General features: G+C 67.2%; 50 protein-coding genes (1 of these 50 running past the window's edge). 26 read left to right on the top strand and 24 right to left on the bottom strand.

What is annotated here, in order from left to right; all coding sequences use genetic code 11:
• Positions 1–259, bottom strand: partial view of a DUF3422 domain-containing protein gene (locus tag AAG816_RS06455; RefSeq protein WP_341988827.1) — the beginning only. It extends 1040 nt beyond the left edge of the window; only the first 259 of its 1299 coding nucleotides appear in the window; the start codon lies at positions 257–259; its stop codon lies off the left edge, out of view.
• A gap of 391 nt (positions 260–650) precedes the next feature.
• Between AAG816_RS06455 and AAG816_RS06450 the strand changes: the two genes are divergently transcribed.
• Both AAG816_RS06450 and AAG816_RS06445 read left to right on the top strand, forming a co-directional pair.
• A complete protein-coding gene (locus AAG816_RS06450; RefSeq protein ID WP_341988742.1) occupies positions 651–2228 on the top strand; it encodes an FAD-dependent monooxygenase in 1578 nt (525 codons plus the stop codon).
• Positions 2229–2366: 138 nt separating this feature from the next.
• On the top strand, positions 2367–3023 hold the full coding sequence (locus AAG816_RS06445) for a TetR/AcrR family transcriptional regulator (RefSeq protein ID WP_341988741.1): 657 nt from the start codon (positions 2367–2369) through the stop codon (positions 3021–3023).
• Between the two features lie 97 nt (positions 3024–3120).
• On the opposite strand, the gene AAG816_RS06440 is transcribed toward AAG816_RS06445, so the two are convergent.
• Positions 3121–3744: a histidine phosphatase family protein gene (locus tag AAG816_RS06440; RefSeq protein WP_341988740.1), complete on the bottom strand. Its 624-nt coding sequence runs from the start codon at positions 3742–3744 to the stop codon at positions 3121–3123.
• 441 nt (positions 3745–4185) lie between these two features.
• Here AAG816_RS06440 and AAG816_RS06435 point away from each other — a divergent pair, with 441 nt between their 5' ends.
• Positions 4186–5259, top strand: a complete 1074-nt coding sequence (locus AAG816_RS06435) for a hypothetical protein (protein ID WP_341988739.1) — start codon at positions 4186–4188, stop codon at positions 5257–5259.
• Between the two features lie 118 nt (positions 5260–5377).
• Positions 5378–6025 (top strand): MBL fold metallo-hydrolase, encoded by a 648-nt coding sequence (locus AAG816_RS06430; RefSeq protein ID WP_341988738.1) that lies wholly within the window; start codon positions 5378–5380, stop codon positions 6023–6025.
• A gap of 54 nt (positions 6026–6079) precedes the next feature.
• Here the strand turns inward: AAG816_RS06430 and AAG816_RS06425 are convergent, their stop codons facing one another.
• The gene (locus AAG816_RS06425) at positions 6080–7780 is read right to left on the bottom strand and encodes a sensor domain-containing diguanylate cyclase (protein WP_341988737.1); all 1701 of its coding nucleotides are present in this window, start codon (positions 7778–7780) and stop codon (positions 6080–6082) included.
• 195 nt (positions 7781–7975) lie between these two features.
• Here AAG816_RS06425 and AAG816_RS06420 point away from each other — a divergent pair, with 195 nt between their 5' ends.
• Together AAG816_RS06420 and AAG816_RS06415 are read left to right on the top strand one after the other, a co-directional pair.
• A complete protein-coding gene (locus AAG816_RS06420) occupies positions 7976–8425 on the top strand; it encodes a MarR family transcriptional regulator (protein WP_341988736.1) in 450 nt (149 codons plus the stop codon).
• 8 nt (positions 8426–8433) lie between these two features.
• On the top strand, positions 8434–9717 hold the full coding sequence (locus AAG816_RS06415; protein WP_341988735.1) for a multidrug effflux MFS transporter: 1284 nt from the start codon (positions 8434–8436) through the stop codon (positions 9715–9717).
• Positions 9718–9721: 4 nt separating this feature from the next.
• On the opposite strand, the gene AAG816_RS06410 is transcribed toward AAG816_RS06415, so the two are convergent.
• The 3 genes from AAG816_RS06410 to AAG816_RS06400 form a co-directional block, all read right to left on the bottom strand.
• Entirely contained in the window at positions 9722–11494 is a 1773-nt protein-coding gene (locus tag AAG816_RS06410) for a hypothetical protein (RefSeq protein WP_341988734.1), read from the bottom strand.
• A 60-nt stretch (positions 11495–11554) separates the two neighbouring features.
• Positions 11555–12781 carry an argininosuccinate synthase gene (locus AAG816_RS06405; RefSeq protein ID WP_341988733.1) on the bottom strand — a complete coding sequence of 409 codons (1227 nt, stop codon included), beginning with the start codon at positions 12779–12781 and terminating at the stop codon, positions 11555–11557.
• A gap of 118 nt (positions 12782–12899) precedes the next feature.
• Positions 12900–13736 (bottom strand): phosphatase PAP2 family protein, encoded by an 837-nt coding sequence (locus tag AAG816_RS06400; protein ID WP_341988732.1) that lies wholly within the window; start codon positions 13734–13736, stop codon positions 12900–12902.
• A 131-nt stretch (positions 13737–13867) separates the two neighbouring features.
• On the opposite strand from AAG816_RS06400, the gene AAG816_RS06395 reads away from it, so the two are divergent.
• Entirely contained in the window at positions 13868–14488 is a 621-nt protein-coding gene (locus AAG816_RS06395; RefSeq protein WP_341988731.1) for a 2-hydroxychromene-2-carboxylate isomerase, read from the top strand.
• Positions 14489–14528: 40 nt separating this feature from the next.
• On the opposite strand, the gene AAG816_RS06390 is transcribed toward AAG816_RS06395, so the two are convergent.
• The 5 genes from AAG816_RS06390 to AAG816_RS06370 all read right to left on the bottom strand — a co-directional run bounded on the left by AAG816_RS06390 (position 14529) and on the right by AAG816_RS06370 (position 17942).
• Positions 14529–15008, bottom strand: a complete 480-nt coding sequence (locus tag AAG816_RS06390) for a hypothetical protein (protein WP_341988730.1) — start codon at positions 15006–15008, stop codon at positions 14529–14531.
• Positions 15009–15092: 84 nt separating this feature from the next.
• Positions 15093–15596 carry a hypothetical protein gene (locus AAG816_RS06385; RefSeq protein ID WP_341988729.1) on the bottom strand — a complete coding sequence of 168 codons (504 nt, stop codon included), beginning with the start codon at positions 15594–15596 and terminating at the stop codon, positions 15093–15095.
• Positions 15597–15601: 5 nt separating this feature from the next.
• Positions 15602–15988 carry a VOC family protein gene (locus AAG816_RS06380; protein WP_341988728.1) on the bottom strand — a complete coding sequence of 129 codons (387 nt, stop codon included), beginning with the start codon at positions 15986–15988 and terminating at the stop codon, positions 15602–15604.
• Positions 15989–16076: 88 nt separating this feature from the next.
• The gene (gene rlmN / locus AAG816_RS06375) at positions 16077–17297 is read right to left on the bottom strand and encodes a 23S rRNA (adenine(2503)-C(2))-methyltransferase RlmN (protein ID WP_341988826.1); all 1221 of its coding nucleotides are present in this window, start codon (positions 17295–17297) and stop codon (positions 16077–16079) included.
• Between the two features lie 102 nt (positions 17298–17399).
• Entirely contained in the window at positions 17400–17942 is a 543-nt protein-coding gene (locus tag AAG816_RS06370) for an invasion associated locus B family protein (RefSeq protein ID WP_341988727.1), read from the bottom strand.
• A gap of 289 nt (positions 17943–18231) precedes the next feature.
• Between AAG816_RS06370 and AAG816_RS06365 the strand changes: the two genes are divergently transcribed.
• Complete coding sequence (locus AAG816_RS06365; protein ID WP_341988726.1) at positions 18232–19212, top strand: NADPH:quinone oxidoreductase family protein; 981 nt, start codon at positions 18232–18234, stop codon at positions 19210–19212.
• A 27-nt stretch (positions 19213–19239) separates the two neighbouring features.
• On the opposite strand, the gene AAG816_RS06360 is transcribed toward AAG816_RS06365, so the two are convergent.
• The 3 genes from AAG816_RS06360 to AAG816_RS06350 all read right to left on the bottom strand — a co-directional run bounded on the left by AAG816_RS06360 (position 19240) and on the right by AAG816_RS06350 (position 25995).
• Complete coding sequence (locus AAG816_RS06360) at positions 19240–19623, bottom strand: YkvA family protein (RefSeq protein ID WP_341988725.1); 384 nt, start codon at positions 19621–19623, stop codon at positions 19240–19242.
• A 148-nt stretch (positions 19624–19771) separates the two neighbouring features.
• Positions 19772–24082 carry a translocation/assembly module TamB domain-containing protein gene (locus AAG816_RS06355; protein ID WP_341988724.1) on the bottom strand — a complete coding sequence of 1437 codons (4311 nt, stop codon included), beginning with the start codon at positions 24080–24082 and terminating at the stop codon, positions 19772–19774.
• The gene (locus AAG816_RS06350; RefSeq protein ID WP_341988723.1) at positions 24082–25995 is read right to left on the bottom strand and encodes an autotransporter assembly complex family protein; all 1914 of its coding nucleotides are present in this window, start codon (positions 25993–25995) and stop codon (positions 24082–24084) included. Before AAG816_RS06350 ends, AAG816_RS06355 begins: the two co-directional genes overlap by 1 nt.
• A 394-nt stretch (positions 25996–26389) precedes the next feature.
• On the opposite strand from AAG816_RS06350, the gene AAG816_RS06345 reads away from it, so the two are divergent.
• The 4 genes from AAG816_RS06345 to AAG816_RS06330 all read left to right on the top strand — a co-directional run bounded on the left by AAG816_RS06345 (position 26390) and on the right by AAG816_RS06330 (position 29668).
• The gene (locus AAG816_RS06345; RefSeq protein WP_341988721.1) at positions 26390–27166 is read left to right on the top strand and encodes a CBS domain-containing protein; all 777 of its coding nucleotides are present in this window, start codon (positions 26390–26392) and stop codon (positions 27164–27166) included.
• A gap of 473 nt (positions 27167–27639) precedes the next feature.
• A complete protein-coding gene (locus AAG816_RS06340) occupies positions 27640–28551 on the top strand; it encodes an NAD(P)-dependent oxidoreductase (RefSeq protein WP_341988720.1) in 912 nt (303 codons plus the stop codon).
• 68 nt (positions 28552–28619) lie between these two features.
• Positions 28620–28970: a RidA family protein gene (locus AAG816_RS06335; protein WP_341988719.1), complete on the top strand. Its 351-nt coding sequence runs from the start codon at positions 28620–28622 to the stop codon at positions 28968–28970.
• Positions 28971–28996: 26 nt separating this feature from the next.
• Positions 28997–29668, top strand: coding sequence for a GntR family transcriptional regulator (locus AAG816_RS06330; RefSeq protein ID WP_341988718.1), 672 nt, complete (start codon positions 28997–28999; stop codon positions 29666–29668).
• Positions 29669–29978: 310 nt separating this feature from the next.
• Here AAG816_RS06330 and AAG816_RS06325 read toward each other — a convergent pair whose 3' ends face one another.
• On the bottom strand, positions 29979–30521 hold the full coding sequence (locus tag AAG816_RS06325) for a hypothetical protein (protein ID WP_341988716.1): 543 nt from the start codon (positions 30519–30521) through the stop codon (positions 29979–29981).
• Positions 30522–30669: 148 nt separating this feature from the next.
• On the opposite strand from AAG816_RS06325, the gene AAG816_RS06320 reads away from it, so the two are divergent.
• On the top strand, positions 30670–32298 hold the full coding sequence (locus AAG816_RS06320; RefSeq protein ID WP_341988715.1) for an RNA-directed DNA polymerase: 1629 nt from the start codon (positions 30670–30672) through the stop codon (positions 32296–32298).
• A 109-nt stretch (positions 32299–32407) separates the two neighbouring features.
• Complete coding sequence (locus tag AAG816_RS06315) at positions 32408–33043, top strand: hypothetical protein (RefSeq protein ID WP_341988714.1); 636 nt, start codon at positions 32408–32410, stop codon at positions 33041–33043.
• Positions 33044–33072: 29 nt separating this feature from the next.
• On the opposite strand, the gene AAG816_RS06310 is transcribed toward AAG816_RS06315, so the two are convergent.
• Complete coding sequence (locus AAG816_RS06310; protein WP_341988713.1) at positions 33073–34983, bottom strand: sigma 54-interacting transcriptional regulator; 1911 nt, start codon at positions 34981–34983, stop codon at positions 33073–33075.
• 206 nt (positions 34984–35189) lie between these two features.
• On the opposite strand from AAG816_RS06310, the gene AAG816_RS06305 reads away from it, so the two are divergent.
• The 4 genes from AAG816_RS06305 to cynS are packed head-to-tail and all read left to right on the top strand — an operon-like array spanning position 35190 to position 38804.
• Positions 35190–36551: a CmpA/NrtA family ABC transporter substrate-binding protein gene (locus AAG816_RS06305; protein ID WP_341988712.1), complete on the top strand. Its 1362-nt coding sequence runs from the start codon at positions 35190–35192 to the stop codon at positions 36549–36551.
• A 2-nt stretch (positions 36552–36553) separates the two neighbouring features.
• Positions 36554–37411 carry a nitrate ABC transporter permease gene (gene ntrB / locus AAG816_RS06300; protein ID WP_341988710.1) on the top strand — a complete coding sequence of 286 codons (858 nt, stop codon included), beginning with the start codon at positions 36554–36556 and terminating at the stop codon, positions 37409–37411.
• A gap of 4 nt (positions 37412–37415) precedes the next feature.
• Complete coding sequence (locus AAG816_RS06295; protein ID WP_341988709.1) at positions 37416–38297, top strand: ABC transporter ATP-binding protein; 882 nt, start codon at positions 37416–37418, stop codon at positions 38295–38297.
• A 24-nt stretch (positions 38298–38321) separates the two neighbouring features.
• The gene (cynS, locus tag AAG816_RS06290) at positions 38322–38804 is read left to right on the top strand and encodes a cyanase (RefSeq protein WP_341988708.1); all 483 of its coding nucleotides are present in this window, start codon (positions 38322–38324) and stop codon (positions 38802–38804) included.
• Between the two features lie 83 nt (positions 38805–38887).
• On the opposite strand, the gene AAG816_RS06285 is transcribed toward cynS, so the two are convergent.
• Positions 38888–39694: an IclR family transcriptional regulator gene (locus tag AAG816_RS06285; protein ID WP_341988707.1), complete on the bottom strand. Its 807-nt coding sequence runs from the start codon at positions 39692–39694 to the stop codon at positions 38888–38890.
• A gap of 96 nt (positions 39695–39790) precedes the next feature.
• Here AAG816_RS06285 and AAG816_RS06280 point away from each other — a divergent pair, with 96 nt between their 5' ends.
• The 3 genes from AAG816_RS06280 to attM all read left to right on the top strand — a co-directional run bounded on the left by AAG816_RS06280 (position 39791) and on the right by attM (position 43465).
• Entirely contained in the window at positions 39791–41245 is a 1455-nt protein-coding gene (locus AAG816_RS06280) for an NAD-dependent succinate-semialdehyde dehydrogenase (protein ID WP_341988706.1), read from the top strand.
• A 149-nt stretch (positions 41246–41394) separates the two neighbouring features.
• Positions 41395–42561, top strand: a complete 1167-nt coding sequence (locus AAG816_RS06275) for an iron-containing alcohol dehydrogenase (RefSeq protein WP_341988705.1) — start codon at positions 41395–41397, stop codon at positions 42559–42561.
• A gap of 112 nt (positions 42562–42673) precedes the next feature.
• The gene (attM, locus tag AAG816_RS06270; RefSeq protein ID WP_341988704.1) at positions 42674–43465 is read left to right on the top strand and encodes an N-acyl homoserine lactonase AttM; all 792 of its coding nucleotides are present in this window, start codon (positions 42674–42676) and stop codon (positions 43463–43465) included.
• A gap of 78 nt (positions 43466–43543) precedes the next feature.
• On the opposite strand, the gene ggt is transcribed toward attM, so the two are convergent.
• The 7 genes from ggt to AAG816_RS06235 all read right to left on the bottom strand — a co-directional run bounded on the left by ggt (position 43544) and on the right by AAG816_RS06235 (position 52108).
• Positions 43544–45130, bottom strand: coding sequence for a gamma-glutamyltransferase (gene ggt, locus AAG816_RS06265; RefSeq protein WP_341988703.1), 1587 nt, complete (start codon positions 45128–45130; stop codon positions 43544–43546).
• A gap of 26 nt (positions 45131–45156) precedes the next feature.
• Positions 45157–46113: an ATP-binding cassette domain-containing protein gene (locus tag AAG816_RS06260; RefSeq protein ID WP_341988702.1), complete on the bottom strand. Its 957-nt coding sequence runs from the start codon at positions 46111–46113 to the stop codon at positions 45157–45159.
• Positions 46110–47150 carry an ABC transporter ATP-binding protein gene (locus tag AAG816_RS06255; protein ID WP_341988701.1) on the bottom strand — a complete coding sequence of 347 codons (1041 nt, stop codon included), beginning with the start codon at positions 47148–47150 and terminating at the stop codon, positions 46110–46112. Before AAG816_RS06255 ends, AAG816_RS06260 begins: the two co-directional genes overlap by 4 nt.
• Before the next feature lie 10 nt (positions 47151–47160).
• The gene (locus AAG816_RS06250; protein ID WP_341988700.1) at positions 47161–48057 is read right to left on the bottom strand and encodes an ABC transporter permease; all 897 of its coding nucleotides are present in this window, start codon (positions 48055–48057) and stop codon (positions 47161–47163) included.
• Entirely contained in the window at positions 48054–48998 is a 945-nt protein-coding gene (locus tag AAG816_RS06245) for an ABC transporter permease (RefSeq protein ID WP_341988699.1), read from the bottom strand. The genes AAG816_RS06250 and AAG816_RS06245 overlap by 4 nt, the downstream gene beginning before the upstream one ends.
• A 17-nt stretch (positions 48999–49015) precedes the next feature.
• Positions 49016–50476, bottom strand: a complete 1461-nt coding sequence (locus tag AAG816_RS06240) for an ABC transporter substrate-binding protein (protein ID WP_341988825.1) — start codon at positions 50474–50476, stop codon at positions 49016–49018.
• 138 nt (positions 50477–50614) lie between these two features.
• Positions 50615–52108: an ABC transporter substrate-binding protein gene (locus AAG816_RS06235; protein WP_341988698.1), complete on the bottom strand. Its 1494-nt coding sequence runs from the start codon at positions 52106–52108 to the stop codon at positions 50615–50617.
• Positions 52109–52562: 454 nt separating this feature from the next.
• Here AAG816_RS06235 and AAG816_RS06230 point away from each other — a divergent pair, with 454 nt between their 5' ends.
• From AAG816_RS06230 to AAG816_RS06210, 5 genes are all read left to right on the top strand, one after another.
• A complete protein-coding gene (locus AAG816_RS06230; RefSeq protein ID WP_341988697.1) occupies positions 52563–52874 on the top strand; it encodes a hypothetical protein in 312 nt (103 codons plus the stop codon).
• 126 nt (positions 52875–53000) lie between these two features.
• A complete protein-coding gene (locus AAG816_RS06225) occupies positions 53001–53420 on the top strand; it encodes a cysteine rich repeat-containing protein (RefSeq protein WP_341988696.1) in 420 nt (139 codons plus the stop codon).
• Between the two features lie 35 nt (positions 53421–53455).
• On the top strand, positions 53456–54055 hold the full coding sequence (locus AAG816_RS06220; protein WP_341988695.1) for an OmpA family protein: 600 nt from the start codon (positions 53456–53458) through the stop codon (positions 54053–54055).
• A 157-nt stretch (positions 54056–54212) separates the two neighbouring features.
• Positions 54213–55358, top strand: a complete 1146-nt coding sequence (locus AAG816_RS06215) for a LacI family DNA-binding transcriptional regulator (protein WP_341988694.1) — start codon at positions 54213–54215, stop codon at positions 55356–55358.
• Positions 55355–56377 (top strand): ABC transporter substrate-binding protein, encoded by a 1023-nt coding sequence (locus tag AAG816_RS06210; protein ID WP_341988693.1) that lies wholly within the window; start codon positions 55355–55357, stop codon positions 56375–56377. Before AAG816_RS06215 ends, AAG816_RS06210 begins: the two co-directional genes overlap by 4 nt.
• Positions 56378–56477 lie beyond the last annotated feature (100 nt).

Genomic DNA, 56477 nt, shown 5'->3' with positions numbered 1-56477 from the left:
AAGTGGAGAATTCCGCGTGGGTCTCCCAGCGCAAGGTGGCGCCGCCGAACGACACGCGGTGGTGCTTGGCGCCCGGCAAGGGGCCGGGGGCGCCGCGGCTGGTGCACAGTTCGGTCACCGCCGCCCGCTCCGCCTGGGCATCGCCCGGGGCGGTGAGGAAGGCCACATGCAGGAAGCGCCGCGGCGTCTCCACCGGGAAGAACGGCCGCGCGTGCAATTCGCCGAGGATGGCGGCCCGCAGCGGATGCGCCGCCAGCATGCGGCCCTCGCCAATGCCCAGATCGGCCCCGCCGGGGGGCGCGCCGGATGTGTCCGCGGTGGTCAGGCTGACGCCCGTTTGTGTTTCGACCATCGAACCGTCTCCCTGAAACGGTGCTGACATGAAGCGACAGGCAAAACAAGCGGCGGCGCGCCTTCGCGCGGCCATGGGCCGCCGCGCAGTCCGTCATAGGGCCGCTTCCGGGCCGGTGCTACCGTAGGTCGCAGGACCGCGCCGGCCACCTGCGGGACGTCCGGAGCCGGCGCAAGGGGCCGCGGGCCATGCGCCAATGGCCAAGGTCACGCCTTGCGGGTGTCTTGGAAACTGATATCGTCTTTATAGTTTCCGCTGACCACCAGCCGGTGGGGCGGCATCGGGCATGGGGGCATGAATGACCAATCCCATCGACACACCGGTTCTCATTGCCGGCGCAGGCCCCACCGGGCTGACGCTGGCGATCATGTTGCGGCTCTACGGCATTCCTGTCCGCATCATCGATCGCAGCCTGCAGCCCTCCACGGTGTCCAAGGCGCTCGGGGTGTGGAGCGCCAGCCTGGAGGCGCTGGATGCCATGGGCATCATCACCCCGTTCGAAACCGACGGCGTGCGGCTGAAATCCCTGATCGTCGGCGACGGCACCCGCCAGCTTGCCACCCTCGCGGTCGGGGACGGCATCGACAGCCCCTATCCGTTTCCCTTGCTGCTGGCGCAATCGCGCACCGAGGACATCCTCAACGCCCGCCTGGCGGAGCTGGGCGCCACCGTGGAGCGCGGCGTGGAGCTTCTCAGCTTCAGCCAGGATGCCGGCGGGGTCACCGCCCAGCTCACCCATGCGGACGGCCGCGAGGAGGCCGCCGCCGCGCCCTATCTGGTGGGCTGCGACGGCGCCCGCAGCGCGGTGCGCCATGGCCTCGACATCGACTTCGAGGGCTATACCGAGCCGCAGGTCTATCTGCTGGGCGACGTGAAGATCGACGGTGGCGCCCTCGACCGGCGCAGCCTCTATGTGTGGTGGGGCGAAAACGGCACCGTGGCCCTGTTCCCGTTCGAGCCGGACATCTGGCGCGTGGTGGTGGCCCGGCCCGACGACACCGACTATAGCGAACCGACCCTCGCCGAATTGCAGGGCCATATGGACCGCAACGGCCCGCCCGGCACCCGGCTGCGCGACCCCACCTGGCTCTCGGCCTTCCGCATCAATGAGCGGCTGGCCAAGTCCTATGGCACCGGCCGGGTATTCATCGCCGGCGATGCCGCCCACATCCACAGCCCGGCCGGCGGCCAGGGCATGAATACCGGCATCCAGGACGCCTTCAATCTGGGATGGAAGCTGGCGCATGTGCTCCAGGGCCGGGGCGACGCGGACCTGCTGCTCGCCAGCTACGAGCCGGAGCGGCGCCCCATCGCCCACGACGTGGTGAAGAACGCCGCCCAGAAGCTGCACGTGGGCTATGCCACCAGCCGCATCACCCGCCTCATCCGCGATGTGGCGGTGACCGTGCTGGGCAATCTGCCGGCGGCGCAGAAGAAATTGCAGGTGGAACTGTCCGAGACCACCATTACCTATCATGACGGCCCGCTGGTGGCGCTGGGCGCCCCGCCGCGCCACCCCAGCCGCACGGAGGTGGGCACCCGGGCGCGGGAGGCGCATTTCTCCGATCCGCAGACCGGTGCCCGCACCGCGCTCTGGCCGCTGCTGGGCGGCACCCATCACACCCTACTGCTGTTCCCCGATGCCGGGCAGGCCATCGACACCCATCTGCTGGAGGGGCTGGAGGATGCGGTCACCGTGGTGGCCATCCCCCCCGCCAGCGACCCCCAGGGCGAGGTGCGCAAGGCCTATGAGATCTCTAAGCCCGGCTGGGTTCTGGTGCGGCCGGACCAGGTGATCGCCGCCCGCGGCCTCGCCAGCAACCTCGCCCCGCTCGCCACATACCTGGATCGTGTGGTACGGCCCAGGGCGAGCTAGAGGACGCGCCGGCCCGCCTGCAGGTCAGGTGGGTGACGCGGACTGAATCTTGGACCTTGAGACGGCTGGCCGATCGGGCTTCTCAACCGGATCGGGCGGCGGCATTGCCCCTGTTGGCGCAGAACGGCGAACCTGATCGTGACGGACCCGCACGGGCTGCCCCCCATCGACCTGGACGACGGCCCCGGCGGCCGCATCCTCGGCGCTGCGCGCGTGATCCTGCTCCGGGACCATTACAGCGGCCTGACCATGGACGCCCTCGCCTTCGCGCTCGGCATGAGCAAGAAGACCATCTACGTCCACTTCCCCTCCAAGGAAGCCATCGTCTCCGCCATCATGGCCGCCACCGGCGCCACCATCCGCCGCCGGATGACGGAGATCCTGGCCGCCCCCATCCCCTACCCGGAAAAGCTCGAGGCGGTGTTCAGCCTCATCGGCAGCTATTTCGGCACCCTGTCGCCCGCCTTGGTGCGCGATCTGGAGCGGCACGCGCCGCAGGTCTTCCGCGAGATCGATGCCATCAAGGAGCAGAACATCCCCTTGGTGTTCAGCCGCGTTCTGGCCATGGGGGTGGCGGAGGGCATGGTCCGGGCCGATATGGACGTGACCTTCCTGACCGAATACTGGCTGCAGGTGGTCAAGGGCATTCACGACCCGGCCCTGCTGGCCCGCACCGGCACCAGCGCGCGCGAGGCGTTCGAGAAAGCACTGACCTTGTTCTTCTGCGGCATCCTCACCCCCGAAGGGCGCGCCAAGAGCCGCTGGGCCCTGCCGGCGCCGGATGGCACCACCTAGAGCGTTTTCAAGCGAAGTGGATCCCGGCTCGCGTGAAGAATTTCACCGATTCGAAGAAACGGGGAAATGCTCTCGCGCGTCCGGCCAGAGGCCGGGATCAGGGAGCAGCGATGCCGTCCAGATGCGCGGTTTCGTTGAGCCGCAGCAGCTTGGCCTGGTCGCCGCCCGCCTCAACCACGGTGAGATTGCACGGCTCCTGCCCCAGGCGCCAATAGTGCGACAGCGGCAGGTCCAGCAAATGGGCCAGCAGCACCCGGTTGGAGCTGTCGTGGCCCACCAGCACCACGGTCTCATCCCGGTGCCGGGCCAGCAGGTCGCGCACCAGATCCGCCGCGCGCACCATCACATCCTGGAGCGATTCCCCACCGGGAAAGCGCACCCGCTGCGGTGCCGCGTGCCATTGGGCGAACAGCTCCGGCGCCTGCGCCTGCGCCTCCCCGTGGGTCTTCCATTGCCAGGCGCCATAGTCGATATCCGCCAGGGCCGCATGGGCCACCGCCGCGCATGACGTGGCCAGAGCGATCCGCGCACCGGTGGCGACACAGCGCCCCAGCGGGCTGGTGTAGATGGCCGCCGGCTGCCAGCACGCCGCGATCCGTTCCGCCAGCGCCGCCGCCTGGGCCTCGCCGGTGGGCGACAGATCCACTTCCACGCGACCACGGAAGCGGGCGGGCGAAATGCCCGGCACGTGGCCGTGGCGGGTCATGATGAGTGTCGTCACGCAAGCTCCTAGGTTCGAGGCGCGCAGTTCCGGCGTTGAAACCTCTCTTGATCGCCTTCATGCGCATGCCGCTTGGCATGAAGGCGCGATCCAACAGATGGATAGAGGCATTCACCGAATCGGAAAAACCCGACAGACTCTAGCAAGACATCGCGACGACGAGACAACCCCCACGCGCGTTCCCCACGCGCGTCCGTCACCTTGAACTCCATCCGCATCGGCGCCGGAGACGGCATGATAGGTGTGGCCACCGGCGGTGAGCGCCCGGGCGATTCTGGCGCCACGGGACGCTGTCGGATACCGTCATCGCGCGATCTGGACCATCGCCGGTCGGCACGCCGGCGCTCATGCAGCGGGAGCCGGCCTGTGAAGCCCACGCGAGATGATCCACACGTGCCGCCCCCCTGGGGCGGCGGGGCTTGGGCCATGAGACGTTGGGTCATGGGACGGTCCCGACATCTGGCCGCCGCAGTCGGGCTTGCGGCGGCGCTGCTGGGCGGCGCGCTCGGGGCCGCCCAGGGGCAACAGCCCTCCGCGGCGCCCGGCCCGCCCGCACCCCCGGTGGCGGATCCGCAGACCGCGACCATTCCCCTGCTGCCCCGTCCCGACCGCAGCGGCTTCACCAATTTCGTGCAGGTCACAGCGGGGGGCGGGCAGGGCGGCACGGTGCTGCTGGACACCGGCTCCACCGGCCTGCGCATCCGCCAGGAGGCGCTGGGGCCGGACGTGCGGCTCACCGACATTCCGCTGGAATATTCCTACACCAGCGGCAACGTGCTGCGCGGCGTGCTCGGCTATGCGGTGGTGGCTTTTCCCGGCGCGGTGCCGGCGGTGGCGACAGCCAGGCCCATCGCCATTCAGGTGGTGCAGTCCATCACCTGCAAGCCCGAGGTGCCGAGGTGCCCCAAATGGAAGCCCACCGAGGTGGGGGTGATGGGCGTGGCCTATAGCGCCTTCCCGGCCTTCAATCCCTTGGCGCAACTGCCGGGCAATCTCGGCAATGGCTTCATCGTGGTGGCCAACGACCAGACCGATCCCCAGCTCCAGCCGCGGATCGAGGTGGGGCTGACGCCGCAGAACAGCGCGGGTTTCGCCACCGCGCCCTTCCAGCCGGAGGACGGCCGCCAGCCCGAGGGGCTGAAGGCCTGGAATACCAAGAGCATCCCCACCTGTTTCGCGGTGGACGGCGGCGCACCCGGCTGCTTTGCGACCGTGTTCGATACCGGGGCGGCCGTCGGCAGCTTCCAGCCGCCGGGGCTCGACCCCTCCCGCCTGCATAAGCCCATCCGCAAGGGTCGGGTCATCACCACCCGCGTGGATGGCGTGATGCAGCTCACCGTCACCAGCGGGCGCACGGCATGGCTGAATCGCTACCGCTATGCGCCGCCCCACGGCGGCGTGCGCGGCTTCAATTCCGGTGGTCTCGTGTTCCGCTATTACAAGGTTCTGTATGACGGCGTGGCTGGGCGCATCGGCTTTTCCCCGAGCGGGCCGGTGAGCGCACCGGCGCCGTGAATGCGCCGGATGGGCGCGGGATGGGACGGTTTCCAAAGCGCCGCATTCGTGCTCTGAAAGGCGCAGATGCCTGTCTGACGGCACGGGGCCGCGCGCCTCTCGCCGCCTTGGAGATTCCATGCAGCCGATCCAGATCGCCGTGGTTCCGGTGACCCCGTTCCAGCAGAATTGTTCGATCCTGTGGTGCACCGCCACCATGAAGGGCGCGGTGATCGATCCCGGCGGCGACCTGGATCGCATCCGCGCCGCAGTGGCGGAAACCGGGATCACGGTGGAGAAGATCCTGCTCACCCACGGCCATATGGACCATGCGGCCGGCGCCGCCGAACTGGCCGAGGCGCTCAATGTGCCCATCGAAGGCCCCAATGAAGCGGACCAGTTCCTGCTGGACGGTCTGGTGGCGGCGGCGGCCAAGTTCGACATGGCGGGCGCCCGCCCGGTCACGCCGGATCGCTATCTCAAGGAGGGCGATACGGTGTCCGTGGGGCAGGTGGTGCTGGATGTGCTGGATGTGCCAGGCCATACGCCCGGCCATGTGGTGTTCCACCACAAGGACAGCCACGTGGCCATCGTCGGCGACACCTTGTTCCGTGGCTCGGTGGGGCGCACGGATTTTCCTTATGGCGACCACGCTTTGCTGATTTCCGGCATCGTCGGCAAGCTGCTGCCTTTGGGCGACCAGACGGTCTGCCTGCCGGGCCATGGCGCCGTCACCAGCATCGGCGATGAGCGGGCCAACAACGCCTTCCTCGCCGACGCGGTGTGAGCAGCGGCGCACGGTAAGCACCGGCCATGCCGGGTGCCGCCCTCCGGGCGGCGCTCAGGCGGCGCGGGAATCCGGGCGGAGGGCGAGGGAGACGCGGTTGCGGCCGGAATTCTTGGCCTCGTAGAGCCCCAGGTCCGCCCGCTCGATGATCTCGTCCACGTCGCGGTCGCGGTCCTGGGCCAGGGCGGCGCCGATGGACACGGTGACGGTGATGTTCTGGCCCTCGAACACCACCTGCGTGGTGCCGATGGTGCCGCGGATGCGTTCGGCCAGGGCCATCATGGCCGCTTCATCGGTATCCTGAAGCAGAGCGACAAATTCTTCGCCGCCGAACCGCGCCACCCGGTCGTGGGCGCGCAGGGCGCCGCCGAAGATCGCCGCCACCTGGCGGATCACCGCATCGCCGGCCGCATGGCCATAGGTGTCGTTCACCTGCTTGAAGTGGTCGATGTCGGCCATCAGGATGCCGAGGCCGCCGAGGCTGCGCGCGCTCTCCAGCGCCACGTCCGCCACCGCCAGGAACGAGCGGCGGTTCATCAGGCCGGTGAGCGGGTCGGTGTCGGCCAGTTCGCGCAAAGCCGCGATGTCCTCGTCATGCTTCTGGGAAAACTGCACGAACCGCTGCTCCTGCGACCCCAGGCGGCGCAGCAAGGCGCGCAACGCGCCGGTCAGGTGCATCACCTCCAGGCTTCCGCGCAGCCGGGGCAGCATGGTGACGTGCGGGTTGCGCCCGATCTCGTCCGCCGCGTGGGTGAGGGTCTGCAAGGGGCGGGAGATGCGGGCCGCCAGCCATGCGGCCAAAGCCACGCAGACCACCAGCACCACCGCGCCGAGACCAATGATGGTGGCGGCCAGCGTGTACGCCGAGGCGAAGGCCACCGCGGAATCCTGGCGGGCGACGACGATCCAGCCGAGGCCCGGATAGTCCTGCTCGCCATCGGCGATGGCGAAGCCGGTCAGCATCCGCTTGCCACCCGGGTCATCCACGAAGGCACCGGACACCGCCCGGCCCATGGCGGCGACGCGCGCGGGGGCAAACGGCGTGGTGTCGATGCCCGCGCCCAGCAGGACCTTGCCGTTGCGGGTGAGCACCGAGACTTCGGTGCCGGGCTTGCCGGTGAGGGTTGTCTTGCGCAGGCCCTCCGCCCAACGGAACGCCAGATGGGCGCCGAGAACGCCCAGCATGCGGCCGTTCGAATCCCGCACCGGAAACGAGATGTCCACGAACCGCTCCGGCTCGTTGGACGGACTGGCCTGCAACAGCTTGGCCAGCAGAATCGCCTCGTGCACGTCGCCCACCGCCGGGCCGTCCCGGCCATCCTTGAACCAGGGCCGGGCTGCCACGGAGGCGCCCTCCAGCATGCCCTGGCTGGCGGCGACCACGATCCCATCGGGGCGGGCAAAGCCGATCCAGGCGAAATGCTTCATGGACACTTGGAGCTGGTCGAGCACCGACCGCAGCAAGGCGGGATCGCCTTCCCAGATTCCTTCCAGCGGCCGCATGCTGGAGAGGATCTTGATCTCGCGGTAGCGCTCGAACATGTCCATGTCCAGGCGGTCAGCCAGTGTCTGGGCGGTCATGGCCATGTCCTGCTGGATGCGGGACGTGACCTCCCGCTCGCTCAGGCGGGCCGAGGCCAAGGCCACAGCGCCGAGGCCGACGATGCACACAAGGCCCATGAGCAGGCTCAATTGCTGCGCCATGGTGGTGCGGTCCTGGAGCTTATGCAGGCGATGGCGCAGGGCTTCTCGCACGTTCCCTCCCTCACAAATCAGGGGCGCGGTCGAACCGACAATCGCCAAGAGCCAATCCCTTGTCCGGTCTCTTCGGCGCTGCGTCAAGCGATGCCGACGCCGGAAACCGCGTCATCCGCCATGGGCTGAAATGCCGAAGCCGGCGCATTTTAGGGACTATATCGTAAGTCTACCTTATAGTATGTATGCCAAGCCATGTCAGAGACCCCCCTCGGATTTCTCCTCGTCGAAGTGGCCCGGCTGTACCGGGCTCGCACCGAGCGCGCGTTCGAGCAGGCGGGGCTCGGCCTCACCTCCGGCGAGGCCCGCACTCTGGTCTATGCCAACCAGCGCCCCGGCCTGCGGCAAGGCGCGCTGGCGGAAGCCATGAATGTGGAGCCCATGACCCTGGTGGCCTCGCTCGACCGCCTGGAAACGCTGGGCCTCGTCCGGCGCGAGCCCGACCCGAGCGATCGCCGCGCCAAGCTGGTGACGCTCACCCCCGCGGCCAAGCCGCTGATGGTGCGCATCACCGCCACCGCCGCGGCCGCCCGCGCCGAGGTGCTTGCGGGCCTCTCCGAGGACGAAATCGCAATGTTCCGGGCCAGCCTGGAGCACATGCGCGACAATCTCGTGCGGGCCGCCCGTGCGCTGGAGGATGCATGAAGCCGGTGATGAGCGAGACCCGCACCGCGGTGATCGGGGCGATGGTGGTGGTGCTCGGCCCCCTCTCCATGTCGCTTTACACCCCCGCCCTGCCGGCGCTGGTCCAGGCGTTCGACACCACGCCGGGCATGCTGAAACTGAGCCTCTCGGTCTATTTCTTCGGCTTTGCCTTCTCGCAACTGGCCTGCGGCCCGCTGTCGGACGCCTTCGGCCGCCGCCCCACGGCGCTGGGCTTCTTCCTGATCTATCTGGTGGGCAGCGTGGTGGCGGCCTTTGCCCCGGACATCACCTGGATGATCGTGGGCCGCGGCCTGCAAGGCATCGGGGTGGCAGCGGGGCCGGCGATTTCCCGCGCCATCGTGCGCGACCAGTTCACCGGCCAGCCCTCCGCCCGCATCATGAATCTGATTGCCACCATGCTGGCCATCGGGCCGGCCATCGCCCCCACGCTGGGCGGCATCATCCTGTCCACCTTGGGCTGGCAGCCGATCTTCCTGGTGATGGTGATCTATGGGCTGGTGCTGGTGGCCCTCCTGGCGCTGTTCGTGCCGGAGACCAACCACACCCCCGACCGCGCCCAGGCGCACCCCTGGCGGGCGATGCGCAACTACGCGACGCTGTTGCGCGATGCCCGCTTCATGCGCCCGAGCCTGGTGATCGGCTTCACGCTGGGGGGCATCTACACTTTGGCAGCCATCCTGCCGTTCGTGCTCATCGAGCGGGTGGGCCTGTCGCCGGTGGGCTTCGGCATCGCCATGATCTGCCAGACCGGATCGTTCATGGCCGGCTCCATGGTGACGGGCCGGCTGCTGCGGCGGGTCAAGGCGGATGCGCTGATCCCCTTCGGCCTCGCCATCGTCATGGTGGCGGCTGCGGCCATGATGGTGGCCACGCGGATCTATCCCGCCTCGGCGGTGGCCACCATGCTGCCGGTGGCGGTTTGGGCCTTCGGCATCGCGATGCTGCTGCCCGGCGGCACCACCAGTGCCCTGTCCGGCTTTCCGCAGATGGCCGGGGCCGCGTCCGCGCTGATGGGGTTCCTGCAGATCGGCGGCGGCCTGCTGGGCACCACGGTGGCGAGCGCCTTCGCCGTGCCGGGCGAAGCCTTCACCTTGGTGGTGCCGGGCCTGGCTGTGATGGGCTTGCTGTCCTTCCTGCTGCTGCGGCCGGGCAAGGCGGCGCGCGCGGCGCGCATTTCCGAGTCGGACCTGGAAATCTCCACCGACCCGGTGGGGCTGATCGGGGCGGCAGGCGACGAAATCGAGGCTCAGGTGTTCCGCAAGCGGGCCTGAGCGCTCATTTCACCGTGACGTTCATCATCTTGGTCAGGCAGCTGCCGGGTTTTCCATCGGCCAGCTTGAGATACCATTTCTGATGCAGGTCGTGGATTTCGGTGCCATTGACCCGCATGCTGAAGGTGGCGGTGCACAGGGAGCCGGTGCGGGTGTCGAGCTGAATCAGGACGTGGTTCTCCCCGGTCTTCAGCAGCGGCAGGATCGGCACCCAGCGTGGGGCGCGGTTTGTTTCCGCAATCTCGATCAATTGGCCGTTCACGGTCACGCGCGCAATGCCGCGGACCTCTCCGGCCTGGATCTCCGCGGTTTTCATATTGCTGAGCACCATCAGATCCGGCGGGCAGAGAAAGCCGGTGCGCTCGCAGACCTCTCCCGTGATCATATCGCGCGCCAGGTAGATGGCACCGCCGAGGCCGATCATCGTGAGTGGTGCCATGATGCCGGCCACAACCAGCGGCTTCAGTCCCCGCTGCTTGGAATTGGACGTCTTGCCCGCAAGCTTGGCGCGCGGCCGTGGCGTTTTGATCGCCGGCTTTTTGTCCCCGGACCGCTTGAACCCGGGCAGCTTGAGCGCAGGGAGTTTGAACGATGGGCGTTTGAACGCAGGGAGTTTGAACGCGGGCAGCCGGCGCCGCTTCGCAATCGGCGCCACCTCCGGCTGGACGGCGGCGCCAGAGGCCTCGGGCGCCAGCACGACCGGAGCGTCGTCGTCATCACCGTCATAGTTGGCGGTGGCGCTGGCATCGAAGCTGTCGCCGTCCCCCTCCGTGGCATCGGGCGCCGCGACCGCGTCGGGCGCCTTGGCGCCAGCGGGCTCAGCGGCGGCAGGCGGGCTCTTGTCTTGAGCGGGCTCCTTCGCAGCGGGTCGCGGCGCGGCCGCGGACGTTTTGGCCTTGGCTTCGGCGGCAGCGCGGAGCTTGCGGTTGTTGGCGGCAAAATCGAACGGGTCGTCTTCCGCCTCGGCGGGCGGAGCGGGCTCGGGTGCTTTCGCGACCGGCTCGGACGCGGCTTCGGCGGCCTTCGCCTTGGCCTTGGCTTCGGCTGCGGCGCGCAGTTTGCGATTGTTGGCGGCAAAATCGAACGCGTCGTCTTCCGCCTCGGCCGGTTCTGCCGGCTCGGGCTCTTTGGCGACGGGCTCGGGCGCAGCTTCGGCGGCTTTCGCCTTGGCTTTGGCTTCGGCGGCAGCGCGCAGTTTGCGGTTGTTGGCGGCGAAGTCGAACGGGTCGTCTTCCGCTTCGGCGGGCTCAGCCGGCTCGGGTTCTTTCGCGACCGGCGCAGGTGCAGCCTCTGCGGCTTTCGCCTTGGCCTTGGCTTCGGCTGCGGCGCGCAGTTTGCGATTGTTGGCGGCGAAGTCGAACGGGTCGTCTTCCGCCTCGGCCGGTTCTGCGGGCTCGGGTTCTTTGGCGACCGGCGCAGGTGCAGCCTCTGCGGCCTTCGCTTTGGCCTTGGCTTCTGCGGCAGCGCGGAGCTTGCGCTTGTTTGCGGCGAAGTCGAACGGGTCGTCTTCGGCCTCGGCGGGTTCCGCGGGCTCGGGCTCTTTGGCGACTGGCGCAGGTGCAGCCTCGGCGGCTTTCGCCTTGGCCTTGGCTTCGGCGGCGGCGCGCAGTTTGCGATTGTTGGCGGCGAAGTCGAACGGGTCGTCTTCGGCCTCAGCCGCCTCGGCGGGCTCGGCACTGGGCGCAAGCGAGGGCGCGCCGGCACTCGCGGGCGCGATCTCGTCCTCGTCACGCTGGTCTTGCGCAGCCTCCGTGGCCGCATCCAAGGCCTGACCCATGGATCCGTCCTTCCCCTATGGGATCGCTCCCCTGGAAGGACGGATCTACAACCTCAAGCTTTATCCAGCCTTGCGGGCGCGAGCGCCATAGGTGCGCAGCCGCAGGGCGTTGAGCTTGATGAAGCCGGCGGCGTCGCGGTGGTCATAGGCCACGGCGCCTTCCTCGAACGTCACCAGATCCTGGTTATAGAGCGAGTAGGGGCTGGTGCGGCCGATGACGCTGACATTGCCCTTGTAGAGCTTCAGGGTCACTTCGCCGGTGACATAATGCTGGGAATGATCGATGGCCGCCTGGAGCATCTCCCGCTCGGGGGCGAACCAGAAGCCGTTGTAGATCATCTCCGCATAGCGCGGCATCAACTCGTCCTTGAGGTGAGCCGCGCCGCGATCCAGCGTGATGCTCTCGATGCCGCGATGGGCCACCAGCAGGATGCTGCCGCCGGGGGTCTCGTAGATGCCGCGGGACTTCATGCCCACGAAGCGGTTTTCCACCAGATCCAGCCGGCCGATGCCATTGGCCTTGCCCAGTTCGTTCAGCTTGGCGAGCAGGGTGGCCGGGGACAGCGCAACGCCGTCGATGGCGATGGGGTCGCCCTTTTCGAACGCGATGGTGATGGTGGTTGCCACGTCGGGCGCGGCTTCCGGCGAAATGGTGCGCTGGTAGACATATTCCGGGGCTTCATCCGCCGGGTCTTCCAGCACCTTGCCCTCGGAGGAGGAGTGCAGCAGGTTCGCATCCACCGAGAACGGGGCTTCGCCGCGCTTGTCCTTGGCAATGGGGATCTGGTGGGTCTCGGCGAACTCCAAGAGGCGGGTGCGGGAGGTCAGATCCCACTCGCGCCAGGGGGCGATCACCTTGATTTCCGGCTCCAGCGCATAATAGGCCAGCTCGAAGCGCACCTGATCGTTGCCCTTGCCGGTGGCGCCGTGGGACACCGCGTCGGCGCCGACCTTGCGGGCGATCTCGATCTGCTTCTTGGCGATCAGCGGCCGGGCGATGGAGGTGCCCAGCAGATACTGGCCCTCATAGACCGCATTGGCGCGGAACATGGGGAACACATAGTCGCGCACGAATTCCTCGCGCACGTCCTCGATGAAGATGTTTTCCGGCTTGATGCCGAGCAGTTCGGCCTTCTTGCGCGCCGGCTCCAGTTCCTCGCCCTGGCCGAGGTCAGCGGTGAAGGTCACCACCTCGCAATTATAGGTGGTCTGGAGCCACTTCAGGATCACAGAGGTGTCGAGCCCGCCGGAATAAGCAAGCACCACCTTCTTCACGTCGCGCGACATACTCGTCTCTCGAAGGCTAGAGCGGCTCCGTCAGGAACACGCTCCGGGTTGGGGTCGGAAGACCGGCCGCCGGTCTCAAGAGGGTACGGCCCGGCTCCCGGTCGAAAATCCGCGCGGACTATAGGCCGGCGCGATGGCGTGGCAAGAGGCGGGCGACAAGCCGCGCCATCCCACGGCCGGCAAAGCGCAACGATCCTGCCGCCGCGCGCCAGATCAGGCCCACCACTGTGTGTAGCGCCAGGCCGGCTTCCGCCACCCAGGCTTCCGCCTGCGCATTGGTTGGGGCGCCCCGCCGGTCATAGAGCCACCAGCGCACCAGGATCACCACCAGGATCACCAGGACCCCGGAAAACACCACATCGGTGAAGAAATGGCCGCCGAAGGCAATGCGCAACCCGCCCGCGGCCGCACCGAAGACCACCGCCGCGCCCAGCGCCACCACCCCCAGCGGGCCGGGTACCAGGCTGGCGGGCGCGGTGAGCCAGAAGCCCAGCGCCCCTTCGCCGGAAACGAACGAGCAGTTGCCGGGGCAGGTGCCTTGGGTGGAATACCAGGGATTGAATGCCTTCTGGCCGCCGAACTCCTCCACATGCACCGGGCGGGGGCGACCCCATTTTTCTTTCAGCAGGCCGTTCACCAGCAGGCCGGGGCCGATGGCCATGGTCAGCGCCAGCAGCAAGGCTGGGCGGGCGGGCATGAACATGGCGCGGCGGGGAAAGATCAATTTGAGCACCAGTGCCACGAAGGCGGGCGCGGCCACCAGCCAGGGCAGGATATTGCCGGCGGAGCGCAGCTGCCGTCCCCAGGACGAACTCGCCAGCGCAAAGCTGCGGCTGCCCGCATCCCAGAACCAGGCGGTGATGGCGAGATCCCATGCGGGAAACACCGCAAACAGGATTGCCACCGCGGCGCCCATCACCAGGGCGAAGAACACCAGCCACCGCACCGCGCACATTCTCCTCGCCCTGCGGTCGCACCGCAGGCCTGCGTAAGCTTCGACGTAACCGTGCGCTTTTTGATCTCGACCCTTGCGGGCGGCATCGTTCAGCGGGACAGTCCCGCTCGATTTACGCGCAGGAGACGGCGATGAGAAGGCCAGCCCTCGATTTCTATTACGAGTTCGCCTCGCCTTATTCCTATCTGGCCGCGACCCGCATCGGCCCCATGGCGGAGGCTGCCGGCGTCGAGGTGAACTGGCGCCCGTTCCTCCTGGGGCCGATCTTCGCCGAACAGGGCTATACCTCGTCGCCGTTCAACGACTTCCCGCTGAAGGGCGCGCATATGTGGCGCGATCTGCAGCGACTGGCGGTGCATTATCGCCTGCCGGACATCACCCAGCCCGATCCGTTTCCGGCCAACGGCCTGCTCGCGGCGCGGGTGGCGCTGAAGCTCAATGATGCCTCGCGCCCGGCCTTCACCATCGCTTTGTTCAAGGCAGCGTTCGCGCAGGGCCGCGATATCGGCGACCGCGAAGTGGTGCGCCAGGTGCTCGCCGGCCTCGGCCACTTCTGCGACAATGTGATCCCGGAAGCGGAGACGGCGGAGAACAAGGCCGCGCTGAAGGCCCAGACCGAGCGGGCGCGCGCTGCAGGCGTGTTCGGCGCCCCCAGCTTCGTCACCGGAGATGGGGAATTGTTCTGGGGCAACGATCGCCTCAAGCAGGCCATCGCGCACGCGGTGCTCAGCGCAGCGATGGCGACCGGCTGACGCCCGCCGGGGAGGACGCCCGCCGGGAGGCGGGGGCGCCTCAGGCGGCGTGCAGGGCGAAGGTGTCCGGTTCGCGGAAGCCGGCAGTGTAGCCGGCCACGGCCCAATAGGCGGTGCCGCCCACCAGCCCGGCGGTCAGCATGTGGTCGGGGCTGACGAACGCCAGGCCCTCGGCGAGGCCGAGGCCGTAGAGATGCGATGCCACGAAGGCGGACGCGGCGCCATTGGCCGCCTGGAACATCCAGGAGCGGATCTCGAACACTTCCGAGGCGATGATGCCCACCAGGGCCACCTTCCAGATGGTGAGAATCTGCGCCAGGGCGGCGGCCACCAGGATCATGAACGGCGGGTTGCGGGCGGCCAGCGCCAAGCCGGCGTCGGCGATCCAGAGGCTGGAGACCGTGGGCCGCGGGGCGACGGCCAGGCCATAGGCCGCGACCACGCTGCCGGAGAGCACCGCGAGAGCGAGGCCCATGGATATGAGCGCCAAGCGCATGAACAGGCGGCTGTGGTCGGGCAACTCTTCCTCCGCACGGATGTCTATGCCGTCAGCATAGATGGCACCCGTAGCTGTCCCCAACCTGCCTTCTCGGGACGCTCGCCCCTACGTCGCAGGTGGCAGGTCGTTGGGAAGGGGCGTGCGGTGCAAGGGGGCGGACGGGCGCATCGGCTTCCAGAAGCCGGCGCTCCAGCCGGCGATCAGCCAGTAGATGAGCCCGCCGGCCAAGCCCGCCGCCAGCAGATAGAGCGGCTCCGCCAGCGGCGCCGTCTCGCCGCTCACGCTGGGAAACAGCCGCGCGCCGATGAAGGCGGAGACCGCGCCATTGCCGGCGTGGAACATCCACGAGCGCACCGCGAAGGTCTCGGAGAACAGCACGCCGACCAAGGCCACCAGCCACATGACGCACACCAGGAACGTGATGAGGAAGGTGCCGGTGAACAGCGCCTGCACCACGGCGATGAACGCCTCCGGCTCCAGCGCCTGATCGGCGATGGCGCCGATGCGCCACTGGCCGAACAGGATGACGGCGGTGCCGGTGAGGATGGCGGCGAGCACGCCCACCGGAATCAGCAGGAAACGCAGAAGGAGACGGAAGACGCTATCCATGGCGGTCATGCGGGTCCGTGGCAGACCGCTTCGATATTATGGCCGTCCGGGTCGAGGACGAAGGCGCCGTAATAGGTGGGGTGGTAATGGGCGCGCAGGCCGGGGGCGCCGTTGTCCGTGGCGCCGGCCGCGAGGGCTGCCGCATAAAAGGCATCCACCGTCGCCCGGTCGGGGGCGGCGAAGGCCACATGCCCATGGCCTGCCGGCTTGCCATCCGCGCCGATCCAGAAATAGGGCTTTCCCGCATCGCCAAATCCGGCGCCGACATAGCCGCCGGTTTCGGCTGCGCTCACCTCCATGGCCACCTTGATCCCCAATGGCGCCAGGGCGGCGAGATAGAAGGCCTTGGAGCGGGCAAAATCGCTGACGGTCAGACCGATGTGGTCGAGCATGGCGCAGGTCTCCTGCGAACGGGGGGAATGCGGCAACACGGGACCAGCTCCGACACCGTCATCCCCGGGAGGGCGCCGGCTCAGCGGCTCACTCGGCTGCCGCTGCCATGGCCCGGAGCGCCAGACGCTCGCGCGCCGAGAGCTTCTCGGTCTCGCTTTTGAGCTGGCCGCAGGCGGCCAGAATGTCGCGGCCGCGCGGCGTACGCACCGGGCTGGCATAGCCGGCGCGGAACACGATGTCCGAGAACTTCTCGATGGTCTCCCAGTCGGAGCACTCATACTGGGTGCCGGGCCAGGGGTTGAACGGGATCAGATTGATCTTGGCCGGAATGCCCTCCAGCAGCCGCACCAAAGCGCGGGCATCGGCGGCGCTGTCGTTCACGCCCTTGAGCATCACATATTCGAAGGTGATGCGCTTGGCATTGGAGGCCGGCGGATAGGTGCGGCACGCCTCCAGCAACTGGGCGATGGGATACTTCTTGTTGATGGGCACCAGCACGTCGCGCAGTTCGTCGCGCACCGCGTGCAGCGAGATCGCCAGCATGGGGCCGACCTCGCGCCCGAGCCGCTCGATCTCCGGCACGATGCCCGAGGTGGAGACGGTGATGCGCCGCTTGCCGAGGCCGAGGCCGTCGCCATCGGCGAGGATCTCCACCGCTTCCGCCACCGAATCATAGGCATAGAGCGGCTCGCCCATGCCCATGAACACGATGTTGGTCACCAGGCGCTCGCCCTCGGTGGGCAGGCCGGGGCCGATGGCGCGGTCGCGGCCGGGATAATCGCCCAGCTGGTCACGGGCCACCAGCACCTGCGCCACGATCTCCGCGGCGGTGAGGTTGCGCACCAGCCGCTGGGTGCCGGTGTGGCAGAAGGAGCAATTGAGCGTGCAGCCCACCTGGCTGGAGACGCACAGCGTGCCGCGATCCCGCTCGGGAATATAGACCGCTTCCACCTCGTGCGGCCGCTCGCCGGGCGTTTGGGAGGGCAGGCGCAGCAGCCACTTGCGGGTGCCGTCCTTCGACACCTGCTCCACCACGATCTCGGGGCGGGCGAGCGAATAATGCTCCGCCAGCAGCGCCCGCAGGTGCTTGGAGACGTTGGTCATCTCGGCGAAATCGGTGGCGCCGCGCAGGTAGATCCAGTGCCAGAGCTGGTTCACCCGCATCTTCAGCTCGCGCTCGGCAATGCCGATCGCAGACAAAGCAGCGCCCAGCTTCGCGCGGTCGAGACCGGCGAGGGACGGCAGGGGGATAGCCAATGGCACGGGCGCCGCCGCGGGGACGGTCGCAGGTTCAGGAGCGGGCATCATGGGCGCATACATACTTTGTTCCGCGCCGTCCCGCTACCGGGACGACGCAGGGCTCGCCACGCCGGTATGCGGCGCGCGCCGAAGGTGGCGCTATGCGTTGCCCTACTTGCACTCCTGCGCCACCCGGTCGAGCGCCTGGACGATGCCGGTGAGGGAGTATTTGTCGGTGGTGGCATTGCCGCGCACGGAGGTGGAGACCACGGTCACGTCCTTGCCCTTGCGCAGGGCGTCCACCAGCCGGCCTTCGTCGGCCACGTTCCGCACCCAGGCGCCTTCGGCCTTGGTGTAGAGATCAAAAGTGGTATTGCCGACCTTCAGCTTGGCCTCGGAGCCTTCCTTCAGCGCGAAGCCCATGGTCAGGCTGACCTCGTTCTTCACATTCTCGCCAGGGCGGGTGCTGATGAAGAAATAGGCCGGATCCCGCTTCAGTCCGCCGGGCTGGCGGTCCTTGGGCTGGGAAATGGCATAGCAGACCTTGGGGTTGCTGGTGCTGGTGTAGACGCTCCAGTCGCCAAACTGGGCCACCGGCTTGGAGGCCCCCGGGCCTTGCCCCTGGGCCGCGGCGGGCACGGCGGCGCATACCATCAGCGCAACCGCCATGAGGGCCAGGCGTGCCCGGTTGAAGCTAGCAGGATGGTGGGCCATGGGCGCTCCTGAACGAGATATGCGGTCCGCGGGGAGACCGCCAACGGTGTCGTACGGACTCGACGTCTCCGTAATTGGGGACGCCGACCAAAAAATGGCACACACAAGGTTTCCGTTTTCATTAATGTGGGTCAGTTCGCAGCGTTTGAGGGCCATTTTCCCCGGTGTTCCTCACGCCACGGCAATTGCGCACCGTTCCGGAGCGGCGTGTGGCAGCCCGCTGCCGGGTCCATTTCGAATCAGTCGGGCGCCTGTGTTCGCCGGCCCCGCCCTCCGGAGATCCCCGCTGATGAAGGCCGTGCTGTGCGTGCGCCATGGACCTGCCGAAGGCCTGGAGATCGCTGATCTGCCGACCCCGCAGCCGGGACGCGGCGAGGTGCGGGTGGATGTGGCGGCCGTGGGGCTGAACTTCTTCGATACGCTGATCATCCGCGACCTCTACCAGCAGAAGCCCGAACTGCCGTTCTCGCCGGGCGGCGAGTTCGCGGGCATCGTGTCGGCCCTGGGGGAGGGCGTGACCGGCCTGTCCGTGGGCACGCGGGTCTGCGGCTATCTGGGCTATGGCGCCGCCCGTGAGCAGGTGCTGGCGCGGGCAGATCGCCTCGCCGTGGTGCCGGACGATTTGGATCTGGTGCGGGCCGCCGGCCTCATCGTCACCTATGGCACCAGCCTTTATGCGCTGCGTGAGCGCGGGGAGCTGAAGCCCGGCCAGACCCTGGCGGTGCTGGGTGCCGCCGGCGGGGTGGGGCTGGCCGCGGTGGAACTGGGCAAGATCCTCGGCGCGCGGGTGATCGCCTGCGCCTCCTCGGCGGAGAAGGTCGCCTTCGCCCTCGCCCATGGCGCCGATATCGGCCTCGACTACACCAAGGAAGACCTCAAGCTCCGCCTCAAGGACCTGGGCGGCAGCGAGGGGCTGGATGTGGTGTTCGATCCGGTGGGCGGGGAACAGTCGGAACAGGCGGTGCGGGCGCTCGGCTGGTGCGGGCGCCTGCTGGTGGTGGGGTTTGCCGCCGGCGACATTCCCAAATTGCCGCTCAACCTGTTGCTGTTGAAGAATTGTGATGCCCGCGGCGTCGCCTTCGGTACCCAGGCCCGCCGCGATGGTGCCTGGCTCACCGCAGCGGTGTGCGACCTCATGGCCTACGCTCGCGCCGGGCGCATTTCCGCCCATGTGGACGCCACCTTCCCGCTGGCGCAGTGCGCGGCGGCGCTGGATGAAATCGCCGGCCGCCGGGTCAAGGGCAAGGTGGTGCTGACCACCGGCCTGTGAGCGTCCGGCGTCGGCCGCAACCAGGTCTCAGGCCTCCTCGCGGGCGGCCTTGAGGGTCGCTTGCGCCGCCTCATAATGGTGCGGCTTGATATGGCCCGCCAGCATCTTCATGGCGCCCACCAGCACCAGCGCATCGTCGCCGAGGCCGATCATCGGCAGGATGTCCGGGATGCCGTCGATGGGCAGCACGAAATAGGCCAGCGCCGCCAGAAAGCCCGCCCGCACCCGCAGCGGGGTCTCCCGGTCGAAGGCGGTGTAATAAGCCGCCAAGGCATCGCTGGCGAAGGGCACGCGCGCCGCGCCGCCCTTCAGCTTGCGCCAGAAGCCGCCGCGCACGCGCGCTTCGTCCTCCTGCGCCTTGGCCCGCTCCTCGGGGGGCAGGGCGCTCCAGTCGGTGGAAGTGCTGGGCATCTCGCTCGTGTTCATGTTCCCGAGATGGGGGTGTCCTGCGCCGGGCGCAAGATCGCCCGAGCCACCAACCAGCCCGAGCCACCAAACGGCTGGCAAATCAGAGCGGTAGCTTGGCGTTCCCGCCGCTAGGCCGTGGTGATGCGGGCCGCTAATAGTCCCACTGGGCGCCGATGCCCACTTCGCCGGAGCCATCCGCACCGGCGCCGCCCTGGATGCGGATATTCTTGGTGACATCCACATCGATGGTGGCGCGGCTGGAGCCGGCGGTGGTGCCCTGGCGCACCCCCAGATAGACATTGTCGTTGATCCGCTTGCCGAACCCGACCTCGCCGCCATTGCCCTCGGTATTGGTGCCGACATCGAGGCTATCCACGCCCAACTGCCGCCGCATCTGGTCGAGAGCCCCGGCGCCGCGACCGGAGAATTGCGCCACCGTCTGCGCCACCTGCAGCGCCTGCCCGGTGGAGAGCTGTCCCGTGGCCTTGCCGAACAACAGCCGGGCGATCACCTCGTCCTGGGGCAAGGTGGGGGTGGAGGTGAACAGGATTTCCGGCGCGGAGGCCGGTCCCGTCACCTGAATGCGGGCGGTGACATCATTGGCGGAACTCTCGGCGACGAAGTCGAGGTCGGGATCGGTGGAGCCGCTGAAGGTGACGACGCCGCGGCTGAAATCCAGCCGCTTGCCCAGAACGTCGAACCGTCCCCGGCGCAGTTGGAACCCGCCCACGGTGACCGGCGCGGCGCTGGTGCCGCGTACGGTCAGATCGCCGCCCAGTTCCGCATCCATGCCCATGCCGCGCACGAATACCCGGTTGGCGGCGGAGATGGTCAGATCAAGGCTCGCCACCAGCGGACCCTGGGCACGGGCCTGCTGGGCGCCCCGGGCCGCCTTGGCGGCGGTGGGGCCGGCTTTGGCCGCGCGCGGCAGGGTCGGCGCGGTGCCGGGGGGCACATTGACGTGCCGCACGTTGAGCTGCGCGCCGGACGAGGTCAGGCGGTCGGGAATGTTGATGTCGAGGTTGCGCACGTCGATGCGCCCGCTCACCGTGGGCCGGCTCGCCAGGGTGCCGCCCAGGGTAAGCCGCCCATCCGCCACCAGCCGCATCAGGTCGCTGGAGACGAGGGCGGCATTCTGCAGCGTGATCTCGCCCTGGCCGGGGAAGCCGGCAGCGGGGTCCAGGGTCACGCTGCCCCGGCCGGTGACGCTGCCGCCATTGGGCGTCCGCGCGGTCAGGGAGGAGAGCGTCACCGAGCGGTCGGTGCCGGTGAGGGTCGCCTCGATGCGATCCAGGGTCACGCCGTTCAGGGCGTCGTCATAGCGCCCGCCGGTGATGCGCACGGTGCCGCCGGCGCTGGGATTGGTGGTGGTGCCCTTCACCGTGGCGTCGATGATGGCATTGCCGGCGGCGCGGGCGCCGGAGACCGCCAGTACCGCATTGGCGATGCCGAGGCTCACTTGCCCCTTCACCGCCAGATCCAGCGGACCGTCTCCCAGCGGCGCCGAGCCGGTCATGGTGACGCCGGACAAGGATGGCCCGGTGAGGGTGGAGCGAATGGTGACGCGCCCGTCGGCGAAGGCACCTTCGGCTCTGAGATCCAGCGGTCCGACGCCGGAGCGCTGCAAATCCGGCTGGCTCGCCCGCGCCACCGTGAGGTTGTAGCGCCCGGTGGGGGCAGTCGAGGGACCGGAGAGCTGGGCCGAGCCGCTCACGGTTCCGGTCAGGCCCTGGGTGGGGGCCGTAAGGCCCGCCAAGGACAGCGGCAGGTTGCGGAGGTCGAGGCTCAGCTCCACCTGCTCGCCGGCGCGGCCCTGGAGCACGGCGGTGCCGCCACCACTGGAAAGGGCGAGGCGATCCACGCTCATGACGCCGTCGGCATAGGTGAAGGTGGCCGGCGCCGCGAGGGTCAGGGTGCTGGGCGCCTTGGCGAGGCGCAAGGTCTCCAGCCGCAGCCCATAGGCGCGCGGTTGCGCGGTGAAGCGCCCGGTTGCGGCCAGCGTGGTGCCTTCCACCTCCGCATCCAGCTTGAGGTCCGTGGCGCCCGTTCCGGCGGCGGTGGCGGTCAGCGTGGCCCGCTCTGCCCGGATGCCCTTGGTCTCCAGTCCGGCCAGCACCGCCCGCCCGGTCAGCGTCACCGATTGCGCGGGGTCGGTGGTGACGAGGTCGATATCGCCTCGCTCCAGCCGGGTGCCCGGCGCGGTGAGGCGCACCGCATTGGCCTTGAGCGCAATGCGCTGGCGGCCGGCATCCGTATCCAGGGTCAGGGTCGCATTGAGCGCACCGGACATCTCCGCCAGCGCCAAAGCGGACAGATCGGCGAGATCGGGCGCCGCCAGTTGCATCTGGCCGCTCATCAGCCCGGAGGCGGCCAGCGTGACATTGCCCTGGGCGCGGGCGGCGCCGAGGGTCAGGTCGAGATTGGTCAGGCTGCGGCTGCCGTCGGCTGCGCTGGCCAGGGCGGCATGACCCTTCAAGGCCTTGCCGCCGACGCTGCCGGCGGCGGCCATCTGGGCGCCGGGCAGCTTGGTGAGGTCGGTTCCGGTCAGATCCACCACCAGGTCGCGGACCGGGCGCCCCATGGCGGTACCGGTGGCGAGGGAAAGGCGGGCCTTGGCGGACAGCGCCTCCAGCGTGCCGGCAAAGGCGGCGGTGCCGTCGAGACGACCGGAGAGGCGAGGGTCGAGCCGGGCCAGATCCGCCAGCACGAGGCGGGCGGTGAGATCCGCTACCGCCCGGTCGATGCGCCCGTTCACGCCGAGGTCCACGCCGCCGGCGGTGACCTGGAGCGCGCGGACTGCCACCGCCCCGTCCTGGCCATAGGTGAGGCCGCCGGAGATCTGCGCCGTGCGGCCCACCAGCCCGTCCAGAACCGGATCGGAGGTGAGCACATCCTTCGCGTCGCCGGTGAAATCGGCGGCAAAGCCGCCGCTGGCCGGCGTGCTCAATTGCGCCTTCAAGGTGGCGGTGCCGCCAAGGGGGCGCCCCGCCAAAGGCGTCAGCGCCGCCAGATCCAGCCGGGAGACCGCGAGCGTCCCGGTTACCGCGCCGGGGGTGGCCTGGCCGGCAAAGGACAGGTCCAGGGGCGTGAGGGCGATGGTGGCGGCCGTCAGGCTCGGCGTGCCGGCCTTGGGCAGGAGGCCGGACAGGGCGAGCGTGCCGCTGGCTCCCAACGCCTGGGCGACCTTGGGGTCTGCCGCGCTAAGGCCGTCGAGGCGTCCGTCCAGCTGCCATTGCAGGCCGGCCGTTGATGCGGGAGTGGCTGTGGCCTGAAGGCGGGCCGTTTTTGCGCCATAGCCGGCGCCGGAGAGGGACTCGGCGGTGAGGGTGGCGGCGATGCGCGGTTGCGCCAGCGCACCCTCCAGCGTGCCAACCGCCCGTGCGGTGGAGAAGGAGAGGCCCGGCGCGAGCTTGGACAGGGCGGCGGAGCCCGCCAGCGTGGCGTCGAAGGCGAGCGATCCGGTGGCGGCCGGGGCGTCGATGGTGCCGCGGACCAGGGCCGTCCCGGCCGCAGCGCGCACGGTGAGCCTCGTGAGCGTGACCAGATAGGCGGGCGTGAGGGTGGCATCGCCCTCAAGACTGGTCTTCCCGGTCAGCAGCGGCGCATAGGCTGCGGGCATCGCCTGCGACAGGTCGCCATCACCGGAGAAGGTGACGCGATAATTGGTCCCTTCCGCCCGGATCCAGGCACTGGCGTCCACCGAAAGCGCCGTCCCGGCGCGCAGGGAGAGGTTGCCGTCCCACCGGGTGAGGGGGCCGGTTCCGCGCAATTGCCCGTCCAGGGCCGGCAGCCCTTCCAGCCCGAGGAGGCGCGCCACGAGCCCGCCAGCGGGCTCGTGAGCCTGCAGGTTCATCTCCAGGCTTTGGTCCCCGGGGGCGTAATGCGCCTTGCCGCTGACCGAGCCGGGCATGTCCGTGCGGTCGAGGGCGAAGCTCAGAGAAATGCCGCGCACCGGCTCCAGGAGCGTCACCGCGCCGGTCAAAGACAGGCTGGCCGCATGTCCCGCCACCGGCTCCGCCAGTTCGATCTGGCGCACGCTCAGCCGGTCCAGCACCAATTGGACCATTGGCAAACCGCCGCCGCTGTTTGCATCCGCAGGCGCCGTCGGCAGTTGCGGGCGCCGCAACAGCTCGACCTTGGCCGCTTCCAGCCGCTCCACATGGACAAGGCCGGACAGCAGGGCCAATGGCGACCATTTCAGTTCCACCCCGTGGACCCGCGCGAACACGCCCTGTGGATCCGACAGCTCGATGCCCCCCACCGTCAGGTCCGAGGGGATGAAGCCGCCCAGATCGGTCATGGTGACGCCAAGGCCGCCGCCGGACACCAAGGAACTGGCGAACCGGGCCAACAGTGCCTTGCCGGGGCCGGTCTGGACCGCGCCGAAGATCAGGCCCGCGCCCACCGCGATGAGGACGATCGCGGTGCCGAGGGTGCGGGCGATGAGGCTGGCGGCGCGCATCAGAAGGCCTGTCCGAGGCTGAGATAGACGCCATATTTGGAATCGCCGCTCACCGGATTGAGCGGCACGGCAAAGTCCAGCCGCACCGGCCCCACGGCGGTGTAATAGCGCAGTCCGATACCGGCGGAATAATACATGGCGCTGAAGTCCGGCATCTCGGACGCGAACGCCGCGCCCATGTCGAAGAACGGCACGATGCCGATGGTGTCGGTGAGCTTGAACCGCAGTTCCGTGGAGGCGGTGAAGAAGCTCAGGCCGCCGATGACGATGCCCTGGGCATTGCGCGGGCTGGCGGTCTGGTAGTCGAAGCCGCGCAGCGAGCCGCCACCGCCCACATAGAAGCGCCGTTGCGCCGGCACATCGAGCAATTGCGGGCCGATCAGCGAACCGGCGGCCACCTTGCCGGCGAGGATCCAGCGCTTGTCCTCGTCGAAGGCGTGATAGGCCGACAGCGAGCCCTTCACCATCACCGTGCCGGCGCCGCTGTCGCCGAAGGCGGCGAAGGGCTCCACCGTGGCGCTGAACTTGTAGCCGCGGGTGGCGTCCAGGGCATTGTCGGTGGTATCGCCGGTGACGCTCACCGGCACGCCGGCGATGAACGGGTCGGTGGTGCCATAGGTGTCCTGGACTGTGGACTGCTCCAGATCCACGCCCACCTGGCCATTCCAGTCGTCATTGAAGCGATGCCGGACCCCGCCGAGGAAGGTGACGCCCTCGCGCACATAGGCGTTGGTGACCTCGCGCAGGGCGGCGGCTTCGGCCACCAGGTCCTCATTGGCGGTGAAGATGCCGGGCTTGGAGAAGCTGGCCGAGACCTTGTAGCCGAACGGATCGGCGGTGGGCACCGCGTCCGAGCCCTCGCTGTACCAAGTGACCTGGGCATCGAGACGCAGGGTTTCGCCGCCGCCGAACAGATTGCGGTGGCCCCAGAAGGCATTGGCGGACGAGCCGTCGGTGTTGGAATATTTGGCGCCGAAGCCCACATAGCGCGGCTCGCGCTCGCCGACTTCCACTTCGATGGGCAATTGGCCTTGGGCATTCAGCCGCTCGGCTTCGCGGAAGCGCACGGAGCCGATGATTTCGTAACCCGCCAGCCGCTTGCGCAGATCCGCCAGCCGCTGGGGGGAATAGGGCTCGCCGGGGCGGATGTCGATCCGGTCGGTGACGAACTTGGAATCAAGCCCCTTGGTGCCGGACACGGTGAAGGGGCCGAAGGTGGCCACCGGGCCGGGGTTCACGCGGAAGGTCACGTCCAGCGTATGGGCGGCGTGGTCGGCGACCACCTCCTTGCCGTCCACCTTGGCGAACGGGTGGGCCTGGTCGCGCAAGGCGCTGACGATCACCCGTTCCGCCCCGGTGACCGCGGTGGCCTTGGCCGGCTGGCCGGGAATGACGCGCATCTGGCTGTAGCTGGGCGCGCCGGCGAGCGGGCGCCCGGCGGGGTCCAGCACCCGGATGGTGCCGAAATTGAACAGTGGCCCGGTGTCCACCTTCACCACCACCGGCACCGGGCCGGAGCGCCGGGCGCGCTCCACGGTATCGAACACGGTGGGGGCATCGGCCGCCACACCGGCCACCGTGATGCTGATCCGGCCGCCGTAATAGCCATCCGAATAGAGCGCCGCGACGATGCGCTCGCGATCGGCCAGCGCCCGCCGGACCAGGCCCGCGGCACCCGACGGCGCAGTGGTCTTCAACCGATCCAGGTTGGAGGCGTCGGTCACGGCAGCGCGGGCGGCGCTGTCGCCGGTGACATCAATGGTGACCGCATAGGGCACGGCATCGGCCGGCGCGCCATCCGTCTTGGCCTTGTCCGGGTTGAACCAGGCCATGGCCTTGTCGAAGAATTGGGCGTTGAATATGCCGCTGTCCTGGGCCCGTGCGGCGGGCGGGGCGATCAGGGTCGCGGTCATCACGCCGAGCGTGAGGGTGCGGACCGTCCGAGCCCCGGGCCTTCCCAGCCGGCGCGTCGCACGCTGCTCCCCTTGCGACCGCTGCCGCGCCGAATACAACCGCAAACGCACCCCACCACTCGCCAAAGGCCGCAATATGCGGCGGAAACCAGGAGAGAATGTGACCTCCCCTAGGGTCTAGCCGGTCTCCTTGACGCGGCACAACCCTCCCCTGCCGGTTTAGGGCAGGGCGCGTGTCCATAAGCCTGAGGCGGGGGAAATAGATCCGCCAAAAGGACGATCATGCTGAACGAAGTGTGATCGCGATCGCCGTGCCCCATCGCAAGCCCTTGATGCGGATCAAGGCGCCCGCGGGCGCGGGGCAGAGCATCGGGGCTTGAATGTGGAGACTGCCATGAAAGCCGCTGACGTCATGACCCGCGATCCCTTGACGGCCAAGCCGGGAGAACGGGTGCGGGAGGCGGCGGAGCGCATGGTCGCCGCCCATATCAGCGCCCTGCCGGTGGTCGACGACACCGGGGCGGTGATCGGCCTGATCTCCGAAGCGGATCTGTTGCACCGGGCGGAACTGGGCACCGGCCGCACCCGCTCGCGCCTGATGGCGCTGGTGCGGGGGGATGGGGCGCTGGCGGAGGACTATGTGGAAGCCCATGCGGTGCTGGTGGGGGACATCATGGCGCCGGAGGTTCTGACCATTGCCCCGGACACCGACCTCGCCGAGGTGGTGCGGCTGATGGAGCATCACCGCATCCGCCGCCTGCCCGTGCTGGACGGCGGGCGCCTGGTGGGGATCGTCAGCCGGGCCGATCTGATGAAGGCGATGGCCAAGGCCGGCCAGTGGATGAGCGCCCTCGATACTGCCGCCACCGAAGCCCTGCCAACGGGCACCCCCGCCGGGGACGTGGCCCTGCGGCAGTGGGTGTTGGCGCGGATTGCCGAGCAGCCGTGGGCGCCGCAATTGGGGATCAGCGTGATCGTCGCGCACGGGGTGGTTCACCTGTGCGGCGTGATCCTGGTGGCTGAGCAGCGGAATGCATTGCGGGTCCTGGCGGAGCAGGCGCCGGGCGCGGTGGGGGTGAAGGACCATCTGGTCTTCATCGAGCCCCTCTCCGGGGCGTTCGTGGAGCCGCCGGACGGGCCGCCGCCGGCGGGCCATGGGGACGGGATCTAGCCGAGGCTGCCCACCGTGATGGGGCCGGGGCGATGGGGGCGAGCCGCCTCCGCAGGCGCAGAAGCGCAAGGGGCCGGCCCGCGGCCGCTCTGGCGGCCTGCCAGCAGGATCGGCCGGTTCAGAAAGTCACCGGCGCTCCTGGTGGATCGTGAAACCTGACGAACAATGTCGAGACCAAAGTCCTGCCGCGCAAGCGCCTGAAATCTCAGGACATCTCCCGCGGCTGGGCGCACAAAATAATGGGTGGCTTGCACTGAAAAAACCAGCGCGCCATCCCCCCAGCTCCGCAATTTACGGGCTGAACCTAACGGGCGCCAAAGGGTGTCGTCCATACCTCCGGTGAGGTACAAATCCGTTATATTCACATCTGAATACAGGCTTGAATACTGATTGCACCGGAGGCCTAATGGCTGGCAAGCGCATCGGCCCTGCCTATGGTTGTGGTGATGCGGACCACCCGTCAGGAGACCCCCATGCGTGCCGTGTTTGTGGATGCCAACCCCACCCTTGCCGCCGTTGCCGAGCGCCTCCGTCGGGCCGATGACCTGCCGCTGGCGGTGAACCGGCAGCCGGACGTCACCCCGGCCGAACTGCCCGCCGTGCTCGAGGATGCGCAGATCGCGATCATCGACCATACCGGCCTGCCCACGGAAATCGCCAAGCAGTGCAAGGGCTTGAAGCATGTGGTGTTCCTCGGCACCGGCGCCCGCAGCTATATGAATCCGGAAGAACTGGCCGAGCTGGGCATCGAGGTCCATATCATCAAGGGGTATGGAGACACCGCTGTGGCCGAGTGTGCCTTTGCCTTGATGTGGGCCGGGGCGAAGGGATTTGCTTATATGGACCGGGGGGTTAGGGCCGGGAAGTGGCTGCGCACCGATGGGGTGGAACTGACCGGGAAAACCCTTGGCCTGATTGGCTTTGGCGGCATTGCCGCCGAGATGGCGCGCCTGGCGGTGGGCGCCGGCATGAAGGTGATCGCCTGGAACCGCACCCCCAAGACCGCCCCCGGCGTGACCTTCGTGCCGCTGGACGACCTGCTGGCGCAGAGCCATGCGATTTCGCTGCATCTGCTGCTCAATGACGACACCCGCGGCTTCCTCTCCCGCGACAAGATCCTGGCGATGCGCCAAGGGGTTATCCTGGTGAACACCGCCCGCGGCGCGCTGATCGACGAGGACGCTCTGGTGGAGGCGCTCGCCTCCGGCCATGTGGGCCATGCGGGGCTGGATGTGTTCGTCACCGAGCCTCTGCCCGCCGGCCATCCCTTCACCACCCTGGATAACGTCACTTTGTCCGCCCATTCCGCCTTCCGCACCCCGGAGGCCAGCGACAATCTGATCGAGGCGGCGTTGCAACATTGCCGGCGGATCGTCGCGTCGTAACGCCGAAGTTCCCCACCGATTCCCCACCACGTCCCCACGTATTTCCCGTCACTTCCCCGGAGTTCCCCATGTCCGACATCGTCCGCTTCGACCAGACCGCCCGCCGCAGCCGCGCCCTCACCCATAATGGCCTCGTCTACCTCACCGGACAGGTGGCGGACGACAAGGGCGCCGACATCGCCACCCAGGCCACCCAGGTGCTGGCCAAGATCGACGACATCCTGGCCCAGGCCGGCACCGATCGCTCCCGCCTGCTCACCGCCCAGGTTTGGCTGGCGGACATGGCGGATTTTGCCGCCTTCAATGCGGTGTGGGATGCCTGGGTGATCCCCGGCCAGACCCCCACCCGCTGCTGCGGCCAGGTGGCGCTGGCCGATCCCGCCTACAAGGTGGAGATCGTCACCACGGCGGCGCTCTGAGCCCCGCGCGCCGGACGGTTGCCCCCATGGACACCAGCGCCGACAGCATGGCCGAGCGGGTCTATGAACAGGTCAAGGCCATGGCGGTGCGCTATGCCTTCAAGCCCGGCGCGCGGCTCAATGAGGGCGAGGTGGCCCAGCATCTCGGCGTCAGCCGCACCCCCTTGCGCGAGGCCCTCAACCGCCTGACCAGCGAGGGCTTTCTGCGGCTGGAGCCCGGCAAGGGCTATTTCTGCCGCGACCTCAACGCCCAGGATGTGCTGGACCTTTACGAACTGCGCAGTGCGGTGGAGGTGGCCGGGGTCTGGCTGGCGGCCCGCCGGGCGCCGGCGGGCGAGATCGACGCCTTGCTGGCGTTTCTCGATGCCACCGGCCCCGATCCCGGCACCCGCACCCCGGTGGAACTGGTGGAACTGGACGAGATGTTCCACGAGCGCCTGCTGGCCATGTCCGGCAATGCCGAGATGCTGCGGGTGCTGCGCAATGTGAACGCCCGCATCCGCTTCGTGCGCTGGATCGACATGGGCCGCGAGGACCGCGTCGCCTCCCAGGGCGAGCACCGCCTGATGCTGCTGGCGCTCAAGGCCGGCGACGCGGCCGGCTGCGCGGCCCTTCTGGAGCGGCACATCGCCGGCCGCATGGACCAGATCACCGCGGCCATCAAGGAAGGCTATGCGCGGATTTATATGGGCGGGTGAGGGGGCGGGGTGACGGGTGGCTGGGGCAATGGACCTGCGGTCCCAGAGCCGCCGCGAGCGCCGTGCGGGCACTTAAGCGAACGCCTCTCCCCTCGTCATGGCCGGGCTTGTCCCGGCCATCCACGCCGGGCCGTTGGCGCGGGCTTTTCGGGCGTGGTCCAAGCGGCGCCGCGTGGATCCCCGGATCAAGTCCGGGGATGAGGGGATGGGCGAGCTCCCGACATTGAGGCATCGCTCCAAAGCGGCCCTTCAGTCATCTGATGGATGATGGCCGCTAGGCATTCGGCGATTAAGGTCGGAGATTGCGGCGTCATGAGGGGGGCGCCGTTGCCAAGGTCGCCGCAAGATGCATTTCGATCCATTCGTTCGTGATGCCATATCGCTCGCGCTGCGGCCGCATGTGCTCCTCTAAATCGGCGTCGATCGTTGAGAACATCTCGATCGCGTCTTCGCACTCGGCGGTCATCCTGATCCGACCTGCCCGACCAAGGAAGTCCTCGGCGTGCTCGCGGAAGAACCCATGGGCGAGACGATCACGCTCGGACTTGGCACCGCGCAACCGCTCCATCAGTTCCTCCGGCAGGTTGAACTGCCCGAGCGCGCGGAGCATGTTGCCGAATGTCTTGGCGAATTCGACATCGTAGGCGCGGTCAAACGCGTCCTCCCATGCCGAGCGGTCCGGATGCCCGCGCAATGTCGGCAGCATGCGGGCGATAATCACCGCGTTGACCATCCCGTGTTCGAGCACCTGCGCGCAGTACATGGCAAGGCCATAGCGTGAGTAGACCTCCCGCATCTGGACATCGTCCTCATTCTCGGCAGGCCAGATCGCCCCCGGCGGGTAACCGTGCATGTCCTCCCATCCGTCTCTTGGTCGGCAGTATGTTGTTCGCGCGTCTGGCTCGTGACGGGCCTATAGTGGACATGCAATTCGTCCCTCTGCAAGATGGTGGCGCCGGCTGGTCATTCCGTCGATACACCATGCGAGAAGTAATTCCGAAATGATCAAGGTCGACATCAGTTGTTTTTCACGGGCGGCGCTCGAGATCGGCCACAGCGGTGAGAACGACACGCTGCCGTACGATTTAGATGCCGCTTTCGTGAAAGGGATGGCCAGCGAACTCGCGACGCTCTGTCTCGACCTGTTTCAGAGCATCGAAACAGGCAAAGTCGGGAAGGCCGTCAGTTTCATGAACGGGCTGGCAATCGCGGCGGAACGCCTGCTGGTTCCGTCAGGGCCGCACGGTTTTCGGATCACTACGAAGATCCATCCGTTCTGGAACCTCTATCTCAACGGCCTGGGCCTAGCGATTGCAGAGGCGAATGAAAGCCAACGGAGCGATCGGGCGCACTCCTACCGGCTTGCGTCTGAAGGTCCGGGCTTTTTCGATCGCGGGAGGTCATGGCGCACCTACAAGCTTGCAACCCTGGATGAGCTTGACCTGAATCAGGAAGGCTCCGTCGTTATCCAGACCGACATCTCAAGCTTCTACGAGCACATATACCACCATCGATTGGAGAGCGTCCTGAACGATCTGGCGCCGGACTCGACCGTCGCTGTGCAGATCGATCGCATCCTCAGCCAGCTTGCGGCCGGTCGCTCCTTCGGTCTGCCGGTCGGCGGGCAGTGCGCACGGATACTGGCCGAAGTGATGATGACGCCAATCGATCGCTCGCTCTCCGATTCCGGCCTCGTCTGGCATCGATATGTCGACGACTATACTTTGATCTGTCGTTCCCGACAGGATGCCTATAAGGCGCTCTCGATTCTCTCGCACGCGCTCGCAGACTACGGACTTTCTCTCAACCGCAGTAAAACGACGATCCTCAGCGCAAAGCATTATCGAGACTTCGTATCTGCGCAATTGGGAGATGGCGAGGACGCAAGTCTTGCGCTGAGGGAGCTGGACCTCCATTTCGACCCATATTCCGACAGTCCCACCGCCCAATACGAGAAACTCAAGCAATCTTTTGAGAAAATCGACATATCGTTTCTGCTTGACCTTGAGCGGGAGAAGTCACAGCCTGACGCCTTCGTGCTCGCCCAGATCGGACGCGCCCTCAAATTCCAGGAGCCAAGCGTCGCAGTTCAGCTCTGCGCCACCCTTCTCGATGCGGACAATCTCGATTCATTTCGTGCCTCCTGGTCGAAGATTATGCGCGGGGTCTATGCGGTTCGGGCGAATCACGAGTTCGCATCCATCTTCGACGCTATCGATAGGCTGCTTGATCGAATCCCTAGTGCCGCTGCCCATCTTCTTGTTCCAGAAGCGAACATGTTGCATTATCTACGGGTTATCCGGTTCGTAAGGACCGACTCCCGCGGGGTCTTCGTCCGCAGGACCTACGAAGACACACAGTCCGCATCGGTTCGTCGGGCCTGCATCGATTGCTGGCGCCACTGGCGCGACCGAGCGAGTTTCATCCGTCTTCGCAACCAGTGGCAGACCCTTGGGGCTGACGAGCAACGGATGCTCTGGCTGGCGGCAGGCGCATTTGGAGATGAGGGAGAGCACTCACGGAAGCAGTTGCGCGGCACGCTATCGGTGGCCTGGCGACTTGGAATAGAGAAGCACACGCAGGGCGACTTCGGAGCTCTGTTCCAGGAATGGGTGAACCATGCCAGCTAAACGCCTACCGGTACGCGATCCACGTACGGTCGCGCGAGATATTCCAGGCGTTCTCGATATCCTCTTTCCGCGCCTAACTGCTGGGCTCGTCAATGCACTAAATGCCAGAATGTTCTCCTTCACGGGCATCGAACCCATCCCAGCAGAAGCAATTGAAGCCAGTAGCCTGCAGAATGCGATGCTTTTCGAAATCGCAATGGCCAGAGCGGAAAGCGAACTTCGCAGCAGCGGAGATGCGGCGTCGTGGGAGGAGTGCCTCAATGTCGCATCATCACGACAGCGTCGTCATTTCGACGCGCGCATTCCGGAGAAACTCGAGCAGAGCGATATCTCGGTCGCTGACCACGCAGCCCGCAATCTAGTGGCGATGCTGGACAGCATCCGAACTCAACAGCCTTCTGCCTATCTTGAACACGCGCCCCTTATTCCCGGCCTCGGCTGGGTGGCGTCCGGCAACGGAGACTTCGCACTCGGTACGACCCTGATTGAGGTCAAACATACCGGACGAAATTTCGGTGCGAGTGATTTCCGGCAGATTCTGATGTATTGGCTTCTTCAATATGCGCGGGCTGTCGAGAACAACGGCCAGGTTTGGTCGGACGTGCTCCTGCTGAACCCCCGCCGGAACGCGGCGCTTCTGGTGAATTACGACCATCTGCTCCGGTCGGCGTCTGCATCCTCGAACCGCGTCGAACTCGTCGAATTGTTGCGATCTGCGGTCGGGCAGGATTTCGACCGACGCTGAGACGTCGCAAACCTAAATCAGCCATCCCCTCACCCCACCTCCACCGCCTGTCCCCGTCGCCCCGCCCGCGCCTCAATCCCCAGCGCCTTCATGCGGGACGCCAGCGTCGTCGGCCGCAGGCCGAGGCGCTCCGCCGCGCCGCCGGCCCCCGAGACCTTGCCGCCGGAGGCCTCCAGCGCGGCGAGGATGCTGGCGCGGGTGCGGGCGCGGCGGTCGGATTCGGTCTCAAGCTCCGCGCTGCGCAGCGCCGGGGCCGGAGCGAGGGGGGCGGCGGTGTCGGGCAGATCGATGTGAAGGCGGCCGTTGCGGGCCAGGATGATCCCGCGCTCAATGACGTTCTGCAGTTCGCGCACATTGCCGGGCCAGGGATAGGCCATGAGCCGGCGCACATCGCCCTCGCTGAGCTGGAGCGCGGCGCCGGCGGGCTTGCGCCGGGCGCCTTCGAGGAAATGGACGGCGAGCAGGGGGATGTCCTCGCGCCGCTCGCGCAAAGGCACGGATTCGATCGGCATCACGTCGAGGCGGTAGAACAGGTCTTCGCGGAAGCGGCCGGCGCGCACGGCGGCTTTGAGGTCGCGATTGGTGGCGGCGATGATGCGCACGTCCACGGAGCGGGTGCGCTCCTCGCCGATGCGCTCGAACTGGCCCTCCTGCAAGACGCGCAGCAATTTGCTCTGCAATTCCAGCGGGATCTCGCCCACTTCGTCCAGGAACAAAGTGCCGCGATCGGCCAGTTCGAACCGGCCGATGCGGTCGCGCAAGGCGCCGGTGAAGGCGCCGCGCACATGGCCGAAGAATTCGCTCTCGAACAGTTCGCGGGGAATGGCGGCGCAATTCACCCGGATGAGCGGGCGCTCACCACGCTCGCTGGCATCATGGATGGCGCGGGCGATCAATTCCTTGCCGGTGCCGCTTTCGCCGGTGATCAGCACAGTGGCGTCGGTGGGGGCCACCAGATCCACCTGGCGCAGCAGTTTCTGGATCGCCTCGGAGCGGCCGATGATGCCGCGATGGCTGCCCTCGGCGCGGATTTCCTCCTGGAGATAGGCGTTTTCCAGCTCCAGGCGCTCGCGCAGATGGTCCACTTCGGCCAAAGCGGCATGGAGTTGCTCGGTGGCCTCGCGCTTCTGGGTGACATCGCGGAACACCACCACGGCGCCGATCAGCACGCCGCGATCGCGCAAGGGGGTGGAGGTGTATTCCACCCACACCGGCTTGCCGGAGCGATGCCAGAACACTTCATTCTCCACATGATGCACGGCGCCGTCGCGGAAGGCGGCGTAGATCGGGCAGGCCTCGTGGGGATAATGGGCGCCGTCGGGGTGATGGTGGTGCACCATGGTGTGCATGTCGCGGCCGATCATTTCCTCGGCGGTCCAGCCCAAGATCTGCTCGGCGGCGGGATTGACGAAGGTGGTCTTGCCCTCCGCATTCACCCCATAGATGCCTTCGCCCACGGCGCGCAGGATCAGGCGGTTCTCGCGCTCGATATCCTCGAAGAAGCGGTCCACCCGCTGCCATTCCGCCAGCCCCTCGCGCATGAAGCGCTCGGCTTCCGCGTCGAGATCGCGGCGGTGGCGCGCCTCCAGATCGCTCAAGCTCAGCAGCAGCAGGCGCGCGCCGGCGTGGGGCAGCAGGGCGCCGGCATATTCCAGGGCGAGGGGGTGGCCGTCCGCATGCTGGGCGGTGAGGGCGCGGGTCCAATAGCTGCCCTTTTCCAGCACCGCCTGGGTGAAGACGATCACCGCCGGGGTCTGGCCGGGGTGGAGATCGAACACCGTGCGGGCCTGCAGCGCCGCGCGCGCGAACCCCAGCAAAGCGCAGGCGGCGGGGTTGGCATCGCGGATGCGGGCGCTGTCCAGATCCACGCACAGCAGCGCCTCCGGCGCGGCGGCGAAGGCGGGGCCGATGGCAAGATCGGGCGAGGGACGGGCAGGCATCGGGCGGACTCTGTGGCGCGGGCGGTTCACGAAAAGTCGTGAGTAGATGACGAGAGATCGTAATTCACGAAAAGTCGGAAATCCAGTGCCGCGATGAGACCCGTTCGCCGCGCTGGAAAACAACGGCCGGCGGGCTTTGGCACGGCGTTTGCGTAGAGGAAGCCAGACGTTCACGCCCCAGCGGCATCACACAAGCGAGGCGGTTCATGGCGAGCTTCGATCCCACCCGGCGCGGTTCAAGGTTCTTCTCCACCGGCTGCGCCTGCGGCCGGCATGCCTCCCAAGGCGAGCACGACCGTGCTGTCACCGATGCGGGCGAGGACACGCTCTATGCCAGCACGGTCGAGGCGGCCGTGCTGCGGGCGGTGATGCCGCACGGCCCCACCCGCCGCAGCTTCCTCTCCGCCGTGGGCGCCACCACGGCGCTGGCCGCCATCGGCCAGTTCCTGCCGCTGGGCTCGGTGAGCGATGCGTTTGCCCAAGGGGCGGGGGCGCTGGAGAAGAAGGATCTGAAGATCGGCTTCATCCCCATCACCTGCGCCACCCCCATCATCATGGCCCATCCGCTCGGCTTCTATGCTAAGCAGGGGCTCAATGTGGACATCATCAAGACCGCCGGCTGGGCGGTGATCCGCGACAAGACCATCAACAAGGAATATGACGCCGCGCACATGCTGGCGCCCATGCCCATCGCCATTTCCATGGGCGTGGGCTCGCAGCCGACGCCTTATGTCATTCCCGCGATCGAGAATATCAACGGCCAGGCCATCACCTTGGCCATGAAGCACAAGGACAAGCGCGACCCCAAGATGTGGAAGGGGTTCAAGCTGGCGGTGCCGTTCGATTATTCCATGCACACTTACCTGCTGCGCTATTATCTGGCGGAGCACGGCCTCGACCCGGACACCGACGTGCAGATCCGCTCCGTGCCGCCGCCGGAGATGGTGGCCAATCTGCGGGCCGGCAATATCGACGGATATCTCGGCCCCGATCCGTTCAACCAGCGCGCGGTCTATGACGGGGTGGGCTTCATCCATCTCCTGTCCAAGGAACTCTGGGACGGCCACCCCTGCTGCGCGTTCGCCGCCAGCCAGGACTTCGTCACCCAGGCGCCGAACACCTTCCATGCGCTGGCGAAGGCCATCATCGATGCCACGGCCTATGCCCAGAAGGCGGAGAACCGCAAAGGCATCGCCGAAGCCATCGCCCCGGCCAATTATCTCAACCAGCCGCAGATCGTGCTGGAGCAGATCCTCACCGGCACCTATGCGGATGGGCTCGGCGCGGTGAAGACCGATCCCAACCGCATCGCCTTCGATGCCTTCCCCTATGACGCCTTCGCCATCTGGATTCTCACCCAGATGAAGCGCTGGGGGCAGGTGAAGGGGGATGTGGATTATGCCGGCATCGCCAAGCAGGTGTTCCTGGCCACCGGCACCGCCGATCTGATGAAGGAACTGGGCCAGACCCCGCCCACGGGCACGAAGACCATCGTGGTCATGGGCAAGGCGTTCGATGCGTCGAAACCCAATGACTATGTGGCCAGCTTCGCCATCAAGCGGAGCTGAGCATGGCGGTTTCGTCAGGCGTCTCGTTCGGCCTGCGCGCGCGGGCGCTGCTGGTCTCCGTTCTGCTGCTGGGCGGGTTTCTGCTCGCCTGGCATGTGGCGGTCAGCGGCACCTCGGCCACCCAGGCCATGGATCCGGAATATGCCAAGCTCATGGGCATGAGCGCCACCCAGGGCAAATCCAACATGCCCGGCCCGCTGGATGTGGGTGCCACGCTGTGGAAGCACCTTTCCAACCCGTTCTACGACAAGGGGCCGAACGACAAGGGCCTCGGCATTCAGCTGGCCTATTCCATCGCCCGGGTGAGCGTGGGCTATCTGCTGGCGGCGCTGGTGGCGATCCCTTTGGGCTTTCTCATCGGCATGTCGCCCCTGATGAACAAAGCGCTGGACCCGTTCATCCAGGTGCTCAAACCCATCTCGCCTTTGGCCTGGATGCCTTTGGCGCTCTATACCATCAAGGATTCCACCCTCTCCTCCATCTTCGTCATCTTCATCTGCGCCATCTGGCCCATGCTGCTGAACACCGCGTTCGGGGTGGCCAATGTGCGCAAGGAGTGGCTGAACGTCGCCCGCACCCTGGAGGTGGGGACGTTGCGCCGCGCCTTCACGGTGATCCTGCCCGCCGCGGCCCCCACCATCCTCACCGGCATGCGCATTTCCATCGGCATCGCCTGGCTGGTGATCGTGGCCGCCGAAATGCTCGTGGGCGGCACCGGCATCGGCTATTTCGTGTGGAACGAATGGAACAACCTCTCCATCGCCAATGTGATCGTCTCGATCCTGGTGATCGGCCTGGTGGGCATGGCGCTGGACCAGGTGCTGGCCGGCATCGCCCGTCTCGTGACCTATCCGGAGTGAGGCCATGAGCGAGCGCTATCTCTCCATGGAGGGCATTGCCCGCCATTTTGATTCGCCCAAGGGCCGCACCACGGTGTTCGAGGATCTGTGGTTCTCCATGAACAAGGGGGACTTCGCCTGCATCATCGGCCATTCCGGCTGCGGCAAGACCACGGTGCTGAACATCCTCGCCGGCCTCGATGCCCCCGACGAGGGCGCGGTGGTGGTGGATGGCAAGGCCATCGAAGGCCCGGCGCTGGACCGCGCCGTCATCTTCCAGAGCCACGCCTTGCTGCCGTGGAAGACCGTGCTCGGCAATGTGGCCTATGCGGTGTCCTCCCGCCATCGCGACTGGTCGCGGGACAAGGTGCGCGCCCATGCCTTGCGCTTCATCGAGGTGGTGGGGCTGAAGGGCGCCGAGCATAAGAGGCCGGCGGAACTCTCCGGCGGCATGAAGCAGCGGGTCGGCATCGCCCGGGCGCTTTCCATCGAGCCGAAGATGCTGCTGATGGACGAGCCGTTTTCCGCGCTCGATGCGCTCACCCGCGGCACCTTGCAGGACGAAGTGCGGCGCATCTGCCTTCAGACCGGGCAGAGCGTGTTCATGATCACCCACGACGTGGACGAGGCCATTTATCTGGCCGACCGCATCGTGCTGATGACCAACGGCCCGCAGGCCTGCATCGCCGAGATCGTGGAGAACCCGCTGCCGCGCGATCGGCGCCGGCTGGACCTGCACAAGCAGCCGGACTTCTACGCCGTGCGCAATCATCTGATCGATTTTCTGGTGGAGCGCTCGCGCACCTTCAAGGACGCGCTGCCGCCCGATTACGACCGCCGCCACCCGCCGGTGGTGCGCCCCACCCACAGCGCCCCGCCGCCGCCCGACGGCGTGCGAGCCGCCTGAACTTGAGACCACAGGAGAGACGCCATGAAGCGCGAAGAGCTGACCGAAAAGATCCTCGACATCAAGCGCGAGAAGGGCTGGACCTGGAAGCACATCACCAATGAGATCGGCGGCATGTCGCCGGTGCTGGTGGTGGGGGCGCTGCTGGGCCAGATGAAACTGGTGAAGCCGCTGGCCAAGGCGGCGGCGGAATTGTTCGGCCTCACCGAAGCCGAAGAGCGCATGCTCAACGAAGTGCCGTACCGTGGCACCCCCATGCCGCCCACCGACCCCTTGATCTACCGATTCTACGAGATGGTGATGGTCAACGGGCCGGCGTGGAAGGCGCTGATCGAGGAGGAGTTCGGCGACGGCATCATGTCGGCCATCGATTTCGACATCGAAATCGGCCGTCTGGAGCATCCAAAGGGAGATAGGGTGAAAATCGCCATGTCGGGAAAATTCCTGCCGTATAAATATTACGGGGCTGAACAAGGCACGCCGGAATACGGCTTCAAGGAAGCTTGATGTGATTTAAGGCGTGCGCACCGGTCCTGCGGGGGAACGGGAAAGGGGCGTGGAACTCAGGTTCTGCGCCCCTTTCTGCTTTTTTAGCCCCCGATTCCGGCCGATGCGCCGGCGGCGCCGAGACGGCCGGAGAGGTCTGCGGCAATGCGACGCAGGCGCGCGCCGAGGTCCGCCACCCGCTCCGGCGTCGCCTCCTGTTCCAGCAGGCTGAGCGCCAGGCCGGCCACCGCCAGGCCGGAATAATCCTTCACCGGCGCGCCGATGCACACCATGCCGTCGCGCACTTGGCCCTCATCCAGGGAAAATCCCCGCGCGCGCGTGGCGGCGAGTTCCGCCAGCAGGGTTTCCATGTCGCCGGCGCTGCGGCTTGTCATGGGTGCCGGCCATTGGCCGCCCAGGAGCGCGCGCACCTCCTCCGGCGAGCGGGTGCTCAGCATGGCCATGCCGGTGGCGGTAAAGGGGGCCGGCAGGCGCATGCCGATGCGGAAGGTGAAGCCCAAGGGGGCGGAGCTGTTGCGGCAGGCGAGATAGACCACCTCGGTGCCCTCCAGCACCGTCAGCATGATGGTGTAGCCCTCCAAAGCGGGGGCCTGCGCGAACACCCGCTGGAATTCCCCCACCAGGTCGAACTGCCCCAGAAAACCGCTGGCCCAGCTCATCAGATGCGGGCCGAGCCGGAAGGTGCCTTCCGGCGAGCGCGCCAGCAGGCCCAGCTCCACCATGCAGCCGATCAAGCCATGGGCGGTGCTCTTGGGCAGATCCAGCGCCCGCGCCAGATCCGCCGCCGTGGGCGGGGTGGGCTGGGCGCTCACATGGTCGAGCAATCGCACCGCGCGCCGCAGCGCCGGCACGCTCTCGCCTGCCGATTTGGAATTGTCCTGAGGTTCCATTGGGTCATCTTGACGAAAGCGTTTCGGACGGCAATAGTTCAATTCAACGAATATAGTTCAACTAATTGAACTTGAAAAGCCGTCGGGAGACGAAACGTGCTGCAGCTGAAAAATCCGGCTTTGCTTCGGAATGCCTGCCTCGTGGACGGGGCGTGGCGCCCCGCCGCCAGCGCCGCGCAAATCGCCGTCACCAATCCGGCGGACGGCTCGCTTGTGGGCCATGTGCCGGTGCTGTCCGCCGCCGAAGTGGCGCAGGCGGTGGATGCGGCGGCGGCCGCCTTCGGCCCGTGGGCGAAGAAGGCGGCGCGGGAGCGCACCGCCATCCTGCGGCGCTGGTTCGATCTCATCTTGCAGAATGCGGACGATCTCGCCGCCCTGATGACCGCCGAGCAGGGCAAGCCGCTGGCGGAAGCCAAGGGCGAGGTGATCTATGCCGCCTCCTTCATCGAGTGGTTCGCGGAAGAGGCCAAGCGCGTCTATGGCGACGTGATCCCGGCGCCCACCACCGACAAGCGCCTCATCGTCATCAAGCAGCCGGTGGGTGTGTGCGCGGCCATCACCCCGTGGAATTTCCCCGCCGCCATGATCACCCGCAAGGCCGCGCCCGCATTGGCCGCCGGCTGCGTGATGATCGTCAAGCCCGCGGAACAGACCCCGCTCACCGCGCTCGCTCTGGGTGTGCTCGCCGTGGAGGCGGGCATTCCCGCCGGCGTGCTGCAGATCGTCACCGGCGAGGCCCGCGAGGTGGGCGGCGTGCTCACCGCCAGCGATAAAGTGCGCAAGCTCTCCTTCACCGGCTCCACGGAAGTGGGCCGCATCCTGATGGCGCAGTGCGCCCCCACCATCAAGCGGCTGTCGCTGGAGCTGGGCGGCAATGCCCCGTTCATCGTGTTCGACGATGCCGATCTCGATGCGGCGGTGGAGGGGGCCATCGCCTCCAAATATCGCAATGCCGGCCAGACCTGCGTCTGTACCAACCGCTTCTATGTGCAGGCGGGCATCTATGATGCCTTCGCCGCCCGCCTCACCGAGCGGGTGCGGCAATTGCCGGTCGGCGCCGGCACCGAGCCCGGCGTGCTGATCGGTCCGCTGATCGATGGCGACGCCATCGCCAAGGTGAGCGACCATGTGGCCGATGCATTGGCCAAGGGCGCGGCCGTCACCGTGGGCGGCGCGCTGCACGCCCTCGGCGGCACCTTCTTTGCGCCGACCGTGCTCACCGGCGTCACCTCCGCCATGAAGATCGCGCGTGAAGAAACCTTCGGCCCGGTGGCGCCTTTGTTCAAGTTCGAGACCGAGGCCGAGGCCGTCGCGCTTGCCAACGACACCGAATTCGGCCTCGCCGCTTATTTCTACACCGAGAGCGCGCGGCGCAGCTGGCGGGTGGCGGAAGCGCTGGAGTACGGCATGGTGGGGCACAATACCGGTCTCATCTCCAATGAGGTCGCCCCCTTCGGCGGCATGAAGCAGTCCGGCATCGGCCGCGAGGGCTCCAAATACGGCATCGAGGAATATCTCGAGATCAAGTATTTCTGCTCCGCCATTTCCTGATCATCTGCTCAACATCGATAACGCCCGCGCGCTGCTCCATCGGCAGACGCGCGGGCGCTGCGGGATCGCGCGCTGCGATCCCTCCCGCCTTCTGCGGCGGCCGCGCCGTCGCGGCACCGAACCCCAGCCCTTCTCAGGAGGATCTGCTGATGAGCCAAGGCCTCACTCCGTTTGAATTCCGCACCGTGCCCGCCATCCAGCTGGAATGGTCCGGCGCCCAGCGCCTGGGCGAGATCGTGGGTACGCGCTTTGCCGCCCGCAAGGCGCTCCTCGTCACCGATGGCGGGCTGGTGAAGGCGGGCATCATCGCCCCCATCACCGCGAGCCTGGAAGCCGCCGGCTTTGCCGTCACCGTGTTCGACGATGTGGTGGCCGACCCGCCGGAGCATGTGCTGCACGCCTGCGTCGCCAAGGCCAAGGCGGCCGGGGTGGACATCGTTATCGGTCTCGGCGGTGGCTCCTCGCTGGATGTGGCCAAGCTCGCCGCGGTGCTGCTGGTGTCCGAGCAGCCGCTGGCGGATCTCTACGGCATCGGCAAGGTGCAGGGCTCGCGCCTGCCGCTGGTGCAGGTGCCCACCACCGCCGGCACCGGCTCGGAAGTGACCAACATCACCATCCTCACCACCGGCGAAACCACCAAGATGGGCGTGGTCTCGCCCCAGCTTTATGCCGACTTCGTGCTGCTGGATGGCGAACTCACCATCGGCCTGCCGGCGGTGCACACCGCCGCCACCGGCATCGACGCTATGGTCCACGCCATCGAGGCCTATACCTCGCGCCACCGCAAGAACCCGGTCTCCGATGCCTTGGCCCGCGAGGCGCTGCGGCTGCTGGGCGGCAATCTGATCGCCGCCTGCAAGGACGGCAAGAACCGCACCGCGCGCGAAGCCATGCTGCTGGGCGCCATGCTGGCGGGCCAGGCCTTCGCCAATTCGCCGGTGGCCGCCGTCCATGCGCTCGCCTACCCGCTGGGCGGCCACTATCACATTCCCCACGGCCTCTCCAATGCGCTGATGCTCGGCCCGGTGCTGCGCTTCAACACGAAGGCCGCCGCCCCGCTTTATGCGGAACTGGCGGATGTGGTGGCCGGTCCTGGCACCGGCAGCGTCGAGGCGCGCGCCGAGGCATTCGTCGCCAAGATGCAGGCGCTCATGGACGAGAGCGGCGCGCCGCGCCGCCTGCGCGATGTGGGCGTGACCGACAACAGCCTCGCTTTGCTGGCCGCCGACGCCATGAAGCAGACCCGGCTGCTGGTGAACAATCCGGTGGAGGTCACCGAGGCGGACGCGCTCGCGCTCTATCGCGAGGCGTTCTGAGCCCGCGTGTTTGCTGCCGGGCGGTTCGGCCCGGCACGAGATGCCCTCAGGGCGGAATGCACCCATTCGGCATCGGCCCCGCGCCGATGCTGGTGGTCTATTGGAGGAAACGATGACCGATATTCGGCTCTATATGCTTCAGTCCGGTTCGTTGAAGTGCAAGGTGCACAACATCAAGATGAACCAGGGCAATGGCGCGGATTATGAAATTCCCGTGCCGTTCTTCCTCATCACCCACCCCAAGGGCCACACCATCATCGACGGCGGCAATGCGGTGGAAGTGGCCACCGATCCGCGCGGCCATTGGGGCGGCATCTGCGACGTCTATCAGCCGGTGATGTCCCCGTCCGAAGGCTGCGTCGAGCAGGTGAAGGCGCTGGGGTTCGATCCGGCGGATGTGAAATATGTGGTGCAGTCGCATCTGCATCTGGACCACACCGGCGCCATCGGCCGCTTCCCCAATGCCACCCATGTGGTGCAGCGGGCGGAATATGAATACGCCTTCACGCCGGACTGGTTCGCCGGCGGCGGCTATATCCGCAAGGATTTCGACCGGCCGGGCCTGCGCTGGCAGTTCCTCAACGGCACCGTGGACGACCATTACGACCTCTATGGCGACGGTACCCTGACCACGGTGTTCTCGCCCGGCCACGCGCCGGGGCATCAGTCCTTCCTGGTGCGGCTGCCCAAGTCCGGGCCGATCCTGCTCACTATCGACGCGGCCTATACGCTCGATCATTGGAACGAGCAGGCGCTGCCCGGCTTCCTGGCCTCCACCGTGGACACGGTGCGCTCGGTGCAGAAGCTGCGCACCTTGGCGGAAAAGACCGGCGCGCAGGTGGTCACCGGCCACGATCCCGATGCCTGGCCGAAGTTCAAGAAGGCGCCGGGCTATTACGACTGAGCCGAGGTCCTGAAAACGGAAAAGGGCTGGTGGCGTGCGCGCCACCAGCCCTTTTTTCGTTTCGTCAGAGGGTTGGCCTCAGTAGCCGAGCGCCATGCCATCCTTGCGCGGCTCGGAGCCGGCGGCCAGCACCCCGGTGTCCGGGTCGATCCAGATCATCTGCGCGCCGCCCAGAGGATTGGGCGCCCACTTGGCCTCATGGCCGCGCGCCTGCATGGCGGCCAGCAGCTCGGCGCCGCAGTCCGGCTCCATCTCCAGCGCGCCGTTATAGGCGAAGCTGCGCGGGGCCTCCATGGCCTGCTGCACATCCATGCCCCGGTCGATGATGTTGGTCAGCAGCTCCACATGGCCCATGGTCTGATACTGACCGCCCATGACGCCGAAGGGGGCGACGGTCTTGCCGTCCTTCATCAGCATGCCGGGGATGATGGTGTGTAGCGGCCGCTTGCCCGGGCCGATGGCATTGGGATGGCCCTTGATGAGGCGGAACTGCGCGCCGCGATTGTGCAGCAGATAGCCGCTCTTGGGCGGCATGATGCAACTGCCGAACTGGTGGAAGATGGAGTTGATGAAGGAGATGGCATTGCCCTCTCCATCCACCACGCACAGATAGATGGTGTCGGTGTGCGCCACCTTCGGCCACACGGTGGGCGGGGCCGCCTTGGCCATATCCACATTGGCGCGGGCATGGGCCGCCCAGTCCGGCGACAGCAATTCGTCCACCGGCACCGAATTGTGCATGGGGTCCGCGAACAGATGGTCGCGGTGGTGATAGACCTGCTTGTTGATCTCGGCGAACAGATGCAGCCGGTCGGCCTCGTTCAGCGCCTCGGGGGAGAGGTCGTAGCCCTCCAGCGCGTTGAGCATCATCAGCACGCCCAGGCCCTGGCCGTTGGGCGGGCACTCATAGACGTCATAGCCGCGATATTTGGTGGTGACGGGGGTGACATATTCCGCCTGCGCGGCGGCAAAGTCTTCCAGCGTGTGGACGCCGCCCAGTTCCCGCAGCCGGGCGACGGAATCTTCCGCGATCTCGCCGGTATAGAAGGCATCGCGCCCGCCCTCGGCGATCTTGCGCAGCGTGGCGGCGAGCTTGGGCTGGTAATGGATGTCTCCCGCCGCCGGGGCCTTGCCGCCGGGCAGGAACACCGCCACGCTTTCCGCATCGCGCTGCAGGCGCGGGCCATATTGCGCCCAGTCGTGCGCCACGCGCGGCTGCACCACATAGCCCTCTTCCGCCATGCGGATGGCCGGCTGGAGCAGGTCGCCCAGGGACATGGTGCCGTGGTCGTCCAGCAGCTTGCTCCAGGCGGCGATGGCGCCGGGAATGGTCACCGCGTGGGGGCTGTCCAGCGGGATCTCGGTCATCCCCTGGTCGATGAGCGCCTCGACGCTGGCCGCCGCCGGGGCCTTGCCGGAGCCGTTGAGCGCGATGGGGGCGCTGGCGCCCTTGGGCGTATAGAGCGCGAAGCAGTCGCCGCCGATGCCGGTCATGTGCGGATCGACCACCGCCTGCACCGCCACCGCCGCAATGGCGGCATCCACCGCATTGCCGCCCGCGCGCAGCACATCCAGCGCCACCAGGCTGGACATGGGATGGGAGGTGGCCACCGCCGCGGTGCGGGCATAGACGGTGGAGCGGCCGGTCTTGAAGAAACTACGCACGACGAACGTCCTTGTTGCAGGCACGATCAGCTTAAAGCTGCCCGCGCGACGTAATGGCCCGGCTCCGCTTCCACCAGTTCGTGGGCGAGCGGGTCGTCGGGCAGGGCGGCCACTTCCGGCAGGCGCGTGCGCGCCCGCTCGAGGGCCGGATCGGGAACCGGCACGGCGGACAGCAGCCGCCGGGTATATGGATGCAGCGGATTGCCGTACAGCGCCGCGCTGGGCGCCAGTTCGACGATCCGCCCCTTCCAGATCACCGCCACACGATGGCACAGATAGCGCACCATGCGCAGGTCATGGGAGATGAACAGATAGGCCAGCCCCATCTCCTCCTGCAAATCCTGCAGCAGATTGACCACCTGGGCCTGGATCGAGACATCCAGCGCCGCGATGGGCTCGTCCGCCACGATGAAGGACGGGCGCACGCCGATGGCGCGGGCGATGCAGATGCGCTGGCGCTGGCCGCCGGAGAACTGGTGCGGGAACCGGGCCATGAAGCGCGGGTCCAGACCCACCTTACTGAACAGCTCCGCCACCAGATCGCGGCGCTCGGCGGCGGTCTTGCACAGGCCGTGGATCACCAGCGGCTCGGCCACATAGTCGCCCACGGTCATGCGCGGGTTGAGGGCGGAATAGGGATCCTGGAACACCATCTGCATGCGCTGGCGCATGCGGCGCATGTCGCGGCCGCTCTGTTCGGCCAGATCCACGCCCTCGAACGCCACCACGCCGGAGGTGGGCGGGTTCAGCATGGTCACGGCGCGGCCGATGGTGCTCTTGCCGGAGCCGCTTTCGCCCACCAGGCCGAGGGTCTCGTTGGGCATGATGTCGAACGAGACGTTTTCCACCGCCTTGAACACGCTGTGGCCGAAGCCCCAACCGGCGCGCAGCGCATAGTGCTTGCAGAGGTTGCGCACCGAGACCAGCGGGTAAGGCGCCTTGGCCGGGGCCGATGGGGAGGGGGCTGCGAGGGGAGCGATCATGGCACGGTCTCCGCGGCCACCAGCGCCGGCAGATCATACCAGGCGGAGACCAGATGGCCGGGGGCAGCGCCCGGCGCCTGGGCGAGGGGGGCCGCCTCTTCGAAGCAGCGGGCGGTGGCATAGCGGTTGCGCGGGGCGAAGGGGTCGCCCTTGGGCGGAAAACGCATGTCCGGCGGGGCGCCGTCGATCTGGGTCAGGCGGCGGCGCTGGCCGACGGGGGCGGACAGGTCCGGCAGCGAGCGCAGCAGGCCCAATGTGTAGGCGTTGCGGGGATCGCGGAACACGTCATCCACCGGGCCGCGTTCCACCACCCGGCCCGCATACATCACCTGCACCGTGTCGGCGATGCCGGCCACCACGCCCAGATCATGGGTGATCCAGATCACCGCCATGCCGATCTCGCGCTTCAGTTCCTTCACCAGCTCGATCACGTCCGCCTGCACGGTCACGTCCAGCGCGGTGGTGGCCTCGTCGGCGATCAGCAGCTTGGGGCGACAGGAGATGCCCATGGCGATCATGATGCGCTGGCGCTGGCCGCCGGAAAACTCGTGCGGATACTGGTCCAGCCGCTGGGCGGCATTGGGAATGCGCACCATGTCCAAGAGTTCGATGGCCCGCTTGCGGGCTGCATCCGCACCCATGCCCAGATGCAGGCGCAGCGGCTCGCTCACCTGCAGGCCCACGGTCATGGAGGGGTTGAGCGAACTCATGGGATCCTGGAACACGAAGCCGACGCCGCCGCCGCGCACCTTGCGCAATTCCGGATCGGACAAAGTGAGCAGATCGCGGCCTTCGAACAGCACCTGCCCGCCGGCGAGACGGCCGGGGGGCATGGGGATGAGGCGCAGCATGGCGAGCACATGCACGCTCTTGCCGGAGCCGCTTTCGCCCACCACGCCGAGGGTCTCGCCCTCGCGCAAGGTGTAGGACACGCCGTTCACCGCGTGCACCACGGTGTCGCGATCCACGAATTGCACCGCGAGATCGCGCACCTCCAGCAGAGGCGGGCGCTCGGTGAGGGCGGAGGTTTGAGCCATGCCCGCCCCCTCAGCCGCGATGCCGGGGATCGAGCGCATCGCGCAGCCCGTCGCCCAGCAGGTTGAAGGAGAGCACCACCAGGAAAATGGAGAGGCCGGGCCAGATGGCCATCCACGGCGCCTGGGTGAGGAAGTTCTTCGCGGTATTGAGCATGCTGCCCCAGGAGGGATCGGGCGGCTGCTGGCCGAGCCCGAGGAAGGAAAGGCTCGCTTCGGCGATGATGGCCGCGGCGATGGTCAAGGTGGCCTGCACCAGAATGGCAGGAATGATGTTGGGCAGGATGTGCCGCAGCACGATGCGCAAAGGCGTCGCCCCGGCGGCGCGGGCCGCTTCCACAAATTCCTCCACCTTGGTGGACTGCACCTGCGCCCGCGTGAGGCGGATGAAGATGGTGGTGGCGGACAGGCCGATGGCGATCATGGCATTGGTCAGCGTCGGCCCCAGAAAGGCGGCCAGCGCAATGGCCAGGATCAGGAACGGGATCGCCAGCATGGCATCGGTGAGGCGCATGAGGGCGGCCTCGGTCCAGCCGCCCGCATAGCCGGCCAGCAGGCCGATGGGCAGGCCCAGCGCCACGGCCAGCGCCACCGAAACCAGGCCGGCGGAGAGCGAGGCGCGGGCGCCGAAGATCACGCGGGAGAGCACGTCGCGGCCCACTTCGTCGGTGCCGAACGGGTGCGCCCAGCTGGGGGCCTTGCGCACCGCCATCCAGTCGGTGGCGATGGGATCATAGGGCGCCACATGGGGGGCGAAGGCGGCCATGGCGATGAAGATCACCACCACGGCGAGCCCCAGCATGGCGCCGCGCCGACGGGTCAGCCGGTACAGGCCTTCCTGCAGCGGGCTGAGTTCCTTGGTGACGGGGGGCGCCGACTTCGGCGCGGGGGAGGCAGCTTGAAGGCTCATGACCGGCGCAGCTTCGGGTTGACCAGGAAATAGGCGAGATCCGCCAGAAGGTTGAGCAGAATGTAGGTGGTGGCGGTGCACAGCACCACGCCCTGAACCACCGCATAGTCGCGATTGAACACCGCATCCACCATCAGCTTGCCGAAGCCGGGCACCGAGAACACCTGCTCGGTGAGCAGCGCCCCGGAGAGCAGCGCGCCGAACTCCAAAGCGCCCAAGGTGATCACCGGCACAGCAGCGTTGCGCAGGCAATGGCGGATGATGACCGAGCGCGGCGACAGCCCCTTGGCCCGTGCGGTGCGCACATAATCCGAGGACAGCACCTGGAGCATGGCGGCCCGGGTGTGGCGCATCATCACCGCAGCGATGGAATTGCCCAGCACGAAGGCCGGCAGGATCATCGCCCGCAAATTCTCCCACAGATTCTCGAACGGCGAGACATAGCCCGAGGCCGGCAGCCAGCCGAGATGCACCGAGAACAACAGAATGAGCATGATGCCCAGCCAGAAATTCGGCGTCGACAATCCCCACAGCGCCACCGCATTGGCGGCATAGTCCGCCGCCTTGCCGTTGTTCACCGCCGACAGGATGCCCATGGGCACGCCGATCAACAGCGCGATGGTCATGGCCATGGCCGCCAGTTGCAGCGTCACCGGGAATTTGGCGATGATGAGCTGCGCCACCGGCTGCTGCAGGCGGATGGATTCGCCCATGTCCCCATGCAGCACGCCGCCGATCCAATAGGCATAGCGCACCGGCAGGGGATCATTGAGATGATACTTCTCCCGGATGAAGGCGATCACCTCCGGGTCTTTTTCCTCGCCGCTGATCGCGATGGCCGGATCGCCCGGCAGCAATTGCTGCAGGGCGAAGATGATCATGGACGCCAGGATCACGGTGGGGATCACCGAGCCGAGGCGCTTGAGCAGGAAACGGAGCATAGGGTCTGGCCGTCCGGTCAGTCGAGCTTCAGGCCGGTGAAGCGCACCAGGCCATCGGGGTAATTGGCTTCCGTGAAGCCGGTGAGCTTGGGCGTGTAGGCCCACATCAGCTTGCGGTGGTACAGATAGAGCATCGGATTTTCGGTGAGCACCACTTCAGCAAGGGCCTGCCAGGCGGTTGCGCGCCCCCGTGGGCTGCTGGCGAGCCGCTGGCCGTCCAGCGCCGCCTGGGCCTTCTCGTTGCAGAAACGGGTGTAGTTGATGGCCGCCTTGCAACCGAGGAAGTTGTAGGTGTTGCCGTCCGGGTCCGGCCGGCCGCTCCAGGCCCACAGGAAGGCTTCGAAATTGCCCTGGTCGCCATAAGAGAGCGCGGTGCCGATGTCGGTGGCCTGAAGCTTGACGTCGAAGCCGGCTTCCTTGGCCATGGCCTGCACCACCTGCCCCACCTGCTGGCCTTCATTGGTGGTGTAGACCATCAGCGTCACCGGCACCGGCAAGGTGACGCCGGCTTCCTTGAGCAGCGCCTTGGCCTTGGCGACGTCGCGCGTGGGCACCGGAAAATCCTTCACATAGAAGGGATTGGTCGGGCTTACCCACTGGTTGCCCGGCATGTTCTCGCCGTTGAACACCACCTGGTTCAGCGCCACGCGATCAATGGCCAGGTCGAAGGCCTGCCGCACGCGGGAATCCTGGCCGATGACCGAGCCGGCCTTGGCGGTGTTGAACAAGATGGCCTGATAGCCCAGCTCATAGGTGGAGCCCACCTTCAGCTTGCCTTGCGCCTTCACCTCCGGCAGGTCGGTGGCGGCGAGGCGCTCCATCAGCTCCAGCTGGCCCGAGCGCAGATTGGTGAGGCGCACGGTGCTGTCGGGGATGGTGCGGAAGTCGATGCGCTTCAGGAAGATGTTGTCCTTGTTCCAGTAGCCGTCGAACTTCTCCACCGTGATGCGATCCTGCGCCACCCGCTCGACGAATTTGAACGGACCGGCGCAGACCGGGGCGGTGGCGAACTTGTCGCCCAGCGCGGCCGCCGCCTTGGGCGAGACCATCATGCCGGCGCGGTCGGTGAGCTGGGCCAGGAAGGGGGCCGAGGGCGCCTTGAGGGTGAGCTTCACGGTCAGCGGGTCCACCACCTCCACGGTGTCGAGGGCGGCGATCTCCGAGCGGCGCTGGCTGCCGGGCATGGTCTGGTAGCGCTCGAGATTGAACTTCACCGCCGCGGCGTCGAACTTTTCGCCGTCATGGAAGGTCACGCCGGGGCGCAGCTTCATGGTGATGGACTTGCGGTCCTCGGACAGGCTCCATTCGGTGGCGAGCTGGGGAATGATGGTCAGCTTGGCGTCGATGTCCACCAGCTTGTCGCACAGGGCGGCGAACACCATGCGGGTGGTGTAGCCGCGCGACAGCGCCGGATCGAGCGCATCGGGATCATCCAGCAGGCCGAAGCGCAGCGTCTGCGCCTGGGCACTTGTCGCCATGCCGCCGCAGGCCAGGCTGCCCGCGATCACCAGGGCGGCAAAAGTCTCTTTCCACATGGCTTCGGTCCTTGAAAAGAAGGGAAGAAAAATGGAGGGAGCGCCCGCCCCGAAAAAACCGGGGCGGGCGGGAAGGCATCCTCAGTCCAGCTTCAGGCCGGTGAAGCGCACCAGGCCGTCGGGATACTCGCCGAAGCCCTTGAGCTTGGTGGAATAGGCCCACAGCAGCTTGCGGTGATAGAGATAGATGAGCGGACGATCAGCCAGAACCACGGTGGCCAGATCCTTCCACGCCGCCTTGCGCACTTCGGGGTCGTTGTTCTGGCGCTCACCCTGGAAGGCGGCTTCCGCCTTCTCGTTGCAATAGCGCGGATAGTTCAGCGGCGCCTTGCAGGCGAGGAAGTTGTAGGTATTGCCATCCGGGTCCGGCCGGCCGCTCCAGTTATAGAGCATGAGGTCGTAATTGCCCTGGTCGGCGAGGTTGAGTGCGGTGCCGAAGTCGGTGGCCTGGATCTTCAGGTCGAAGCCCACTTCCTTGGCCATGGCCTGGATCACCTGCGCCGACTGCGCCGAGAGATTGTCGGAGAAGATGGTGAGGTTGACCGCCAGCGGCGTGGTGACGCCGGCTTCCTTCAGCAGCGCCTTGGCCTTGGCCACGTCGCGCTTGGGAATGGGGAAGGCACTGACATAATTGGGGTTCTTCGGGTTCACCCACTGGTTACCGGGCAGGAACTCGCCGTTGAACACCACCTGGTTGATGGCGTCGCGGTCCAGCGACAGTTCCAGCGCCTCACGTACCTTGGGGTTCTTGGCGAGCGGATTGTCCTTGGACAGATTGATCAGCAGGGTCTGGTAGCCCAGCTCATAGGTGGAGCCCACCTTGAGCTTGCTGTCGCTCTGCACCTGCGCCAGATCGGTGGGGGCGAGGCGCTCCAGCAGGTCGAGCTGGCCCGAGCGCAGATTGGTCAGGCGCACCGTGGTGTCCGGGATCACCTTGAACTCGATGCGCTTGAGGAAAATGGCGTCCTTGTTCCAATAGTCCGGGAACTTCTCCACCACGATGCGGTCCTGGGCGACGCGCTCAACGAACTTGAACGGCCCGGCGCAGACCGGGGCCGAGGGGAACTTGTCGCCCAGCGCCTGGGCCGCCTTGGGCGACACCATCATGCCGGCGCGGTCGGTGAACTGCGCCAGCAGGGGGGCGAACGGGGTCTTCAGATTGATCTTCACCGTGAGCGGATCGACCACCTCGACCGTATCGATGGCGGAGATCTCGCCGCGGCGCTGCGAGCCCTGCGACTTGAGGTGACGCTCCAGATTGAACTTCACCGCCTCGGCGTCCAGCTTCTCGCCGTCGTGGAACAGCACGCCCTCGCGGATCTTCATGGTCAGGGTCTTCTGGTCGGCGGACCAGGACCAGGAGGTGGCCAATTGCGGCACGATGGTCAGCTTGGCATCGATGTCCACCAGCTTGTCGCACAGCGCGGCAAACACCATGCGGCCGCTGAAGGTGCGGGCGAAGGTGGGGTCCAGCGCGTCGGGATCTTCCATCAGGCCGAAGCGCAGGGTCTGGGCCTGGGCGCCGGTGGCGAGGCCGGCGGCGAGCAGCGCCATGGCCAAGGTGCGTTTCCACATGGGACGGGTCCTTCCGAAAGGCTTCCGGCGCGGGGCGCGGCCGGTATGGCGAGGGGCGCAGGCGGGGCCGGGGCACCGCGCGGCGGGTGGGCAGTGTGAGCCGCCGACGGCGCGCGCACGGCTTCAGCGTGGCGGGCCAGGAGGCGGGTGAGAGGTCTTTGCTCCGCGTGTGGATGGGGATGCGGTCGCTTGGGTGCAGTCTTCGGCGTGTGTCTCGCTCGTCAGAATGATCGCCGCGTGGGGACGCGGCGGGTGGTGAAACCGGCCCCCCGACCGTGAACATTGTATGCAATACACGGGCCAATCTGGCGACGTCGCACCTGCGGGGCTGATTTGCGCCATTCGCGTGCAAACGGTGCCGGGTGCCGAAATTTCTTGCACCACTCCGCCTGCCGCAGGAGCATAATGGCGCCGCGGACGCCGCTGGATTGGCCTCTGTCCCAGGGAATGACCCATGCCCCATCTCGTTCGCTTCCTGATGCGCCATGCTGCCATTGGATTTGGCATCGCTGTGGTGTTCGTGGCGGTTCTGCTGGCTCTGGATGCCCAGGGCCTGCGGACCTTGATGTTTCGCGGTCCGGACGGCTGGCTGGCCGCCGGCGTGCTGGCCTTTGCCATGGGCCTGACCTTCGGCAGCGTGCAGATGGGCGTGGCGGTCATGCTGCTCACCACCCGTGAGGATGGTGGCAGCGGGCGGCGGTACCGGACGCGGGGGCAGGGGGGCGGACGCCTCGTTCCCGCGCCCGTGCGCCTGCCACGCCGCTGAAACGGCAACGTTTGTTGCCCAAGGTGTGGTCGTTTTTGGTCAGTGTCGCTGAGGCATGTTCGGCTTTGCCGGCGCGACCGTATCTGTTACAGCGGTACCGTCTTCGTTCGCGACTGGGAGAAGTCTATGAAGGGGGTTGGGATCGTGCTCGCAGCGGGGCTTTGGGCCTTGGCTGCCACGGGCGCGCATGCGCAAACCATTAGCTATGCCCAGGCCGGCGCCCAGCTGGCGCAGAGCTGCGGTCCGGACATCATGAAATTCTGTCCGGACGTCAATCTGGGCGGCGGCAAGATCCATGCGTGCCTTGAGGCCCATGACGCGCAGGTGTCGCCGCAGTGCAAGGCGGACTACGTGGCGATCCGCGCCTCCATCGCCAAGCGCGTGGGCGCCCAGCACGCCATCTTCAAGCTGTGCAATGCGGATGTGGCGCGGCTGTGCCCCGGCATGGTGGAAGGCGACGGCAATCTGCTGTCCTGCCTGCTGGAGGCCACCAAGGTGGTCAGCCCGAACTGCAACCAGGCCATCACCGACGCCGGCTTCCGCTGAGCGCGCCGCAACCAGATAAAGGAAGGACGACACCCATGACGTCGCCTATGATCCGCGTCGCGCTCGCCGTAGCGCTGGCCACGTCCGCCGCAGCGGTCGCTTTGCCGGCCCGCGCGCAGACCGAAATCTCCAATGCCCAGATCGTCCAGGGCCTCCAGGGGCTCACCGAGAATGCCCCCGTCATCACCGCGCAGAATTTGCGGCAGGCGGCTCTCGACCATCTGAACAACTTCCCCGGCGCCCCGCTCACCCGGCCGCCGCTGGCGATCCAGCTGGACAAGCTGGCGCAGATCACGGTGCAGATTCAGTTCAAGCTGAATTCGGCGATGATCCTGCCGGCGTCCTATGGCGCGCTCGGCTCCATCGCCGATGCGCTGCACAACCCCGTGCTCCAGGGCTACAAGTTCATCGTTACCGGCAACACCGACACCACCGGCAACCGCCAGTACAACATGAAGCTGAGCCAGGAGCGCGCCGACGCCATCGTCGAAGCGCTCACCACCGTGTTCAACGTGAACCCGGCGCGGCTGGAAGCGGTGGGCCTGGGCGAAGAATCGCTCCAGGACACCAAGAATCCGGAATCGCCCATCAACCGGCGGGTCCAGATCTTCAACGTCGGACCGCTCAAGCGCTGATTTTTCGCGCGCGGGTTTCGCGTTCAGCGGCGTCGCCCCTCACCGGGGCGGCGCCGTTTTTCGTTTGGCGCTCCGGTGCGCCCGCTGTCATGGGGCTGTCGCAGAACCGAGCTAGGAGAACCGTGTAAACGGTTTCATAGCTCCCCAAGAGGCCCCCTTGGCGCGTCCCATCACCATCCGCACCGTCGCCGAACGCGCCGGCTGCTCCATCGCGACGGTGAGCCGGGTCATCAACGGCACCGCCCGCGCCAGTGCCGATGTGGAAGCCCGGGTGCGCGCCGCCATCGCCGAGCTGGAGTTCCGCCCCAGCGAGATCGGCCGCTCGCTCAAGACCCTGCGCACCCGCACCCTCGGGGTGGTGATCCCCAGCCTGACCAATCCGGTGTTCGCCGGTTCCGTGGCCGGCATGGAGGCCGAGGCCCGCGCCCGCGGCTACACCTTGCTGCTCACCGCCACCGATTATGATCCCGAGCGGGAGCGGGAGCTGGTGGGCACGCTGGTGGCCCAGAGCGTCGCCGGCCTGGTGCTGACCGTGGCCGATCCCGATGCCAATCCCACCCTGGATCTGCTGGACGGTGAGGCCATCCCCTATGTGCTGGTCTATAACGAGCCGCAGCATGCGGGCCGCGCCGCGGTCACGGTGGACAATGCCTCCGCGTCCCGCGACCTCACCGTCGCGCTGATCGCCGCCGGCCACCGGCGCATCCTGTTCATTGCCGGGCGCTTCTCCACCTCCGATCGCTCGCGCCTGCGCCACCAGGGCTATCTGGCCGCCATGGCCCAGGCGGGCCTTGCCCCTGAGCCGGTGCTGGAACTGGACTATCTGGCGGACACCGCGGCCCACCGTGCCGCCCTGGAAAGCTTGCTCGCCGGGCCGGACCGGCCCACCGGCATCATCTGTTCCAACGATCTGCTGGCGCTCTCGGTCATCGCCGCGGTGCGCGACATGGGGCTGGCGGTCCCCGCCGACGTGTCGGTCGCCGGCTTCGACGGCATCTCCATCGGCCTTCTGGTCACCCCGCCGCTGGCGACCGTCTACCAGCCCACCCGCCGCATGGGCGCGCGCGCCATGGAGCGGCTGTTTGAGATCATGGCACAGGACACCCCACGCACTGTCGAGTGGCTGCCCTACGACGTGCGCACCGGCGGCACCCTGGCCCAGGCGCCAGACCTCGCGCCGGATCTGGCCGAGCGCCCTCCCGTTTCCCCATCCGCCCCAGCGTCCGCTGAGCGGATGTCCTCCCCGCCGACCCAAACCCCATCCCCAGGCCAGACCTCATCTCCAGGAAAGACCCCGCGATGAAGCCCGTGATCGCCTCCGCTAAATTCGCTTCGCTGCTGCTGGCCGCCGGCCTGCTGCTCGGCACCGCGCCCGCGGCCTCCGCCGCCGACGCCATCTGCTACAATTGCCCCACCGAATGGGCCGATTGGGGCGCCATGCTCAAGGCCATCAAGGCCGATACCGGCGTGGACGTGCCCCCGGACAACAAGAACAGCGGCCAGTCCATGGCCCAGATCATCGCCGAGAAGGCGAGCCCGGTGGCGGACGTGACCTATGTGGGCGTGACCTTCGGCATCAAGCTGAAGGACGCCGGCCTCACCCAGCCCTACCAGCCCAAGGGCTTTTCCGAAATCCCGGCCGGTCTGAAGGATCCCGAGGGCAACTGGTTCACCATCCATTCGGGCACGCTGGGCCTGTTCGTGAACAAGGATGCGCTCGGCGGCGCGCCGGTGCCGGCCTGCTGGTCCGATCTGCTGAAGCCCGAATACAAGGGCATGGTGGGCTATCTCGACCCGTCCAGCGCCTTCGTGGGCTATGTGGGCGCGGTGGGCGTGAACAATGCGCTCGGCGGCTCGCTGGACGATTTCACCCCGGCGCTGAGCTACTTCAAGAAGCTCCAGGCCAACCAGCCCATCGTGCCCAAGCAGACCTCCTATGCCCGCGTGGTCTCCGGCGAGATCCCGATCCTGTTCGACTATGACTTCAACGCCTATCGCGCCAAATACAATGAGAAGGGCAATTTCGCCTTCGTCATTCCGTGCGAGGGCTCGGTGGTGGTGCCCTATGTGATGAGCATGGTGAAGAACGCGCCGCACCCCGAGGCCGCCAAGACCGTTCTCGACTACGTGCTGTCCGACAAGGGCCAGGCCATGTGGGCCAAGGCCTATCTGCGCCCCGCCCGCGACGTGGCCCTGCCCAAGGAGGTGGCCGACCGCTTCCTGCCCGCCGCCGACTATGCCCGCGCCAAGCCGGTGGATTATGCCAAGATGGAAGCCGTGCAGAAGGGCTTCTCCGACAAGTATCTGGCCGAAGTGAAGTAAGGGGCGCGCTCGGTCTTCGCGTTCTTTGAAGCGAAGGCTGTGCCGCAGGCGCGCGGTGGAACCCTCCCCCCTTGCGGGGGCGGGCAGGGAGGGGGGTGAA

The organism is Azorhizobium sp. AG788 (assembly GCF_943371865.1).
Lineage (GTDB): Bacteria > Pseudomonadota > Alphaproteobacteria > Rhizobiales > Xanthobacteraceae > Azorhizobium.
Note: the sequence above shows the minus strand (reverse complement) of the source record. Positions and strands in the feature narration are given on the sequence as shown.

What these genes read in the sequence shown, in the direction of transcription:
- AAG816_RS06450 (WP_341988742.1), top strand. Translation starts at nt 651, where the DNA reads ATGACCAATCCCATCGACACACCGGTTCTCATTGCCGGCGCAGGCCCC.
- AAG816_RS06435 (WP_341988739.1), top strand. Translation starts at nt 4,186, where the DNA reads ATGGGACGGTCCCGACATCTGGCCGCCGCAGTCGGGCTTGCGGCGGCG.
- AAG816_RS06430 (WP_341988738.1), top strand. Translation starts at nt 5,378, where the DNA reads ATGCAGCCGATCCAGATCGCCGTGGTTCCGGTGACCCCGTTCCAGCAG.
- AAG816_RS06420 (WP_341988736.1), top strand. Translation starts at nt 7,976, where the DNA reads ATGTCAGAGACCCCCCTCGGATTTCTCCTCGTCGAAGTGGCCCGGCTG.
- AAG816_RS06415 (WP_341988735.1), top strand. Translation starts at nt 8,434, where the DNA reads ATGAGCGAGACCCGCACCGCGGTGATCGGGGCGATGGTGGTGGTGCTC.
- AAG816_RS06410 (WP_341988734.1), bottom strand. Translation starts at nt 11,494, where the DNA reads ATGGGTCAGGCCTTGGATGCGGCCACGGAGGCTGCGCAAGACCAGCGT.
- AAG816_RS06405 (WP_341988733.1), bottom strand. Translation starts at nt 12,781, where the DNA reads ATGTCGCGCGACGTGAAGAAGGTGGTGCTTGCTTATTCCGGCGGGCTC.
- AAG816_RS06400 (WP_341988732.1), bottom strand. Translation starts at nt 13,736, where the DNA reads ATGTGCGCGGTGCGGTGGCTGGTGTTCTTCGCCCTGGTGATGGGCGCC.
- AAG816_RS06395 (WP_341988731.1), top strand. Translation starts at nt 13,868, where the DNA reads ATGAGAAGGCCAGCCCTCGATTTCTATTACGAGTTCGCCTCGCCTTAT.
- AAG816_RS06385 (WP_341988729.1), bottom strand. Translation starts at nt 15,596, where the DNA reads ATGGATAGCGTCTTCCGTCTCCTTCTGCGTTTCCTGCTGATTCCGGTG.
- AAG816_RS06380 (WP_341988728.1), bottom strand. Translation starts at nt 15,988, where the DNA reads ATGCTCGACCACATCGGTCTGACCGTCAGCGATTTTGCCCGCTCCAAG.
- rlmN (WP_341988826.1), bottom strand. Translation starts at nt 17,297, where the DNA reads ATGATGCCCGCTCCTGAACCTGCGACCGTCCCCGCGGCGGCGCCCGTG.
- AAG816_RS06370 (WP_341988727.1), bottom strand. Translation starts at nt 17,942, where the DNA reads ATGGCCCACCATCCTGCTAGCTTCAACCGGGCACGCCTGGCCCTCATG.
- AAG816_RS06365 (WP_341988726.1), top strand. Translation starts at nt 18,232, where the DNA reads ATGAAGGCCGTGCTGTGCGTGCGCCATGGACCTGCCGAAGGCCTGGAG.
- AAG816_RS06360 (WP_341988725.1), bottom strand. Translation starts at nt 19,623, where the DNA reads ATGCCCAGCACTTCCACCGACTGGAGCGCCCTGCCCCCCGAGGAGCGG.
- AAG816_RS06355 (WP_341988724.1), bottom strand. Translation starts at nt 24,082, where the DNA reads ATGCGCGCCGCCAGCCTCATCGCCCGCACCCTCGGCACCGCGATCGTC.
- AAG816_RS06350 (WP_341988723.1), bottom strand. Translation starts at nt 25,995, where the DNA reads ATGACCGCGACCCTGATCGCCCCGCCCGCCGCACGGGCCCAGGACAGC.
- AAG816_RS06345 (WP_341988721.1), top strand. Translation starts at nt 26,390, where the DNA reads ATGAAAGCCGCTGACGTCATGACCCGCGATCCCTTGACGGCCAAGCCG.
- AAG816_RS06340 (WP_341988720.1), top strand. Translation starts at nt 27,640, where the DNA reads ATGCGTGCCGTGTTTGTGGATGCCAACCCCACCCTTGCCGCCGTTGCC.
- AAG816_RS06335 (WP_341988719.1), top strand. Translation starts at nt 28,620, where the DNA reads ATGTCCGACATCGTCCGCTTCGACCAGACCGCCCGCCGCAGCCGCGCC.
- AAG816_RS06330 (WP_341988718.1), top strand. Translation starts at nt 28,997, where the DNA reads ATGGACACCAGCGCCGACAGCATGGCCGAGCGGGTCTATGAACAGGTC.
- AAG816_RS06325 (WP_341988716.1), bottom strand. Translation starts at nt 30,521, where the DNA reads ATGCACGGTTACCCGCCGGGGGCGATCTGGCCTGCCGAGAATGAGGAC.
- AAG816_RS06320 (WP_341988715.1), top strand. Translation starts at nt 30,670, where the DNA reads ATGATCAAGGTCGACATCAGTTGTTTTTCACGGGCGGCGCTCGAGATC.
- AAG816_RS06315 (WP_341988714.1), top strand. Translation starts at nt 32,408, where the DNA reads ATGTTCTCCTTCACGGGCATCGAACCCATCCCAGCAGAAGCAATTGAA.
- AAG816_RS06310 (WP_341988713.1), bottom strand. Translation starts at nt 34,983, where the DNA reads ATGCCTGCCCGTCCCTCGCCCGATCTTGCCATCGGCCCCGCCTTCGCC.
- AAG816_RS06305 (WP_341988712.1), top strand. Translation starts at nt 35,190, where the DNA reads ATGGCGAGCTTCGATCCCACCCGGCGCGGTTCAAGGTTCTTCTCCACC.
- ntrB (WP_341988710.1), top strand. Translation starts at nt 36,554, where the DNA reads ATGGCGGTTTCGTCAGGCGTCTCGTTCGGCCTGCGCGCGCGGGCGCTG.
- AAG816_RS06295 (WP_341988709.1), top strand. Translation starts at nt 37,416, where the DNA reads ATGAGCGAGCGCTATCTCTCCATGGAGGGCATTGCCCGCCATTTTGAT.
- cynS (WP_341988708.1), top strand. Translation starts at nt 38,322, where the DNA reads ATGAAGCGCGAAGAGCTGACCGAAAAGATCCTCGACATCAAGCGCGAG.
- AAG816_RS06285 (WP_341988707.1), bottom strand. Translation starts at nt 39,694, where the DNA reads ATGGAACCTCAGGACAATTCCAAATCGGCAGGCGAGAGCGTGCCGGCG.
- AAG816_RS06275 (WP_341988705.1), top strand. Translation starts at nt 41,395, where the DNA reads ATGAGCCAAGGCCTCACTCCGTTTGAATTCCGCACCGTGCCCGCCATC.
- attM (WP_341988704.1), top strand. Translation starts at nt 42,674, where the DNA reads ATGACCGATATTCGGCTCTATATGCTTCAGTCCGGTTCGTTGAAGTGC.
- AAG816_RS06260 (WP_341988702.1), bottom strand. Translation starts at nt 46,113, where the DNA reads ATGATCGCTCCCCTCGCAGCCCCCTCCCCATCGGCCCCGGCCAAGGCG.
- AAG816_RS06255 (WP_341988701.1), bottom strand. Translation starts at nt 47,150, where the DNA reads ATGGCTCAAACCTCCGCCCTCACCGAGCGCCCGCCTCTGCTGGAGGTG.
- AAG816_RS06250 (WP_341988700.1), bottom strand. Translation starts at nt 48,057, where the DNA reads ATGAGCCTTCAAGCTGCCTCCCCCGCGCCGAAGTCGGCGCCCCCCGTC.
- AAG816_RS06245 (WP_341988699.1), bottom strand. Translation starts at nt 48,998, where the DNA reads ATGCTCCGTTTCCTGCTCAAGCGCCTCGGCTCGGTGATCCCCACCGTG.
- AAG816_RS06240 (WP_341988825.1), bottom strand. Translation starts at nt 50,476, where the DNA reads ATGGCGACAAGTGCCCAGGCGCAGACGCTGCGCTTCGGCCTGCTGGAT.
- AAG816_RS06235 (WP_341988698.1), bottom strand. Translation starts at nt 52,108, where the DNA reads ATGTGGAAACGCACCTTGGCCATGGCGCTGCTCGCCGCCGGCCTCGCC.
- AAG816_RS06230 (WP_341988697.1), top strand. Translation starts at nt 52,563, where the DNA reads ATGCCCCATCTCGTTCGCTTCCTGATGCGCCATGCTGCCATTGGATTT.
- AAG816_RS06225 (WP_341988696.1), top strand. Translation starts at nt 53,001, where the DNA reads ATGAAGGGGGTTGGGATCGTGCTCGCAGCGGGGCTTTGGGCCTTGGCT.
- AAG816_RS06220 (WP_341988695.1), top strand. Translation starts at nt 53,456, where the DNA reads ATGACGTCGCCTATGATCCGCGTCGCGCTCGCCGTAGCGCTGGCCACG.
- AAG816_RS06210 (WP_341988693.1), top strand. Translation starts at nt 55,355, where the DNA reads ATGAAGCCCGTGATCGCCTCCGCTAAATTCGCTTCGCTGCTGCTGGCC.